At 61.1% G+C, this 55,317-nt stretch carries 58 protein-coding genes (2 of these 58 cut by a window edge); 36 read left to right on the plus strand and 22 right to left on the minus strand.

Features of this window, described 5'->3' with window-relative positions; genetic code table 11:
- From ACI3GR_RS14610 to ACI3GR_RS14640, 7 genes are all read left to right on the plus strand, one after another.
- Positions 1-425: the 3' portion of a DUF2948 family protein gene (locus ACI3GR_RS14610; RefSeq protein WP_407495468.1), read on the plus strand. Its footprint begins 43 nt before the window's first position; only the last 425 of its 468 coding nucleotides appear in the window; the start codon falls outside the window, past its left edge; the stop codon is at positions 423-425.
- A 428-nt stretch (positions 426-853) separates the two neighbouring features.
- Entirely contained in the window at positions 854-2,410 is a 1,557-nt protein-coding gene (locus tag ACI3GR_RS14615) for an ABC transporter substrate-binding protein (protein ID WP_407495470.1), read from the plus strand.
- Between the two features lie 88 nt (positions 2,411-2,498).
- Positions 2,499-3,452, plus strand: coding sequence for an ABC transporter permease (locus tag ACI3GR_RS14620; RefSeq protein ID WP_407495472.1), 954 nt, complete (start codon positions 2,499-2,501; stop codon positions 3,450-3,452).
- Entirely contained in the window at positions 3,445-4,356 is a 912-nt protein-coding gene (locus tag ACI3GR_RS14625) for an ABC transporter permease (protein ID WP_407495474.1), read from the plus strand. Before ACI3GR_RS14620 ends, ACI3GR_RS14625 begins: the two co-directional genes overlap by 8 nt.
- A gap of 10 nt (positions 4,357-4,366) precedes the next feature.
- The gene (locus ACI3GR_RS14630; RefSeq protein WP_407495476.1) at positions 4,367-5,353 is read left to right on the plus strand and encodes an ABC transporter ATP-binding protein; all 987 of its coding nucleotides are present in this window, start codon (positions 4,367-4,369) and stop codon (positions 5,351-5,353) included.
- Positions 5,350-6,324 carry an ABC transporter ATP-binding protein gene (locus ACI3GR_RS14635; protein ID WP_407495478.1) on the plus strand — a complete coding sequence of 325 codons (975 nt, stop codon included), beginning with the start codon at positions 5,350-5,352 and terminating at the stop codon, positions 6,322-6,324. The genes ACI3GR_RS14630 and ACI3GR_RS14635 overlap by 4 nt, the downstream gene beginning before the upstream one ends.
- Positions 6,325-6,459: 135 nt before the next feature.
- A complete protein-coding gene (locus ACI3GR_RS14640; protein ID WP_407495480.1) occupies positions 6,460-7,329 on the plus strand; it encodes an acyl-CoA thioesterase in 870 nt (289 codons plus the stop codon).
- Positions 7,330-7,473: 144 nt separating this feature from the next.
- On the opposite strand, the gene ACI3GR_RS14645 is transcribed toward ACI3GR_RS14640, so the two are convergent.
- Positions 7,474-8,364 (minus strand): alpha/beta fold hydrolase, encoded by an 891-nt coding sequence (locus ACI3GR_RS14645; protein ID WP_407495482.1) that lies wholly within the window; start codon positions 8,362-8,364, stop codon positions 7,474-7,476.
- Between the two features lie 166 nt (positions 8,365-8,530).
- Here ACI3GR_RS14645 and ACI3GR_RS14650 point away from each other — a divergent pair, with 166 nt between their 5' ends.
- Positions 8,531-10,048 carry a flavin-containing monooxygenase gene (locus ACI3GR_RS14650; protein ID WP_407495484.1) on the plus strand — a complete coding sequence of 506 codons (1,518 nt, stop codon included), beginning with the start codon at positions 8,531-8,533 and terminating at the stop codon, positions 10,046-10,048.
- Between the two features lies 1 nt (position 10,049).
- On the opposite strand, the gene ACI3GR_RS14655 is transcribed toward ACI3GR_RS14650, so the two are convergent.
- Positions 10,050-11,339: a TetR/AcrR family transcriptional regulator gene (locus tag ACI3GR_RS14655; protein WP_407495485.1), complete on the minus strand. Its 1,290-nt coding sequence runs from the start codon at positions 11,337-11,339 to the stop codon at positions 10,050-10,052.
- 85 nt (positions 11,340-11,424) lie between these two features.
- Here ACI3GR_RS14655 and ACI3GR_RS14660 point away from each other — a divergent pair, with 85 nt between their 5' ends.
- Positions 11,425-12,279 carry an SDR family NAD(P)-dependent oxidoreductase gene (locus ACI3GR_RS14660; protein ID WP_407495488.1) on the plus strand — a complete coding sequence of 285 codons (855 nt, stop codon included), beginning with the start codon at positions 11,425-11,427 and terminating at the stop codon, positions 12,277-12,279.
- A gap of 84 nt (positions 12,280-12,363) precedes the next feature.
- Here the strand turns inward: ACI3GR_RS14660 and ACI3GR_RS14665 are convergent, their stop codons facing one another.
- From ACI3GR_RS14665 to ACI3GR_RS14680, 4 genes are all read right to left on the minus strand, one after another.
- On the minus strand, positions 12,364-13,041 hold the full coding sequence (locus ACI3GR_RS14665) for a DUF1045 domain-containing protein (RefSeq protein ID WP_407495490.1): 678 nt from the start codon (positions 13,039-13,041) through the stop codon (positions 12,364-12,366).
- A 53-nt stretch (positions 13,042-13,094) separates the two neighbouring features.
- Entirely contained in the window at positions 13,095-14,156 is a 1,062-nt protein-coding gene (locus ACI3GR_RS14670; RefSeq protein WP_407495491.1) for a YeeE/YedE family protein, read from the minus strand.
- 38 nt (positions 14,157-14,194) lie between these two features.
- Positions 14,195-14,491 (minus strand): ArsR/SmtB family transcription factor, encoded by a 297-nt coding sequence (locus ACI3GR_RS14675; RefSeq protein WP_407495592.1) that lies wholly within the window; start codon positions 14,489-14,491, stop codon positions 14,195-14,197.
- Between the two features lie 112 nt (positions 14,492-14,603).
- Positions 14,604-15,002: a thioredoxin fold domain-containing protein gene (locus ACI3GR_RS14680; protein WP_407495493.1), complete on the minus strand. Its 399-nt coding sequence runs from the start codon at positions 15,000-15,002 to the stop codon at positions 14,604-14,606.
- 75 nt (positions 15,003-15,077) lie between these two features.
- Between ACI3GR_RS14680 and ACI3GR_RS14685 the strand changes: the two genes are divergently transcribed.
- The 18 genes from ACI3GR_RS14685 to ACI3GR_RS14770 all read left to right on the plus strand — a co-directional run bounded on the left by ACI3GR_RS14685 (position 15,078) and on the right by ACI3GR_RS14770 (position 30,843).
- Positions 15,078-15,815, plus strand: a complete 738-nt coding sequence (locus ACI3GR_RS14685) for a cytochrome c biogenesis CcdA family protein (protein ID WP_407495495.1) — start codon at positions 15,078-15,080, stop codon at positions 15,813-15,815.
- Positions 15,816-15,825: 10 nt separating this feature from the next.
- Positions 15,826-16,395 (plus strand): thioredoxin family protein, encoded by a 570-nt coding sequence (locus ACI3GR_RS14690; protein ID WP_407495497.1) that lies wholly within the window; start codon positions 15,826-15,828, stop codon positions 16,393-16,395.
- 140 nt (positions 16,396-16,535) lie between these two features.
- The gene (soxX, locus tag ACI3GR_RS14695; RefSeq protein WP_407495500.1) at positions 16,536-17,015 is read left to right on the plus strand and encodes a sulfur oxidation c-type cytochrome SoxX; all 480 of its coding nucleotides are present in this window, start codon (positions 16,536-16,538) and stop codon (positions 17,013-17,015) included.
- A 24-nt stretch (positions 17,016-17,039) separates the two neighbouring features.
- Positions 17,040-17,456 (plus strand): thiosulfate oxidation carrier protein SoxY, encoded by a 417-nt coding sequence (gene soxY, locus ACI3GR_RS14700; protein ID WP_407495501.1) that lies wholly within the window; start codon positions 17,040-17,042, stop codon positions 17,454-17,456.
- A gap of 23 nt (positions 17,457-17,479) precedes the next feature.
- Positions 17,480-17,809, plus strand: a complete 330-nt coding sequence (gene soxZ, locus ACI3GR_RS14705; RefSeq protein ID WP_407495503.1) for a thiosulfate oxidation carrier complex protein SoxZ — start codon at positions 17,480-17,482, stop codon at positions 17,807-17,809.
- A gap of 58 nt (positions 17,810-17,867) precedes the next feature.
- Positions 17,868-18,728 (plus strand): sulfur oxidation c-type cytochrome SoxA, encoded by an 861-nt coding sequence (soxA, locus tag ACI3GR_RS14710; RefSeq protein ID WP_407495505.1) that lies wholly within the window; start codon positions 17,868-17,870, stop codon positions 18,726-18,728.
- A gap of 95 nt (positions 18,729-18,823) precedes the next feature.
- Positions 18,824-20,521 (plus strand): thiosulfohydrolase SoxB, encoded by a 1,698-nt coding sequence (gene soxB, locus ACI3GR_RS14715; protein WP_407495506.1) that lies wholly within the window; start codon positions 18,824-18,826, stop codon positions 20,519-20,521.
- Positions 20,522-20,567: 46 nt separating this feature from the next.
- Positions 20,568-21,860 (plus strand): sulfite dehydrogenase, encoded by a 1,293-nt coding sequence (gene soxC / locus ACI3GR_RS14720; protein WP_407495508.1) that lies wholly within the window; start codon positions 20,568-20,570, stop codon positions 21,858-21,860.
- Positions 21,861-22,206: 346 nt separating this feature from the next.
- Positions 22,207-23,232, plus strand: a complete 1,026-nt coding sequence (locus ACI3GR_RS14725) for a c-type cytochrome (protein WP_407495594.1) — start codon at positions 22,207-22,209, stop codon at positions 23,230-23,232.
- 381 nt (positions 23,233-23,613) lie between these two features.
- Positions 23,614-24,273 carry a c-type cytochrome gene (locus ACI3GR_RS14730; RefSeq protein WP_407495596.1) on the plus strand — a complete coding sequence of 220 codons (660 nt, stop codon included), beginning with the start codon at positions 23,614-23,616 and terminating at the stop codon, positions 24,271-24,273.
- Between the two features lie 192 nt (positions 24,274-24,465).
- Positions 24,466-25,212 carry a c-type cytochrome gene (locus ACI3GR_RS14735; RefSeq protein WP_407495510.1) on the plus strand — a complete coding sequence of 249 codons (747 nt, stop codon included), beginning with the start codon at positions 24,466-24,468 and terminating at the stop codon, positions 25,210-25,212.
- A 26-nt stretch (positions 25,213-25,238) separates the two neighbouring features.
- The gene (locus ACI3GR_RS14740) at positions 25,239-26,507 is read left to right on the plus strand and encodes an FCSD flavin-binding domain-containing protein (RefSeq protein WP_407495513.1); all 1,269 of its coding nucleotides are present in this window, start codon (positions 25,239-25,241) and stop codon (positions 26,505-26,507) included.
- A 410-nt stretch (positions 26,508-26,917) separates the two neighbouring features.
- Complete coding sequence (locus ACI3GR_RS14745) at positions 26,918-27,550, plus strand: ATP-dependent Clp protease proteolytic subunit (protein WP_407495515.1); 633 nt, start codon at positions 26,918-26,920, stop codon at positions 27,548-27,550.
- Between the two features lie 145 nt (positions 27,551-27,695).
- Positions 27,696-28,961 (plus strand): ATP-dependent Clp protease ATP-binding subunit ClpX, encoded by a 1,266-nt coding sequence (gene clpX / locus ACI3GR_RS14750; protein WP_407495517.1) that lies wholly within the window; start codon positions 27,696-27,698, stop codon positions 28,959-28,961.
- Between the two features lie 69 nt (positions 28,962-29,030).
- Positions 29,031-29,387, plus strand: coding sequence for a RidA family protein (locus ACI3GR_RS14755; RefSeq protein ID WP_407495518.1), 357 nt, complete (start codon positions 29,031-29,033; stop codon positions 29,385-29,387).
- A gap of 247 nt (positions 29,388-29,634) precedes the next feature.
- Positions 29,635-30,018 (plus strand): NADH:ubiquinone oxidoreductase subunit NDUFA12, encoded by a 384-nt coding sequence (locus tag ACI3GR_RS14760; protein WP_407495520.1) that lies wholly within the window; start codon positions 29,635-29,637, stop codon positions 30,016-30,018.
- 19 nt (positions 30,019-30,037) lie between these two features.
- Complete coding sequence (mlaD, locus tag ACI3GR_RS14765; RefSeq protein ID WP_407495522.1) at positions 30,038-30,484, plus strand: outer membrane lipid asymmetry maintenance protein MlaD; 447 nt, start codon at positions 30,038-30,040, stop codon at positions 30,482-30,484.
- Positions 30,484-30,843 carry a DUF2155 domain-containing protein gene (locus tag ACI3GR_RS14770; protein WP_407495524.1) on the plus strand — a complete coding sequence of 120 codons (360 nt, stop codon included), beginning with the start codon at positions 30,484-30,486 and terminating at the stop codon, positions 30,841-30,843. Before mlaD ends, ACI3GR_RS14770 begins: the two co-directional genes overlap by 1 nt.
- Here the strand turns inward: ACI3GR_RS14770 and aat are convergent.
- The 10 genes from aat to ACI3GR_RS14820 all read right to left on the minus strand — a co-directional run bounded on the left by aat (position 30,798) and on the right by ACI3GR_RS14820 (position 41,912).
- The gene (gene aat, locus ACI3GR_RS14775; protein ID WP_407495525.1) at positions 30,798-31,475 is read right to left on the minus strand and encodes a leucyl/phenylalanyl-tRNA--protein transferase; all 678 of its coding nucleotides are present in this window, start codon (positions 31,473-31,475) and stop codon (positions 30,798-30,800) included. The genes ACI3GR_RS14770 and aat overlap by 46 nt on opposite strands.
- Positions 31,476-31,677: 202 nt before the next feature.
- A complete protein-coding gene (accC, locus tag ACI3GR_RS14780; RefSeq protein WP_407495527.1) occupies positions 31,678-33,027 on the minus strand; it encodes an acetyl-CoA carboxylase biotin carboxylase subunit in 1,350 nt (449 codons plus the stop codon).
- Positions 33,028-33,037: 10 nt separating this feature from the next.
- Positions 33,038-33,535: an acetyl-CoA carboxylase biotin carboxyl carrier protein gene (accB, locus tag ACI3GR_RS14785; RefSeq protein WP_407495528.1), complete on the minus strand. Its 498-nt coding sequence runs from the start codon at positions 33,533-33,535 to the stop codon at positions 33,038-33,040.
- A gap of 216 nt (positions 33,536-33,751) precedes the next feature.
- Positions 33,752-34,384, minus strand: coding sequence for a PRC-barrel domain-containing protein (locus ACI3GR_RS14790; protein WP_407495529.1), 633 nt, complete (start codon positions 34,382-34,384; stop codon positions 33,752-33,754).
- Between the two features lie 233 nt (positions 34,385-34,617).
- Entirely contained in the window at positions 34,618-36,567 is a 1,950-nt protein-coding gene (gene acs / locus ACI3GR_RS14795; protein WP_407495531.1) for an acetate--CoA ligase, read from the minus strand.
- A gap of 92 nt (positions 36,568-36,659) precedes the next feature.
- The gene (locus ACI3GR_RS14800) at positions 36,660-37,415 is read right to left on the minus strand and encodes an ABC transporter ATP-binding protein (RefSeq protein ID WP_407495534.1); all 756 of its coding nucleotides are present in this window, start codon (positions 37,413-37,415) and stop codon (positions 36,660-36,662) included.
- Positions 37,416-37,427: 12 nt separating this feature from the next.
- On the minus strand, positions 37,428-38,192 hold the full coding sequence (locus ACI3GR_RS14805) for an ABC transporter ATP-binding protein (protein WP_407495535.1): 765 nt from the start codon (positions 38,190-38,192) through the stop codon (positions 37,428-37,430).
- 11 nt (positions 38,193-38,203) lie between these two features.
- The gene (locus ACI3GR_RS14810; protein ID WP_407495536.1) at positions 38,204-39,403 is read right to left on the minus strand and encodes a branched-chain amino acid ABC transporter permease; all 1,200 of its coding nucleotides are present in this window, start codon (positions 39,401-39,403) and stop codon (positions 38,204-38,206) included.
- 4 nt (positions 39,404-39,407) lie between these two features.
- Positions 39,408-40,430: a branched-chain amino acid ABC transporter permease gene (locus ACI3GR_RS14815; RefSeq protein ID WP_407495538.1), complete on the minus strand. Its 1,023-nt coding sequence runs from the start codon at positions 40,428-40,430 to the stop codon at positions 39,408-39,410.
- A gap of 135 nt (positions 40,431-40,565) precedes the next feature.
- On the minus strand, positions 40,566-41,912 hold the full coding sequence (locus ACI3GR_RS14820) for a substrate-binding protein (protein ID WP_407495540.1): 1,347 nt from the start codon (positions 41,910-41,912) through the stop codon (positions 40,566-40,568).
- 216 nt (positions 41,913-42,128) lie between these two features.
- On the opposite strand from ACI3GR_RS14820, the gene ACI3GR_RS14825 reads away from it, so the two are divergent.
- The 5 genes from ACI3GR_RS14825 (at position 42,129) to ACI3GR_RS14845 (ending at position 48,271) form a co-directional block, all read left to right on the plus strand.
- Positions 42,129-43,475 carry a short-chain fatty acyl-CoA regulator family protein gene (locus ACI3GR_RS14825; RefSeq protein ID WP_407495542.1) on the plus strand — a complete coding sequence of 449 codons (1,347 nt, stop codon included), beginning with the start codon at positions 42,129-42,131 and terminating at the stop codon, positions 43,473-43,475.
- 121 nt (positions 43,476-43,596) lie between these two features.
- On the plus strand, positions 43,597-43,965 hold the full coding sequence (locus ACI3GR_RS14830; RefSeq protein ID WP_407495543.1) for a response regulator transcription factor: 369 nt from the start codon (positions 43,597-43,599) through the stop codon (positions 43,963-43,965).
- A gap of 10 nt (positions 43,966-43,975) precedes the next feature.
- Positions 43,976-44,290, plus strand: a complete 315-nt coding sequence (locus ACI3GR_RS14835) for a hypothetical protein (protein ID WP_407495544.1) — start codon at positions 43,976-43,978, stop codon at positions 44,288-44,290.
- A gap of 2 nt (positions 44,291-44,292) precedes the next feature.
- Positions 44,293-46,974 (plus strand): ATP-binding protein, encoded by a 2,682-nt coding sequence (locus tag ACI3GR_RS14840; protein ID WP_407495546.1) that lies wholly within the window; start codon positions 44,293-44,295, stop codon positions 46,972-46,974.
- Positions 46,975-47,080: 106 nt separating this feature from the next.
- Entirely contained in the window at positions 47,081-48,271 is a 1,191-nt protein-coding gene (locus ACI3GR_RS14845; RefSeq protein ID WP_407495547.1) for a FliM/FliN family flagellar motor switch protein, read from the plus strand.
- Between the two features lie 89 nt (positions 48,272-48,360).
- Here ACI3GR_RS14845 and ACI3GR_RS14850 read toward each other — a convergent pair whose 3' ends face one another.
- The 4 genes from ACI3GR_RS14850 to ACI3GR_RS14865 all read right to left on the minus strand — a co-directional run bounded on the left by ACI3GR_RS14850 (position 48,361) and on the right by ACI3GR_RS14865 (position 50,610).
- Positions 48,361-48,777: a protein tyrosine phosphatase family protein gene (locus ACI3GR_RS14850; RefSeq protein ID WP_407495549.1), complete on the minus strand. Its 417-nt coding sequence runs from the start codon at positions 48,775-48,777 to the stop codon at positions 48,361-48,363.
- A 10-nt stretch (positions 48,778-48,787) separates the two neighbouring features.
- Positions 48,788-49,222, minus strand: a complete 435-nt coding sequence (locus ACI3GR_RS14855; RefSeq protein WP_407495550.1) for a DUF6691 family protein — start codon at positions 49,220-49,222, stop codon at positions 48,788-48,790.
- Positions 49,222-49,647, minus strand: a complete 426-nt coding sequence (locus ACI3GR_RS14860) for a YeeE/YedE family protein (RefSeq protein ID WP_407495552.1) — start codon at positions 49,645-49,647, stop codon at positions 49,222-49,224. Before ACI3GR_RS14860 ends, ACI3GR_RS14855 begins: the two co-directional genes overlap by 1 nt.
- 99 nt (positions 49,648-49,746) lie before the next feature.
- On the minus strand, positions 49,747-50,610 hold the full coding sequence (locus tag ACI3GR_RS14865; protein WP_407495554.1) for an MBL fold metallo-hydrolase: 864 nt from the start codon (positions 50,608-50,610) through the stop codon (positions 49,747-49,749).
- Positions 50,611-50,908: 298 nt separating this feature from the next.
- Here ACI3GR_RS14865 and ACI3GR_RS14870 point away from each other — a divergent pair, with 298 nt between their 5' ends.
- Positions 50,909-51,124: a hypothetical protein gene (locus ACI3GR_RS14870; RefSeq protein ID WP_407495556.1), complete on the plus strand. Its 216-nt coding sequence runs from the start codon at positions 50,909-50,911 to the stop codon at positions 51,122-51,124.
- Between the two features lie 218 nt (positions 51,125-51,342).
- The gene (locus tag ACI3GR_RS14875) at positions 51,343-53,409 is read left to right on the plus strand and encodes an enoyl-CoA hydratase/isomerase family protein (protein ID WP_407495557.1); all 2,067 of its coding nucleotides are present in this window, start codon (positions 51,343-51,345) and stop codon (positions 53,407-53,409) included.
- A 3-nt stretch (positions 53,410-53,412) separates the two neighbouring features.
- Here ACI3GR_RS14875 and ACI3GR_RS14880 read toward each other — a convergent pair whose 3' ends face one another.
- On the minus strand, positions 53,413-53,628 hold the full coding sequence (locus ACI3GR_RS14880) for a hypothetical protein (protein WP_407495559.1): 216 nt from the start codon (positions 53,626-53,628) through the stop codon (positions 53,413-53,415).
- 129 nt (positions 53,629-53,757) lie between these two features.
- Here ACI3GR_RS14880 and ACI3GR_RS14885 point away from each other — a divergent pair, with 129 nt between their 5' ends.
- Positions 53,758-54,036 (plus strand): DUF2312 domain-containing protein, encoded by a 279-nt coding sequence (locus ACI3GR_RS14885; RefSeq protein ID WP_407495561.1) that lies wholly within the window; start codon positions 53,758-53,760, stop codon positions 54,034-54,036.
- Positions 54,037-54,202: 166 nt separating this feature from the next.
- Here the strand turns inward: ACI3GR_RS14885 and ACI3GR_RS14890 are convergent, their stop codons facing one another.
- Entirely contained in the window at positions 54,203-55,078 is an 876-nt protein-coding gene (locus ACI3GR_RS14890; RefSeq protein ID WP_407495563.1) for a hypothetical protein, read from the minus strand.
- A gap of 99 nt (positions 55,079-55,177) precedes the next feature.
- Here ACI3GR_RS14890 and ACI3GR_RS14895 point away from each other — a divergent pair, with 99 nt between their 5' ends.
- A protein-coding gene (locus tag ACI3GR_RS14895) for an ABC transporter permease (RefSeq protein WP_407495565.1) crosses the window boundary here: on the plus strand, positions 55,178-55,317 show its beginning. It continues 1,543 nt past the right edge of the window; only the first 140 of its 1,683 coding nucleotides appear in the window; the start codon lies at positions 55,178-55,180; its stop codon lies off the right edge, out of view.

Consider the following 55,317-nt stretch of genomic DNA (forward strand, 5'->3'; position numbering starts at 1 on the left):
ACCTTGGTGCTCAGGATGCCGAAGATATCGGTGTCCTCTCGGCCTTGGTGCAGGATTCGGTTCTGACGGCGGCGGATATGCAATGGGAACCGGCGCGGCGTCGGTTTTCGCTGCTGCTGAACCGGTTCCGGTGGGAAGACGGCGGGGCAGATCGTCATGCGCCGGAACGGGTGCGGTCGGTTCTGGTGATCGACAATGTGATGGGGCTGGCGTCGCAGGGGATCGATCGTGGGGACAAGGACCTGATCCTGTCGCTGCTGTCCGTCGGGTTCGAACAGGACGGCGAGGGCCCGGAAGGTCATATTCTTCTGACGCTGGCGGGCGATGGCGCGATCCGCGCGCGGGTCGAAGCGCCAGAGCTGCGTCTGAAGGACGTGACAAAGCCATATCGCGCGCCGTCGGGCAAGCGACCGGATCACGGCTGATCCACAGCTAAAATAGTTTGTCTGATCGGGCGCCCTTTGGGGCGCCTTTTACGTTTCGCGGTGATTCATTTTGTGATTCCAATATTGGGTATGGTGGCGCGCTTATGCATGCGCAGCGTGAATTTGCTGCATTGCGGCAGGCGCGAGCGTCGTTCCGGTATGCGGAAATGCGCGGCGTGGGACTTTTGAGATAATACCACTAGTTTAAGATAAATAACTGAAATATATACTATAATTACCTTCTCTTCGATTGTCCGCATTGCGCAATACTGTTCCGCATGGTTTTTCGCGGTTGGATGCGTTCAGCATGTAAATGTCCGCTAAAATTACAGAATTTGAAGAATGGGTATTCACAGGGGGCGGAATCCCTCGCAGTATTCCCTTAGCCGCCTGGAGAGCGGTCAGAGGATATTCTGGGAGGATTAACCATGCGGACCATTCGTCTGCCATTTACACTTGCCGCCTCAACGGCGCTGGCGCTTGTTGCGGGAACCGCGGCTTTTGCTGAATCTCACTCCATGGCCAAGAAGGGCGGCGAATTGACCGTCGCGATCGAAACCGATGTGCGTGGCTTCGACACCGTCGAAGGTGGTGTGCTGGGTCAGACGGGCGAAATCGTCATGCGGACGATTCAGGAACCACTCTTGGATTTCGACCCCGCCACCAACGAGGCCAAGCCGCTGCTGGCCACCGAATGGTCTGTAAGCGACGATCAGAAGGTCTGGACCTTTAAACTGCGTGATGGCGTGAAGTTCCACGATGGCAGCGATTTCGACGCTGAAGACGTGGCCGCGCATTACAACCGTATTCTGGACCCGGCGAACAAATCCCGGTCGCGCACCTTTATCGCGTCGATCGAAAAGGTGGTCGCGGTCGATCCGCTGACGGTGGAATTCCATCTGGCGCACCCGTGGCAGGCGCTGCTGCCCTATCTGGCGACGACCTCGATGTCCGGCCCGATCCCGGCCAAGGAATCGGTCGAGGCAGGCACGCAGAACCGTAATCCCGTCGGCACCGGGCCGTTCAAATTCGTCGAATGGTCTTCGGGCGACCGGATCATCGTGGAAAAGAACCCCGACTACTGGAACGCGGATGAAATCAACCTTGATAAGGTGACCTTCCGCATTCTGCCCGACACGCAGACGCGTTTTGCATCGCTCCGCTCGGGTGAGGTGGACGTGATGTGGACCGACCGTGGCCCGTCGATCAACGAGGCCAAGGAAGACAAGAACCTTGTCACGCTGGTGTCCGAAGGGGCAGGGGCGGCCGTCAACCTGTTGAACGGTAAGAAAGAACCGCTGTCGAACGACAATCTGCGCAAAGCTTTGGCCCATGCCTGGAACCAAGATGCGCTGACCAAGATTTCGTGGCAGAACACGCGTCCTTCGGTCAAACACCCGCTTGGGCCGGCAAAGGACTGTGGCGACGCGAACTATCGCGACTTTGATATCGCCAAGGCCAAGGAATACGTTCAGGCCTATCTGGATGAGACCGGCAAGACCGAAGTGCCGACCATCGTGATGATCCACACCACCACGCCGCGTGGTCGTGAATTGGGCGAGATCTATCAGCAGACGGCCAAGGCCGCGGGCATCAATCTGGAACTGCAGCCCGTCGACCAGTCGACGCTGGTGAAGCGCGTCTTTACCAACGACTTCGACATCTCGGGCTGGCGGATTGCGGATGGCGCCGACATGGGGCCGCAGCTGTTCGCTTATGCGATGCCCGGGTCGTCCTACAACCTGACCGGCTTTGATGATCCGAAACTGTCCGAGGTCGCGCAGCAGATGCGTGTTGCCCCAACGATGGAAGAGCGTCTGGAGCTTCAGTGCCAGATGGTCGAGATCATGAACGATGACGGTGGCATCCTCTATCGCGGGGGCGGTCGTTACCACGCCTTCACGACGCCGCGCGTCAAAGGTGTTCCGGCCCCTTATCGCGGTGTGGTCGATGTGACCCGCGCGTGGATCGACGAACAATCCTGATCTGAAATGGGCCTCGGCACGGGTGGTGCCTGTGCCGGGGCCCTGAACCTTGTCCGGTCAACGCATACCGGAGCGAGGCGGAGGGCACATGCGCTATTTACTTTACAGGCTTCGACGTCTGGGCATCGTTCTGCTGGCCGTTACGTTTCTTACCTTTCTGCTGGTGAACGTCCTTCCGGGGGACGTGGCCTATGAAATGGCTGGGATGGATTCCTCGGAAGAGGAAGTTCAGGAAATCCGCGAAGAACTGGGGCTGAACCGGCCGGTCGTCGTGCGCTATTTCGAATGGGTCGGTGGCGTCTTTACTGGCGACTGGGGCACATCCTACATCAACAGCGAAGACGTGTGGGACGCCGTGACAGACCGTTTCCCTGTGTCGTTCGAATTGATGATCCTCGCCCAGATGATCGCGCTGGCGATGGCTATTCCTGCTGGCATGGCATCGGCCTTCCGACCGAACGGGCGGGCTGACCGGGTGATCGGGGCGTTGGCCTTTGCGTCGGTGTCGATGCCGTCGTTCATGACCGCGATCCTGTTGATTTTCATCTTTGCGCTTGGCCTCGGCTGGTTGCCCGCTACGGGTTATGAGCCGTTGTCGGCTGGCCTTTGGGCGAACCTCAAACCGATGATCCTGCCCGCGCTGTCGCTGGCGCTGGTCGAATGGACCATCCTGATGCGCACCCTACGGGCGGAAATGATTTCGGTCCTGCAGGAAAACTACATCGCGCTGGCTCGCGCCAAGGGGATGAGCAACCTGCGCATCCTTTGGGTTCATGCGCTGCGCCCGTCGTCCTTTTCGATGATTACCCTGCTGGGTCTACAGGTTGCGCGTCTTCTGGGCGGCACGATCATTATCGAGCAGATCTTCGGCATCCCCGGGGTGGGGCGGCTGTTGATCCATGCGGTCTACACCCGCGATTTCATTGTTATTCAGGGCTGTGTGACCTTCTTCGCGCTGGCCTTCGTAACCGCGAACTTCTTGGTCGACATCGCCTATGCCTATCTTGACCCGCGTGTCAGAACGGAAGGATCCCATGGCTGATCTGACGTCTTCCGGCCAGCAACAGGCCGAACCGAAAAAGCCCGAGATCGACATGAATGCGCTGGCGATTGCGATGCACAAACGCTCGCGTCGGTTTGGGCTGTATTTCTGGATCCCGATGGTCTGGCTGATCATTGTCGCCATCGCCTGTATCTTTGCGCCCTTCTGGGGGCTGCCGCCGGCGGACGAAATCGATTGGGCCTATATCCAGTCGCCGCCCGTCGAAGGGCACCCCTTGGGTACCGACAACCTTGGCCGCGATTTGCTGTCCCGCATCATCTGGGGCGGGCGTGTATCGCTGACCGTTGGCTTTGCCGCGCCATTCATCGGCGTCGGTCTAGGGATGATCCTTGGCATGATCGCGGGCTATTACCGCGGCTGGGCGGACGAGGTCATCGGCATCGCCATCGACGCTTGGCTGGCCATTCCGGGGCTTGTGGTTCTGCTGCTCTTCTCGGTCGTGTTCGGCGGGTCGCTTTTCATGGTGTGTCTGTCGCTGGGGCTGTTGTTCATCCCCACAGCTGCGCGGATCACGCGGGCGGCGACGCTGAACTATGCAGGCCGGGAATTCGTGCTGGCGGCCAAGGCCATGGGCGCGTCCGATTTCCGCATCCTGCGCAAAGAGGTCTTTCCCAACATAATCTGGCCGCTGATCGCCTTTATCCTGATCGACATCCCGATCGCCATCGTGATCGAAGGTGCGCTGTCCTTCCTTGGGTTGTCAGTCAAGGCACCGACCCCCAGCTGGGGCGGCATCATCGCCGAAGGACGCGAAGTGCTGTCCACGATGCCGCATATCGCGATGTATCCGACGCTGGTGATGTTCGTGACGGTTCTCAGCTTCAACCTTGTGGGCGATGCCATCCGGCGGCGTCTGGCAGACGTGCGCGAAGGCGCGATTTAAGGGGGCGATGATGGGCGAGATTATTCTGGACGTACGCGATCAGCGGACCTCTTTCGCGACGGGGCGGGGCATGCTGGCGGCCGTGGATGGCGTGAACTTTACGCTGGAACGGGGCAAAACCTTGGGCGTCGTCGGCGAGTCCGGGTCGGGCAAATCGGTGTTGTCCCGGTCGATCATGCGGCTGTTGCCCGGCAACGCCGTGGTACCGGGCACGAGCAAGGTCATCCTGAACGGACGCGACCTGACAAAACTCAGCGAAGGAGAGCTGCGTCGTCTGCGTGGCCCGGAAATGGCGATCGTGTTTCAGGATCCCATGACGTCGCTGAACCCGGTGCTGACCATCGGTAAGCAGATCATGGAAGTGCTGATGTTCCACATGGGCATGAAGAAGGCCCCGGCCAAGGCCAAGGCGATCGAGCTGCTGCGCGCGGTCGGCCTGCCACAGCCGGATGTGCGGGTGGATCAATACCCGCATCAGCTGTCGGGCGGCATGCGCCAGCGTGTGGCCATCGCCATCGCCATCGCCTGTGAGCCTGACCTGCTGATCGCAGACGAACCCACCACCGCGCTGGACGTCACCGTTCAGGCGGAAATCCTAGACCTGCTGCAGCGTATGGTGCGCGAACGGAACATGGCGATGATCCTGATCACCCACGACATGGGTGTGGTCGCGGGTCGATGTGACGACGTGGCTGTGATGTATGCCGGACGGATCGTCGAACAGGCCCCGGTGCGGGATCTGTTTCACAACACCCGTATGCCCTATACGGCGGCGCTGCTGTCATCGATCCCAAAGGTCACCGACCCGCCGCATCGTAAGCTGGACGCCATTGATGGCCGTCCGCCCGATCTGATCAACCCGCCGCCCGGCTGCCCCTTTGCGCCGCGCTGCAAATTTGCCGACGCGGCCTGTGATCAGGGCAAGCCGTCGCTGGATGGGGCGGGGCGGCATCTATACGCCTGCGTCCACCCCTTGGGTAAGGAGGTCGCCGCATGAACGCGCCACAGTCTGAGACGGCCTTTCTGGATATCGATGGTCTAAGCGTCGAATACCCGCTGCAGGGCGGGCGCAAGGTCTATGCGGTCACCGATTTCACGGCCCATGTAAAAAAGGGCGAAACCCTTGGTCTGGTCGGGGAATCCGGTTGCGGCAAATCTTCGGCCGCGCGGGCGGTGATGCAATTGCCGCGACCCACACGGGGTGCCGTTCGGCTGGACGGGCAAGAGTTGACGGGGCTGAAGGGCCGCGCGCTGCAACAGGCGCGGCGGCGGTTCCAGATGATCTTTCAGGATCCGATCGCATCGCTGAACCCGCGCATGACCATCCGCGATATCGTCGCCGCACCTTTGGAAATCGCAGGCATCGGCACCCCGGCGGATCGTACCAAACGCGTCGCCGAGATGCTGGAAAAGGTCGGGCTGAACGCCGAACAGGCGATGGAACGTCGCCCGCATGAATTCTCGGGCGGGCAGTGTCAGCGGATTTCGATCGCCCGCGCGTTGATCCTAGAGCCTGACCTGCTGGTCTGTGACGAAGCGGTCTCGGCCCTCGATGTGTCGGTTCAGGCGCAGGTGCTGAACCTTCTGGAAGAGCTGAAGAAAGAGCTGGGGCTGACCATGCTTTTCATCAGCCACGATCTGGCGGTGGTGAAACACGTCAGCGACCGGGTCGCCGTGATGTATCTGGGGCGCCTGTGCGAACTGGCCGACGCGGAAACGATCTATCGGAACCCGGTGCACCCCTATACCCGCACGCTTTTGTCGGCGGTGCCAGAGCCTGATCCAGACGCGCCGCCGCACCAGATGAACCTTGTTTCGGGCGAATTGCCGTCGCCGGTGAACCCGCCGTCGGGCTGTCCGTTCCGCACTCGCTGTCCCCGTGCCAGCGACCAATGCGCCGCGGAAATGCCCGCACTGGCGGAACGCGCGCCGGGCCATTTCGCGGCCTGCCATCACCCACACGACTAGGCGCCTGCAATCCTGTTGCCTAAAATATCCCCGCCTGAGGCATTCCCGGCCCTGCAACTTGCGGGCCCCGTGACCCCTTGCATTCATTTGCAAAAGGCCCGAACCAAGGGGGGACGAACAAGGACTGCCCTGCATATGACCGATATACCCAAGACTGACCTGTCTAAGCTGCTGGATGTTGAGCAGATCGAAGACAACTTTTTCCGCGGCTGCGAAACCCCCGGTGGGAAGGGCAGGATGTTCGGCGGGCAGGTGTTGGGTCAGGCGCTGGTGGCGGCCACCCGCACGGTCGAAGGCAAGGTAAACCATTCTCTGCACGGCTATTTCATGCGGCCTGGGGATGCGACGAAACCGGTGCTGTACCGTGTAGAACGAGACATGGACGGCAATTCCTTTGCGACCCGTCGCGTGATCGCGATCCAGTCGGGCCAGCCGATCCTGAACCTTGCAGCATCATTCCAAGTGCAGGAAGAGGGCTTTCACCATACGCAGCAGATGCCCGACGATATTCCTGGGCCAGAAGACTTGGCCAATGAAACGGAATTGGCCGAGCAATACGCCGACAAACTGCCCGAACAATACCTCCAGTTTGCGCGGTGGGACCGGCCGATCGAAATCCGCCCCTGCAGCTTGATGTCGCCCTTCGATACCTCGCCCAAGACGGGGCCCAGCTATCGCTGGATCAAGGTCAAGACACCGATGTCGGACGATCTGGGGCTGCATCGTGCAGCACTTGTCTATGCCTCTGACATGGGGCTGATCGGCGCCGCTCTTGCGGTGCATGGGGTCGGCTTTTTCACCGAAGGCATGCGCGTCGCATCGCTGGACCATTCGATGTGGATCCATGAAGGTCTGCGAGTGGATGAATGGTTGCTGTTCGAAATGGAAAGCTCGTGGACCGGAGGAGGTCGTGGCCTGACGCGCGGACGCTTTTACACCCGCGATGGCAAGATGGTCGCCTCTTGCGCGCAGGAAGGCATGACCCGGCGGAAGATCAGTAAGTAAGGCCTAAGGCCCTATGTCCGCTCCGCTAGCGGCGGCCACAAGATCGTAAAAAACGCCCGGCCGGCAGGTCGGGCGTTTTGTCGTTCTGTGTTCACTTGCTTGGGGGCCGGAGAGTGTGAGAGGGGCTACCCTACCGCCCAGCCCTCAGGCCCGGTTTGCCGCCGCGTCGATGCCGTCCAGCACCTGTTCATAGACCTCGCGCGGGAAGTTGTGGCCCATGCCTTCGATTTCGAACAGCTCTGCCGTGGGGCAATTTTCGGCCGTGTCGCGACCGCCTTCGACGCGGACCAGCGGATCGTCGACGCCGTGGATGACCGACACGGGCATTTTCAGCTGCTGAAGCTCTGCCCGGCGGTCACGCGTGGCAAGGATCGCGGCGTATTGGCGGGCGAATCCGGTGGGGTGGATCGACCGATCCAGATCAGCTTCGGCCGACGCACGCAGCTCTTCCTCGGGGATCGGGTAGGCAGGCGATCCGATGACCTTGTCCGTTTCGATCCGCGACTGGATTGCGCCTTCGCGGTCGACCGTCGCATCGGGGCGCGGGCGGGTCAGCGCGGCCGAGGCTTCGTCCGTTGCCTTGGGCAGGTCCGGGTTGCCGGTGTTGGACATGACAGAAGTCATCGACAGCACCTTATGCGGGTGTTCGATGGCCATCAGTTGCACGATCATGCCCCCCATTGAGAACCCGCAGATATGCGCTGCGTCGATGCCAAGATGATCCAGCAGGGCGGCGCTGTCCGCGGCCATGTCAGACAGGGTAAAGGGCACGTCCGGCGTCTGACCTGCGGCCTTCTGCATCAAGATCGCCTTGAAATCGGGGATGCCGTGTTCGGTGAACTTCTGGCTTAGGCCGATATCGCGGTTGTCCATCTTGATCACGCGGTATCCGCGGTCCACCAACATGGCGACGAAATCGTCCTTCCAGCGGGTGCTTTGCGTGCCGACGCCCGAAATCAGAAGAATCGGTTTGCCGTCGTCGGGTCCGATCACGTCGTACCAGATGTCGATTCCGTTTACCTTGGCGATGGTCATGTCTTGGTCTCCTCCCTCGGCGGCAAATCAGGCCGCGCCGCGCAGCGTAGAGCCTTCGTGCGGGGGGCAAAAGAGCGAAAAAGACGTTTGCGAAATAATATTTCGCATTGGCTTTGCTGTGTGTGCCTGTTTATAAATTCCAAGAATTTGAAAGGTGGGTATGGAAATGGCGCAATCAGATCTGGACGTGATCATCATCGGGGCAGGGCTGTCTGGGATCGGCGTGGCGCGCTATCTCAAGGTGGATTGCCCCGACAAAAGCTTTGCCATTCTGGAAACGAAACCGCGCATGGGCGGGACGTGGGACCTGTTTCGATACCCCGGTATCCGGTCCGACAGCGACATGCACACCATGGGATATGCGTTCAAGCCGTGGAAAGACGCCAAGGCCATCGCCGATGGGCCGTCAATCTTGTCGTATGTGAAGGAAACGGCGCAGGACTACGGGATCGACGATCACATCCGGTACGAACACAAAGTTCTGCGGGCCGATTATTCGACCGCGGATCAGATGTGGGCCCTGACCATCGACCATCAGGGCCAGGAAAAGACGATGACCGCGCGCTTTGTGCTGTCGTGCTCGGGCTATTACAAACACACCGAAGGATATCTTCCCGAGTTTCCGGGGTATGATGATTACAAGGGCACTTTGGTGCACCCTCAGTTCTGGCCCGAAGATCTTGATTATACGGGCAAGAAGATCGTCATCATCGGCTCTGGCGCGACAGCGGTGACCCTGACGCCCACCTTGGCGGAAAAGGCAGAACATGTCTGGCAGGTGCAGCGCACGCCGACCTATGTGCTGAACCGTCCGGCTAAGGATCGCATCGGCAATGTGCTGAAGACGATCTTTCCCGGTCGCTTAGGATATTGGCTGACCCGGTGGAAGGTGATCTGGGCCGGTCGTCTGCGCCGCAAGAAATTCATGAATGACATCAAGGGCGTCAAGCGCTGGCTGATCGGTCAAGTCGGCAAAGAGCTGCGCGATGATGTGCCTGACTGGCAGGACCATTTCACGCCGCCCTATTGGCCGGGGCAGCAGCGGATCTGCGTGGTGCCGGATGGCGATATGTTCGACGCGCTGCGGCAGAAAAAGGCCACTATGGTCACCGGAGAGATCGAGACATTCACCACGACTGGCCTGCGCATGACTGACGGGACAGAGCTTGAGGCCGACATCATCATCACCGCCACGGGGCTTGTGCTGGAAACGCTTGGCGGCGCGCGATTTGCCGTCGACGGGCAAGAGGTCGAGCCGGGTAAGCTGTTGGTCTACAAGGGGTTCATGTATTCGAACGTCCCGAACCTAATCTATGTGACGGGCTACACGAACGCGTCTTGGACGCTGAAGGTCGATCTGGTGGCGGAATATGCCATGCGATTGCTGAAACACATGGATGCGACTGGTGCGACGCAGGTCGTGCCGCGTGCTGGATCGGAGGACTTCGCGACGATTTCGACGGCGATCAAATTCACCAGCGGGTATTTCCTGCGGGTCAAAGACCGTCTGCCCAAGCATGGCACGGCCTTTCCATGGGTGCACGAGCAGGAATACTTTTGGGATCGTAAGACGTTGAAACGCGGCGCGGTGGACGACGGATCGCTGGAATTTTCCAAGGGCGCAGCGGTTGAATTTCCGCCGGAACAGCGCGCATCGGATCAGGTCGACATCGCGGCCGAATAGGTCAGTCGATCATCCCATGCGCCAGAACGTCGGAATACAGACGCACCGCAGTGTCGCGGTCGGGCCGGTGCTCGGCCCAGACCCGGAAGTCGTAGGCCGAGTTCAGCGAGGCGAACAGGCAATGCGCCGCGATGGTCGGATCAATCGGGCGGATCGACCCTTCTGTGATGCCATCGGTCAGCATCCCCGCGAACCGCTGCGTGATCCGGTCAGACCGCGTCAGGATCGGGGTCCGCAACTCTGTCGGCAGGGCCATCAGGGCGGTGACGCGCAGCAGGGGAAAGACCGCTTCGAACTGCACGTTGGTCAGCGCGTGGGTGGCCGCGGTGATGCGGTCCAGCCATGTGCCGTCCAACGCCATGGCGGCGCGTTGGGTCAGGCTGATGCGCGTGTAGGATCGGTCAAAGCAATCGGTGACCAGATCGTCCTTGCCGTCCAGATGGTGGTAGAACGACCCCTTGGACAGGTTCAGATGCGCCGCGATCCGTTCCACCGACGCGCCGCGATACCCGCGCTCGTTCAGCGTGATCGTGGCCGCGCGCAGGTAAGTGTCGTGATTGATTTCGTCCGTGTCGGTGGTGCTGCTGGGCACCTGCAGCGGCTGCGAATGGCCCGTCACGCCGTCCGGGGCATAGCCGTTGCGAAACAGCTCCATCATGCGGGCGTGGACGCGCGGGTAATCGGCGACGGAGTACTTGGCGATCCAGACCCGGCACCAGTGCAGCGTATCCAGCAGGATGTGGGTGCGGACCCAATTGCGTGCGCGGCCCTGTGCGGTGTCATTCCCGGAATAAAACCCGACAATCTGTCGGAACATGGCAAGGTAGCTGTCGTAGAGCGTTTGGTTCAAAGGTTCGGCCAGCGACCGCATATCCGACAGGCGGGCAAGGGGGCTGGCGGTGCCGTCGACCTCGGCCCGGTACTGCGCCAAGACTTGCGCCAGCATCTTGTCGATGCGCGCCTCGACCGTTGGTTCCTCTGCGGCCGTCTGGGCCATGGTGCTGATCTGCTCGATCGTGCGTTCCAGCGCGGCCGCGGCGAGGATTTCCTTGCGGCGGAAGTAATAGGTGATCGAGGTGGTGTTCATCCCCACACGGTCCGCCACGCTCACGAAGGTCAGACCACGCAGTCCCCGTTCGTTAATGATCTCGGAGGCAGCGTCCAGAATACGATCCCGTTTGGCGCGAAACCGTTCCGACGTATCGGGCGCGGGGGCGCCCAAGTCCGGCTTGGCCTGCGTGTCGGCGGGGGCGGGCGCGATGGCCGGGGATGGGGCGGTCGGTTGATCCATTCCAATGGGATAGCAAGCAGGGACAGCCCTGTCACGCAATCGAAACGCCGCGTTGCGGCGCAGCTTAACTTGAGGAGGAGTGAGTATGGCTGAGGTGAACACGAGAGGCGCGTCGATCGACATGTCGGGCAAGGTGGCGTTGGTCACCGGTGCGGCGTCCGGAATCGGCAAGGCATCCGCGCTGATGTTTGCGCAGGCGGGCGCGCAGGTCTTGGCCTGTGACCGGAACCCAGAGGTCTCGGCGCTGGCGCAGGAGGGCCGGATCGAGGCGTTCCAGATGGATGCCGGGGCCGAAGCGGACGTTATCGCCGCGCTGGACCGGGCCGAAGAGGTCTTTGGCGGCATCGACGTGATCTTTGCCAACGCGGGCATCACGGGCGGTGTGCGTGACGCATCGGACCACACGCCCGAGATCTGGGCCGAGGTGCTGCGCGTCAACCTGATTGGTCCCGCGCTTTTGATCCAGCATGGCGGGCCGCGCATCGCGGCGCGCGGCGGCGGCGCGATCATCGCCACGGCGTCTGTCGCGGGGATGCGGGCGAACGCGGGGCCGGTGGCCTATAGCGCGTCCAAGGCTGGGGTGATCAACCTTGTGCAGAACGCGGCCTACGCCATGGCAGGCACGGGGGTGCGCGTCAACGCGATCTGCCCGGGATTGGTGGAAACAGAGATGACGCGCCCGATCTACGATTATGCCCGCGCGACAGGGGCCGAAGGAATGCTGGGCGCACGGACCCCCATCCAGCGCGGTGCTGATCCGTCCGAGATTGCGAGCGTTGCGCTGTTCCTTGCGTCGCCCATGGCGTCCTTTGTCACGGGGCAGGCGGTCCCGGCCTGCGGCGGGTTAAGCGCGTCGCATCCGTTCGGCCCGCGCCCCGATCCGGCCGAGGCGGCGAAGGTGATTGCAGAGTATCGGGCGAAGGTCGGGTCCGGGGGGTGATTCTACTGTGCTTCCGTAGATCAATGGGTCTGCCCGACGGTTACGTCGGGCCAAGCTCAGCAGCGCTGAGTTGGTGCAACGACCTCAGCCGCCTAAAGGCAGGTAATCAATCAACTCGAAATGCTTGTCCGTCCGCTCACCGACCAGTGCCAGTGCATCGATGCGGTACGGTTTCCCCAGCCACGGCGAAAGCTCCGGGCGCAGCACCTCGATGACCTCGCCTACCTTTTCGCTGTTCAACCGTCCCGACAAGGTCATGTGGAACCGGAATTCCTCCATCACGTAGGGATAGCCCCAGGCATCCAACAGGGTTTCTTGGCGGGGGCTAAGATTCGCCTGACGTCTGCGCGCCAGCTCTGCCTCGCTCGGCGGGGCGCGGAAGCGGTCCAGGTTCCGCACGCAGGTCGCGGCGAGGGTGGCGAGCGCGTCAGTGTCTCCGACCGGAGTAAGGGCGATGAAGCGGCCGATGCGCGAAAGCTCCAACCCCTCTAACGTTACCGGGGGCAGGGTGGCGCAAAGCAAGCGTGCGGCGTCCAGCAGTGCCCCGGCTTCAGACCCCTCGGCCAGATGGAACGGCGGTTTGATCGTGCCGTGAAACCCGTATTTGCGGGGTGTCGCGGTAATCGCAGCGACATCGACGGGCAGGTCAGGATGTGCAGCAGGAGAGCCTGTCAGCACGTCCCAGCCCAGCCATCGGGCAGTAAAGCCCATCAAGGGCCCCGGCGCCGGGACGTAGTAGATCGCGTAGCGGGAGTAATTCATACGGCTTCTTGGCCCTTGCCGATGTCAGTTTGATGACAGTGTCTGTGCTGTGGTCACGCCAGCCGCCCGAAGCCTTCGATCAACTGTCGCAGCCCAAGGGCCGCGCCGGCAAAGATCGCGAGGAACGTCACCGGGGCCGAGATGGCCAGAACACTGAACGCGCTAAGCCCTTGGCCAACCGTGCAGCCCAAGGCCAGCACAGCGCCAACACCCATGATCGCCGCGCCGATGATCTGTCGGCGCAATTCGCGCGGGTCTTCGCAGGCTTCCCACCGGAAATGCCCCTTCATCAGTGACCCGGCAAAGGCACCAAGGGCGACACCGGTGACAGAGCCGACGGCAAAGGACGGCGCGCGGGCCGAACCCATCATGACGTACAACAACGTTTCGCCCACCGGGGCCGAGAAGCTATGCGACACGGTTTGCAGGTTCTCGAACCCATTGGTCGAGATATAGTAGCTGCCAGCCCAGCCTGTCAGGATCGCCAGCGCCACAAGCGCCGACCAGAAGATCGCCTTGGCGTCTGTCAGGAAGCTGCGCGACGACAGCGCGCCCACCAAGATTAGCAGACCGATGGCCATTCCGATCGATGGCACGGACAGACCTGTCAGATCGCCCAGCCAATGCGCGATGCCGGGGGCCATGTCGCCTGCGGTGACGTCTTCTTGCAGAAAGGTGTTGTTGCGGATCCACGCCAACGGCCCCATCAGCGTGGCCCAAGCCGACACGCCCAGCACCAGCACGATGACAAAGGCGCGCATGTCGCCGCCGCCCAGCCGCGCGATGCAGCCGTAGCCGCAGTTGCCCGCCAGCGCCATGCCATAGCCGAACATCAGCCCACCCAGCACAGAGGCCACGGGCATCCAGCGGATCGACAGGTAATAGGTGGATTGCGCGTCGAACAGCCCGGCCTGCATCAGCCCGAACGCCCCCATGATGGACAGGCCGATGGCCAGTATCCACATGCGCATCCGGTCGGAAGAGCCGCCATAAAGAAGGTCTTCGATCGCGCCCAAGGTGCAAAATCGTCCCAACCGGGCTGCAAGGCCCAGCATCACACCACCAACAAGACCGACCAGGGCAATGGCCCAGTCGTCACCTAGAATGTCCAGCATATCCTCCTCCGGACCGCCCGGGGCCGGGCGTCAGCGCGTCAGTCTTCGGCGCCGCAGAACATCTCGTACACGAGTTCCAGAGTACGCCGTGGGCGGTCATCCGCAAGGCTGTAGTAAATCGCCTTGCCGTCCCGACGGGGCACCACAAGACCTTCTAGCCGCAGCCGCGACAGTTGTTGCGACACCGCCGCTTGACGGGCCGACAGCAATTCTTCCAGTTCCGTTACCGACTTTTCGCCCGTCACCAGATGGCACAGGATCATCATCCGGCCTTCGTGGCTGAGGGCTTTGAGGAAGTTCGCGGCTTCGGTCGCCTTGTCGGCGATGGCGTCCATTTCTGCATCCGTGATGTCGGCGCTAAGGCGCGGCAGCACAGAGGCGGCGTTCGGATCGGTCTGAAGAGCTTGTTCGGAGGTCATGATGAATATCTGCTGTTTTGCAATTTAGTTAATTCGTCGCGTCGTCTGGGGCAACCTGCGTGGATGCCGCAGGGTCAAATCCGGCGCGTTCCGTTGCCAATTTCTCGATCACTGCCCAGAAAAAGTCCTCTCCTGGGTAGCCTTCCAAACGACCGATTTCTTTGCCCTCGTCGTCGATCAGGATGAAGGTCGGGGTGAAACGGGCCGGGTAGGCATAGCTTACGCCTTCGGGCGCGCCATCGTGCAGATCGGCGCGGCGCAACGGGGCGAATTGGCCGATCGCACTTTTGGGATAGATCGGGGCAATCGTCTTGTCCCACGCGGCGCAATAGGCGCAGCCGGGCTGTTCCACCATCACCAACTCAACCGCCCAAGCGGGTAGGGCAGCGCAGGCTGCGACAGCTACAGCGGCAAGGTGTCGGCGCATGGCGGGTATCCGATTGACTGCAATGGTATACAATACTTAATATGAATGTGTGAATTTTTCAAGCGGGGGGAGTACATGCTTGAGACCACCTATGCGGGTGCGCTGCTGGCGGGGCTGCTAAGCTTTTTCACCCCATGCATCCTGCCGATGGTTCCATTCTACCTATGTTACATGGCCGGATTGTCCATGAACGAATTGCGCGGATCGGATGATATTCCGCCGGGTGCGCAAAAACGGCTGGTGCTGTCCGCAATTTTCTTCGCGCTTGGCGTGACCACGATCTTCGTGCTTCTGGGGCTGGGGGCGACCGCTTTGGGTCAGGCCTTCGCGCAGTGGAAAACGCCGCTGTCCTATGTCGCGGCGGCGGTTCTGTTTATCTTCGGCCTGCACTTCTTGGGCGTCGTGCGCATCCCGATCCTGTATCGCGAGGCGCGGATCGAATCGACGGCAGAGCCCACCACCGTGGTGGGCGCCTATGTCATGGGTCTGGCCTTCGGCTTTGGCTGGACGCCTTGCGTCGGCCCCGCCTTGGCGGCCATCCTGATGGTGGCCAGCGGCATGGGCGATCTTTGGCGGGGTGGCTTGCTGTTGCTGGTCTACGGCGTCGGCATGACCGCGCCTTTCATCGTGGCGGCGCTGTTCGCGAAACCGTTCCTGGGCTGGATGAGCCGGAACCGCAAATATCTGGGCTACGTCGAGAAGGTGATGGGCGTCATGCTGATCGTCTTTGCCATCCTGATCGCCACCAATTCCATCAACCGGATTGCGGACCTGATGATCCGCATGTTCCCCGGTTTCACCAATCTTGGGTAAGGAGTTTGCCATGAAACACCTGTTTGTTGCTGCGCTGATGGGGGCCCTGGCCGTGGCCCTGCCGTTGTCCGCAGCCGAGATGGGCGATGACGGTCTGCACAAGGCGGACTGGATGAAGGACACCTTCAAGGACCTGCGCGAAGACCTGGAAGAGGCCAGCGCCGAGGGCAAGCGCCTGATGGTCATCATCGAACAGCGCGGCTGCATCTACTGCAAAAAGATGCACGAAGAAGTCTTTCCGCAGCCCGAAGTGGCCTCGCTTCTGAACGACGATTATTTCGTGGTGCAGCTGAACATGTTTGGCGATGTGGAGATCACCGATTTCGACGGCGAATCCCTGACCGAGAAAGAGGCCATGGCCAAGTGGGGCGTGCTGTTCACGCCCACGATGATGTTCTTCCCCGAAGAGGTCGAAGAGGGCGTTCCCGCCAATCGTGCTGCGATTGCGACAATGCCCGGCGCCTTCGGCAAGTTCACGACCGTAAACCTGCTTCAATGGGTTTTAGACCATGGATATGAAGGGGATGAGCCGTTTCAGAAGTACCACGCGCGGATGCTGGAAACGCAGATGCAGCAGTGACGCAGCGCAGCAATTTTCGCGGCGGCGCAGCAAAGTTATTCATAAATGCACGATTGTGAATTTATGATTGCGTAAACACAAACGGTCTACTACGGTATTCAGGCCAATCGATGCCAAATCGACAAGCTAGGGGAGGAGACATGAGGCATTTCAAAAGCACTCTGGCGGTGCTGGTTCTTACAGCCAGTTCTGCCGCAGCGGAAGAGGTCGCACCTGCCGATGTCGTCTTTGACGAATACGGCGCGGTCGAAGCTTCGCTGACGGGCGTTCCGGGCAATCCGGAGGAGGGCGCCAACGTCGTGTCCAGCAAGAAGATCGGGAACTGCGTGGCCTGCCATGCAATCGCCCAGCTGGAAGATGTTCCGTTTCAGGGCGAAGTCGGCCCTGAGCTGACCTGGACGGGTGAATCCCGGACCGAGGCAGAATTGCGCGGAATCCTGACGAATTCGAAGATGACGTTCGAAGGCACGATCATGCCTGCGTACTACAAGACCACGGGCTTCATCCGCCCGGGCGAAGGCTTCACTAAGAAGCCTGCGCAAGAACCGCTGCCGCCGCTTCTGACGGCGCAGCAGATCGAAGACACCATCGCATTCCTGATGACGCTGAAAGATCAGTGATCAGGGTCTGTTGAGGAGAATGACATGAGCATTACACGACGCGACACTCTGGCCCTTGGCCTGGGCGCTGCGGCCCTGACGGTTCTGCCGTTCCGCGTGAACGCAGCCGCCGAAGACGCCATCGCAGCCTTTACCGGCGGCGCAGATGTGGCTGACAGCGGTGTTGACCTGACGGCTCCGGAAATCGCCGAAAACGGCAACACGGTTCCGATCTCGGTTTCGGCCGAGGGCGCATCCGCCATCATGGTTCTGGCGACCGGCAACCCGACCCCGGGTGTGGCCACGTTCAACTATGGCGAACTGGCAGGGTCCACTGCTGCATCCACCCGTATCCGTCTGGCCGGCACTCAGGACGTTGTCGCCATCGCAAAGATGGCCGACGGTTCGTTCGCCCGCGCATCCAAGACGGTCAAAGTCACCATCGGCGGCTGCGGCGGCTGATCCAGAGATAGAGGAGAGATACTATGGCTGAAGGTGTAAAACCGCGCGTCAAAGCGCCTAAATCCGCCTCTGCTGGTGAAGTTGTCACCATCAAGACGCTGATTTCCCACCCGATGGAATCTGGCCAGCGCAAAGACAGCGATGGCAACAAGATCCCGCGTTCGATCATCAACCGCTTCACGACGGAATTTAACGGCACCATGGTGCTGGACGTCACGCTGGAGCCTGCGATTTCGACCAACCCGTACTTTGAATTCGACGCCAAGGTTCCCGAAGCGGGCGACTTCAAGTTCACCTGGTACGACGATGACGGCGACGTCTACGAAGACACCAAATCGGTCGCAATGGCCTAAGGAAAACCGGTCGGGCCAATCATGGTTCGTCCGGGCACCAGCTAGGGGAGGAGATATAATGCGAGGTATCGCAACATCTTGGTCGGCACTGGCCATCGCTGGGGCGCTGGCCCTCGGGACTGGCGCAGCACTTGCTGACGAAGAGGCGGATCTGGTCATCAACGGGGAAACCGAAATGACTGTTCGCACGGACGCACCGGCGCATCTGGAAGGCGCGCTTGACACGATCTATTCGGGTTGGGTGTTCCGGAACGACGACACGCAGGCCATGCAGGCCGACGATTTCGACAATCCGGGCATGATCTTCGTGGATCAGGCCATGGACACATGGAACGCGGTCGACGGTTCTGAAGGCAAAAGCTGTGCATCGTGCCACGACGGCCCGGAAAGCATGGCGGGCGTGCGCGCATCCTATCCCAAGTGGAACGCGGATGCGGGCGAAGTGCGCACCGTTTGGCAGCAGGTGAACTCCTGCCGCGAAGAGCGGATGGGCGCAGAGCCGTGGAAAATCACCGGTGGTGACATGGCGGCCATGGAAGCGCTGATCGCGGTTCAATCGCGTGGCATGCCTGTGAACGTGGCCACCGATGGTCCGGGTGCAGAGACCTGGGAAAAGGGTAAAGAGATTTACTACACCCGCTATGGTCAATTGGAGCTGAGCTGCGCGAATTGCCACGAAGACAACTATGGCAACTACATCCGCGCAGACCACCTGAGCCAAGGCCAGATCAACGGCTTCCCGACCTACCGTCTGAAGAACGCCAAGCTGAACTCGGTTCAGGCGCGTTTCGAAGGCTGTATCCGGGACACCCGCGCAGAGCCTTTCAAACCCGGCAGCCCCGAGTTTGTAGCGCTTGAAATGTATGTCGCATCGCGCGGCAACGGTCTGTCGGTCGAAGGTCCGTCCGTCCGTAACTAATCGCTGAACCCCGCGTGGCATTTGCTCACGCGGGGTTTTCTTCTTCTAACCAATTCACACATGTGAATATGTAAGCTAATTGAGAGACTTGCCGAATGATCTCACGTCGCGATTTTCTTCAGGTGTCGATGGCCACGGCTGCGCTTTATGGCGCGTCGGGCTTTGGCAATTGGGCCCGTGTTGCTGCGCAGCAGGCGCTGACGCAGGACCAGCTTCTTGAGTTCGAGACGTTTGGAAATGTCTCGTTGATCCACGTCACCGATATCCACGCGCAGCTAAAGCCGATCTATTTCCGTGAACCGTCGATCAACCTTGGTGTCGGTGACAACAAGGGGGAAGTGCCGCACCTGACCGGCGCGGAATTCCGCCTGCGGTACGGCATCGCCGACGGCTCTCCTTCGCATTACGCGCTGTCGTCGGGCGATTTCGCATCGCTGGCCGCAGAATATGGCCGCGTCGGTGGTCTGGACCGTGTGGCGACCGTGATCAATTCGATCCGTGCGGATCGGCCTGATGCGCTGCTGCTGGACGGCGGCGACACGTGGCATGGGTCCTACACCTGCTATCACACCGAAGGTCAGGACATGGTCAACGTGATGAACGCGTTGAAGCCCGATGCCATGACCTTCCATTGGGAATTCACTCTCGGCTCCGGCCGGGTCGAGGAGCTGGTGAACGGCCTTCCCTTCGCTGCCCTCGGGCAGAATATCTTTGATGCCGAATGGGATGAGCCCGCGGAATTGTTCAAGCCTTATGAGTGGTTTGAGCGAGGCGGGGCCAAGATCGCCGTGATCGGTCAGGCCTTCCCCTACATGCCCATCGCCAACCCCGGCTGGATGTTCCCTGAATACAGCTTTGGTATCCGCGACGAAAACATGCAGGCCATGGTCGACGAGGTCCGCGCGCAGGGTGCTGATCTGGTTGTCTGCCTCAGCCACAACGGCTTTGACGTGGATAAATCCATGGCGGGCAAGGTCACCGGCATCGACGTGATCCTGTCGGGTCACACCCATGATGCGTTGCCCGAGCCTGTTCAGGTCGGCAACACGTTCATTATCGCCTCTGGTTCGAACGGTAAGTTTGTCTCCCGCGTCGATCTGGATGTGCGCGATGGCAAAATGATGGGCATCCGCCACAAGCTGATCCCGATCTTCTCGGATGTGATCACGCCGGATGCGGATGTGGCCCGTCTGATCGACGAACAGCGCGCGCCTTATGCCGATACGCTGGCGGATGTTCTGGGCCAGACGGACAGCACGCTCTATCGCCGCGGCAACTTTAACGGGTCGTGGGACGACCTGATCTGTGACGCGCTGCTGTCGGAGCGCGACGCGCAGATCGCGATGTCGCCGGGCGTGCGTTGGGGGCCGTCGCTGGTGCCGGGTGACGACATCACCCGCGAAGACCTGTGGAACGTGACGTCGATGTCCTATCCGAACGCCTATCGCACGGAAATGACTGGCGAATTCATCAAGGTGATCCTTGAGGACGTGGCCGACAACATCTTTAACCCCGACCCCTATTACCAGCAGGGCGGCGACATGGTCCGCATCGGTGGCATGGCCTACGCGATCGACATCTCTAAACCGCAGGGCAGCCGGATTTCCGACATGACCCTGATCGACAGCGGAGAGCTGATCGACCCGTCCAAGACCTACACGGTCGCAGGCTGGGCCAGCGTGAACGAGGGCACCGAAGGCCCGCCGATCTGGGACGTGGTCGAAGCGCATATCAAGAAAATGGGCACTGTGACGGTTGGCGAAAACAACAACGTCAAAGTGACCGGGATGTAAGGCTGCCTTGGGCGGCATCGAAACAAGAAACCAGGAGGACAGGCAGATGAGCCAAGACTTCGAAAACAAGGCGACGTCGCGTCGTGGGTTCCTGAAAGGGGCCGCGGGCGGGGCAGGGGCGGCTGTTCTGGGCGCTGGTGGCGCACAGGCGGCCAGCCATGGTCCCGACCCGCTGATCGTGAACAAACAGGAATGGGCCCAGGGGCTTGGCGACGGGGTGGACGAAACGCCCTATGGTCTGCCGATCAAGTACGAAGCAGACGTTATTCGCCGCAACGTGCCTTGGCTGACGGCTGATCCGATCTCCTCGATCAACTTTACGCCGATTCACGCGCTGGATGGCACGATCACCCCGCAGGGCTGCGCGTTTGAACGCCACCATTCGGGCGCGATCGAGCTGCGGAAAGAAGATTATCGCCTGATGATCAACGGCTTGGTCGATACGCCGCTGGTCTTCACCTATGCCGATCTGGAACGTTTCCCGCGCGAAAACCGCGTGTATTTCTGCGAATGCGCGGCAAATACTGGCATGGAATGGGCGGGCGCGCAGCTGAACGGTGCGCAGTTCACCCATGGCATGATCCACAACATGGAATATTCCGGCATCCCGCTGCGGACTCTGCTGGAAGAGGCCGGTCTGGATGCTGCGGGCGATCTGGCGGACAAATGGGTCTATGTCGAAGGCGCGGATGCATCGTCGAACGGGCGGTCGATCCCGATGGAAAAGGCGCTGGACGACGTTCTGGTGGCCTTCAAGGCCAACGGCGAAGCGCTGCGTATGGAACATGGCTATCCCGTGCGTCTGGTCGTTCCCGGTTGGGAAGGCAACATGTGGGTCAAATGGCTGCGCCGGATCGAGGTGACCGAAGGCCCGATCGAAAGCCGGGAAGAGACCTCCAAGTACACCGACACGTTGGAAGACGGCACGTCGCGCAAATGGACGTGGGTTATGGATGCGAAATCCGTCGTCACCTCGCCGAGCCCGCAATCGCCGATCACACACGGCAAAGGCCCGCTGGTCATCACCGGTCTGGCGTGGTCCGGTCGTGGTGCGATCACCCGTGTGGACGTGTCCAAGGATGGCGGCATGACCTGGGAAACCGCGCGTCTGGCCAAAGAGGGCGAGTCCAAGGCGCTGACCCGCTTCTATCTGGACACCACATGGGACGGCGAAGACATGCTGCTTCAATCCCGTGCGATGGATGAAACCGGATACGTCCAGCCGACCAAGGCGATGCTGCGCGAAACCCGCGGCGAAAACTCGGTCTACCACAACAACTGCATCCAGACCTGGCATGTGAAACCCAATGGGGAGGCCGAAAATGTCGAAGTCTCTTAATCTCTACATCGGCGCAGCAGCCGGGACCGCGATCGTTCTGGGTACGGCCTATTTTGGCGCGAACTCGGCAATCCAATATCCGGAAAGCACCATCGCTTATGTCAAGCCAGAGCCTGTCGCTCCGGCAGAAGACATGACCGCAGAAGCCCCCGCGGCGGAAGAGGTTGCGGCAGAACCGACGACCGTAGAAACCGCCGCTGAAGAGGCGCCCGAGACGCTGGAATCCGAGGCGAAAGCCGTGGCCGAAGCCGTCAGCGCACCTGCAGCCACCACCGAAGAGCCCGTCCGCATGGCAGAGGCGCATCAGGCCCAGACCACGGCCACCGATGCGGTCGCGGCTGACAACATGGGCGTTGGCAAGAACTTCGGTCTGGGCCGCGAAGCCCTGCCGGAAGAGATCACTGCATGGAACCTCGACATAATGCCCGACGGGTCGAACCTGCCGGTGGGGTCCGGCGATGTCTGGACCGGGGACGAGGTATTCGCCGAACATTGTGCCGTGTGTCACGGTGACTTTGCCGAAGGGCGCGACAACTGGCCCAAGCTGGCGGGTGGTCAGGGTACTTTGGCCGACAAGGATCCGCTGAAAACGGTTGGCTCTTACTGGCCCTACCTGTCGACGACTTTCGACTATATCCGCCGGTCGATGCCGTTCGGCAATGCACAGTCGCTGTCGGATGACGATGTCTATGCGATCACCGCGTACATCCTGTATTCCAACGACTTGGTCGACGATGATTTCGTTCTGTCGAACGAGACGTTCATGGATGTGGAAATGCCCAACGCCGACGGCTTCATCGTGGATGACCGCGACACGGCCGAGGCGCACTTCTGGACCGAACCCTGCATGGAAAACTGCAAAGACAGCGTCGAGATCACGATGAAGGCCACCGTGCTGGACGTGACGCCGGATGAGGAAGGCGACGAAAACGCCATCGTCGAAGCCAAGGCCGAAGCCACGATGGATTCAGGCAATACCGTTGCCACCGAAGAGCCTGCAGAAGAGGCAGAGCCCGCAGGTGAAGCGGCGGCTGATACTGGCGGCTCGATCGATATGGCGCTGGCGGCGGAAGGCGAGAATGTCTTCAAGAAGTGTAAAGCCTGCCATCAGGTCGGTGACGGCGCCAAGAACCGGACCGGACCTGTGCTGAACGGTGTGGTCGGTGCCCAGATCGCGCATGTCGGGGACTTCAAATACTCCAATGACATGGCAGCCCTTGGTGAAGAGGGTAAGGTCTGGACCGAAGAGGAGCTTTCGGCCTTCCTTGAAAAGCCCAAAGGGTATCTGGCCAAGACCAAGATGTCTTTTGCGGGTCTGAGGAAGGAAGAAGATCGCAAGGCAGTGATCGAGTACCTCAAGACCTTCAATTAAAACTTCAAAGGCGGTGGCTCTCGGGTCACCGCCTTTTTTGTATCTTATTTTCCTGTCCGCCTTCCCCACGGGCGCAACATTTCAAGAGGAACGATGGCAAAAGCTTCTGGTATCTTTCTTCCCGCACTTGGCGGCTCGGCCTTGGTTCTGGGGCTCGCCTACGGTGTCACGACCCGCGATTACCGCGATGATGAACTGACGGTCATGTCGGATCGCGTGTCCCAGATGGAAAGCAGCTTTGATGCGCTTAGCGACAAGGCCGCCGGTGCAGATGCCCTGCAAGCTCGCATTGCAGAGCTAGAAGCCCAGCTTGCCGCCGCGCAAGAGGCCGCCACCGCGCCAGCCGCGTCCGCAGATCAGCCCGTTGCCGAAGAAACGCCAGTGGTTCAGGCCGAAGCCGCCGGATTTGGCGATGCCGAAGCAGGCGCTTCGGTGTTCCGCAAATGCCAGTCCTGCCACTCGGTCGGGGCAGGGGCCGAGGACCGTGTTGGACCACACCTGAACGGCCTGTTCGGGCGTCGCGCCGGGGCGCATGACGGGTTCCGCTATTCCGAAGATATGGCCATGATGGGGGCTGATGGGCTGACCTGGACGCTTGATACGCTGAACGCCTATCTGGAAAACCCCAAGGCGCTGGTGTCGCGGACGCGGATGAATTTCGCGGGTCTGAAGGATGCCGAGGATCGCGCCGACGTGCTGGCGTTCCTGCGTCAGTATTCCGACAACCCCGCCAACATCCCCGAGGCCACGCCCACCGCGATGGCCCCCGAGGTAGAGCTGTCACCCGAGATCCTCGCCATAGTGGGGGACAGGGACTACGGCGAATACCTCGCCTCGGAATGTTCGACGTGCCACCAAAGCTCGGGCGCGGATGATGGTATCCCGTCGATCACTGGCTGGCCCGAAGACGACTTTGTGATCGCCATGCATGCCTACAAGGAAAAGATCAGGCCGCATCCGGTGATGCAGATGATGGCCGGGCGGCTGAGTGACGAAGAAATCGCAGCCCTTGCCGCGTATTTTGCTGAAATTGGGGGCTAACGGGTGGTGCGTCAGGGATCAGATCAAGCCATTGCTGCTGTTTCCCTGAATTGGGGGCTAGGTTTCACGGCCCCTTATTGTCTATGCATAAGATGCGCGGGCAAACCATATTTCCTATTGCTCGCCGGACCTGGTCCGGCCGCCGGATCGGGTGAATTTTCGACATCCGATTTGACGGAGTATTTGAGCACTATGTCCCTGTTCCCCCCAAGCACGCTGGGGTCCGCACTACTGTGTCTGGCCCTCGCGACAGGCGCTATCGCCCAAGATCACCTTGCCACCGACCCAGACGAAATTGCCGCCGAATGCGGTGGTGCCGCCGACGCCGGAGAGCCGATTTTTCAGGCCGAATGTTCCCAGTGTCACAGCCTGTCGGCCGACGCCGCACCGAAACGCGGCCCGCACCTTCAGGAAATCGCTGGCCGCGTGGTCGGCTCGGTCGAAGGATATGACTATTCCGCGGCCCTTCGTCTGCTGAAGGCCAGCGGTAAGATTTGGGAGCGTGAGGACCTGCACGCTTTCCTGACCAACCCGGCGCAGAACATCCCCGGCAACCGTATGGACCACGCCGGTATCACCGATGAACAGACCCGCCGCGATCTGATGACTTACATCCGCATTGCATCCCTTGCGCCGCCGCCCGAACCGGGCACGCTGGTGCTGTCGGACGAGGTTCTGGCGCTGGAAGGTGACCGGGACTACGGCGAATATCTGGGCGGGGAATGTGTCACCTGCCATCAGGAAGACAAGGCAGGGCAGGGCGTCCCGATGATCCACAACATGGATCGCGGGGCGTTTATTTATGCCATGCACGAATATCGTCTGCGCGCGCGGTCCAACGCGGCGATGCAGATGGTTGCGGGCGCGCTTGGTGATGAGGAGATCGCATCGCTTGCCGCTTATTTCACGGCCGAAGGGCCGACTTCAGATGGGAATTAACCCATCGCACACAGGGAGGACATCTAATGTCTGTTAACAGAAGAACTTTCATCGGGACCGGTGCCCTGGCTGCGGCTGCGCTTTCGGCCCCTAAAGTATTTGGTGCAAGCCATGGCAAGCCCAAGGTTGTCGTCATTGGCGGCGGTGCAGGCGGGGCCACGGCTGCGCGGTACATCGCCAAAGATAGCGATGGTCAGATCGACGTCACGCTGATCGAACCGACCCGCAAGTATTACACCTGCTTCTTCTCGAACCTCTATCTGGGCGGCTTCCGCGATATTTCGTCGATCGGGCACACCTATGGCACGCTGGCCAGCGAATACGGCATCAACGTCGTGCACGACTGGGCGGTTGGCGTGGATCGTGACGCGAAAACGGTGGCACTGGCCGGTGGTGGCTCGGTGCCTTATGACCGTCTGATCATCTCTCCCGGTATCGATTTCGTCGAAGGCGCGGTGCCCGGCTGGGACCTGTCGGCCCAGACCAAGATGCCGCACGCCTACAAGGCTGGCACGCAGTCTGAATTGCTCAAGGCGCAGATGGCGGCGATGCCCGAAGGCGGCACCTTCGCCATGATCGCCCCGCCGAACCCCTATCGCTGCCCGCCCGGACCGTACGAGCGTGTGTCGATGGTCGCCCACTATTTGAAAGAAAACAATCCGACGGCCAAGATTCTGGTCGTCGATCCCAAGGCCAAGTTTTCCAAGCAGGGGCTGTTCGAAGAGGGCTGGAACAAGCACTACAGCGGCATGATCGAACGCATCGGTCCGGACTTTGGTGGCGACAAAGTGTCGGTCGATCCCGATGCGATGACCGTTACCATCGACGGCGCGGTCGAAAACGTTGATGTCTGTAACGTGATCCCGGCGATGAAAGCGGGCCACATCTGCGAGGCCGCAGGCCTGACCGATGGCAACTGGGCGCCTGTCGTTCCCGCGACGATGCAATCGCGCATGGATGAAAACATCCACATCCTTGGCGACGCATCCGCGCAGGGCGATATGCCGAAATCCGGCTTCTCGGCCAACTCTCAGGCCAAGGTCGCGGCGATGGCCGTACGTGGCGCGCTGACCGGGTCCAAGGTCTTCCCGGCCAAGTTCTCCAATACCTGCTGGTCGCTGATCGAAACGGACGACGGCGTCAAAGTCGGCGCATCTTACGAGGCGACCGAAGAAAAGATCGCCAAGACGGATGGCTTCATCTCTCAGACCGGCGAAGATGCCGCGCTGCGCAAGGCGACGTATGAGGAGTCGGTCGGCTGGTACGAAGGTATCACGGCGGACATGTTCGGCTGATCGATTGCTGAGCTTTGAAACACAGGCCCCCGCGGGACACCGCGGGGGTCTTTCGTTGTAGCGGCCAGTGGCGCGTCGTCGGGCCACGGGGCGGCGATGCCAATCTTTTGAACAATGCGATTTATGGCTGCCGTGGCCGCCCGGTCGCTGCCCCTCTCGCCAGTGTCATCAAATCGCCGGGCCAGGGGGCGGCCCGGCGATGCGCGGCGGCCTCTGGCCTTGATTCCGCGCATGCAATTGGCGGCGAAGCCGTGCTGCTGAAACAATCTGCTGTGCACATGCATCACACCCCCGGTTTACCGTAAGGTTACAAGATATTCCCCCAGCCCTTGCAGCCCTGCGTTCGCATAACTAAGACTCTGTTAGATCCTGATCGCTAAAGATCAGAAGGGTAGCAGGAGGCGGTCCGGATGAGCGACGTTTACGACAATTACATGAACACCTTGGTGCCGATGGTGGTCGAACAGACCAGCCGCGGTGAACGGGCCTATGACATCTTTTCTCGCCTGCTGAAGGAGCGGATCATTTTCGTCTCCGGTCCGGTGCATGATGGCATGTCCAGCCTGATCGTGGCGCAGTTGCTGCACCTTGAGGCGGAAAACCCGTCTAAAGATATCTCGATGTATATCAACAGCCCCGGCGGTGTCGTCACCTCTGGCCTGTCGATCTACGACACGATGCAATACATCAAACCCAAGGTCGGCACGCTGGTGATCGGCCAGGCGGCGTCGATGGGCTCGCTCCTGCTGGCGGGTGGTGAGGCTGGCATGCGCTACGCCCTGCCCAATGCCGAAGTGATGGTGCACCAGCCTTCTGGTGGCTACCGCGGTCAGGCGACGGACATCATGATTCACGCCCGTCATACCGAGCGTTTGAAAGAGCGTCTGAATAACATCTACGTCAAGCACACCGGTCAGGACTTTGAAACCGTGGTCGATGCGTTGGAACGCGATAACTTCATGACAGCTCAGGAAGCCAAGGACTGGGGCCTGATCGACGAGATCTTTGAAAACCGGCCCAAGGGCGAAGAAGAAGACAAGTAAGTCTCAGATCGGTGACGATCTGTTTATGACTGATTTTTGACATTGTGGATGGTCTGGGGGTGACTTAGGCTATCCACCAAAGCTTTTTCCGGCCCGCGGCCGGATAAATCGACGCAAGCCCCACCCACGGGGCAAGAGGTGTACTATGGCGAACAATTCCAGCGGCGACAGCAAGAACACGCTCTACTGCAGCTTCTGCGGCAAGAGCCAGCACGAGGTCCGCAAACTGATCGCCGGTCCCACGGTGTTCATCTGCGACGAATGTGTTGAGCTGTGTATGGACATCATCCGCGAGGAAACGAAATCCTCCGGTCTGAAATCTTCCGAAGGCGTGCCCACCCCGCAGGAAATCTGCGACGTGCTGGACGATTACGTCATCGGTCAGAAGATCGCGAAACGCGTCCTCTCGGTCGCTGTGCACAACCACTACAAGCGTCTGAACCACGCGGGTAAGTCGGGCGATATCGAACTGGCGAAATCCAACATCCTGCTGATCGGCCCGACGGGTTGCGGCAAGACGCTGCTGGCCCAGACGCTGGCGCGCATTCTGGATGTGCCCTTCACCATGGCCGACGCCACCACCCTGACCGAAGCCGGTTACGTCGGCGAAGACGTGGAAAACATCATTCTCAAGCTGCTTCAGGCGTCCGAATACAACGTCGAAAAGGCACAGCGCGGCATCGTCTACATCGACGAAGTCGATAAGATTACCCGCAAGTCGGAAAACCCGTCGATCACCCGTGACGTTTCGGGTGAAGGCGTTCAGCAGGCTCTGCTGAAGCTGATGGAAGGCACGGTCGCCTCGGTTCCGCCGCAGGGCGGGCGCAAGCATCCGCAGCAGGAATTCCTGCAGGTTGACACGACGAACATCCTGTTCATCTGTGGCGGTGCCTTCGCAGGTCTCGACCGGATCATCGCGCAGCGTGGCAAAGGCTCTGCCATGGGCTTCGGCGCCGAAGTGCGCGACAACGACAACCGTGGCGTGGGCGAGATTTTCCAGGACCTCGAACCCGAGGATCTGCTGAAATTCGGCCTGATTCCTGAATTTGTCGGTCGTCTGCCGGTTCTGGCAACACTGGAAGATCTGGACGAAGACGCGCTGGTCACCATCCTGACCGAACCCAAGAACGCACTGGTCAAACAGTACCAGCGCCTGTTCGAGTTGGAAGACAGCAAGCTGACCTTTACCGAAGACGCGCTGTCGGCGATTGCCAAGCGTGCGATCGAACGCAAGACCGGTGCACGTGGTCTGCGCTCGATCCTCGAAGACATCCTGCTGGACACGATGTTCGAACTGCCGGGCATGGAAAACGTCGAAGAGGTCGTGGTGAACGAAGAGGCTGTGACCTCGGACGCGAACCCGCTGATGATCTACGCCGACGCCAAGAAAGAAGGCGCAACGGCAGGCTAAGGCCAAAGCATATCAACCAAGGTAGGGCGGGGTTTTACCCCGCCTTTTCTGTGCAAAGGGATGAAACGCATGGATATCAAACGCATCCACTCGGGCGGAGAGTTCGAAGGCAAGATCGGCTATTGCCGCGCGGTCGTGGCGGGTGGCTTTGTCCACGTCGCGGGCACCGTCGGGCAGGGTGATGACGTGGTTTCTCAGTGCCGGTCGGCGCTAGAGGTGATTGGTGCGGCGCTGGACAAGGCCGGGTCGTCCATGGCCAAGGTGGTGCGGGTGAACTATTACCTGCCGGACCGCGCCGAATTTGAACCCTGCTGGCCCGTGTTGGCCGAGGCCTTCGGCGACAACCCGCCCGCCGCGACGATGGTGGAATGCGGGTTAATCGACGACAAGTACCGGATCGAGATCGAGGTGACCGCGCTGGCGTAAAGCTGCGCTGTTAGTCTTGTAGCAATAATGGAAATGTAGGCTCGCAGCTCTAGGCTGTCGAAGCCACATTCGTCACAGGGCCCGCCCGACGGATACGTCGGGCTGCGCCGACCCGCCCCCATGGGACGGCGCAATCGCGCCACCCCTCGGGTCGGCGCTGCCCTCATCAAGTCATATACCCTTTGTCCTACTGGACCTCTGCCGCGGAATGCGCCATATCAGGGACAAGACCAACCGGAGGTTTTCCATGGGCATTCTCAACTCCTTCCTTAGCGCAGTCACCTGGTGGAACGGCGCGACGCTGAACACCCGGCTTTATACCCGGCGCAAGGGCACCAAGGTGGGTGAGGATGAGAACGGCAACGTCTTCTACACCGCCAACGACGGCAAAAAGCGTTGGGTCATCTACAATGGTGAGGTCGAGGCAAGCCGCATCGGTGCCGACTGGCACGGCTGGCTGCACCACACCTATGACGAGACGCCCAAGGAACGCCCGATGGCGCATAAGCCGTGGGAAAAAGAACACCTGCCCAACATGACCGGCACGCCCGAGGCCTATGCGCCCGCAGGGTCGCTGCGTCGGCCCGAGCCGGTAACCCGCAAGGATTACGAGGCCTGGACCCCCGAATAAGGCCTCAGGAGGCCGTCTGATGTCTCAGAACCGAACCGAGGTGATCGTCGGCGGTGCCGTAGTCGCGCTGGCCATCGGCTTTGCCGTTTATGCGGGGCAGATTGCGGGCGTCGGGTCTGGCGGCGCTGGCTATCCGCTGAAAGCGTCGTTCCGGTCGGTGGATGGTGTGTCGCTGGGAACGGACGTGCGCATGGCCGGGGTCAAGGTCGGCACGGTCACCGGCATTGATCTGGACCCGCAGACCTTTCGCGCCGTCACGACCTTTACCGTGACCGAGGGGATCGAGGTCCCGGATGACAGTTCGGTCGTGATCTCGTCCGAAGGGCTGCTGGGTGGCAATTACGTCGAGGTGCTGCCGGGTGGATCGCCCTTTGCCTATGCGGCCGGGGACGAGGTCTTGGACACGCAGGGCGCCGTTAGCCTTGTGTCGCTGCTGATGAAATTCGTCGCCGGAGGGGACAATTGATGCGCTGGATGGCTTTAGCCCTTTCGCTGCTTGCCGCGCCGGTTCTGGCGCAGGAAGACGTGCAGGTTGGCACTGGTGCTGTTCTGCGCGGGCTGGACAAGATCAACGGGGATACGCTGGACGTGACCGTGCCCATGGGCCAGGCCGCCATGGTGGGCAAGCTGTCGATCACGATGTGGGAATGCCGCTATCCCGATGGTAACCCGGCGGGCGACGCCTATGCCTTCATGACCATCACAGAGCCGCAGAAATCCGACGATCCCATCTTTTCGGGCTGGATGGTCGCCTCATCCCCGGCGCTGAATCCGCTGGATCACTTTCGGTACGATATCTGGGTGTTGAACTGCACGACCTCTTGACCCGATGAGGGCAGGGCGGGCGTGGTGAAGTTGGCCGGGTAGGCCAGCGCATCGGCCAGTCGAGACCGGTATTCCGCGCGGCTGATTTCTTCCCCTCCAAGAGAGGCGAGGTGAGAGGTCAGGAACTGCGTGTCGAACAGTTTGAACCCGCCGTTGTTCAAATGCGCCACGAGCCATGCCAGCGCGATTTTCGACGCGTTGGTGCGGCGGGAAAACATGCTTTCCCCGAAATAGGCCCCGCCAAGCGCCACGCCGTAGACCCCGCCGATCAACTGGCGGGTCTTACGGTCGGGCTGGTCCCAGACCTCGATCGAATGGGCGAATCCGCTATCGTGGAGTTGCTGGTAAAGATCCGCGATCCGGGCGGAAATCCATGTGTCCGCCCGATCCGCGCAGCCTTCGACCACGCCAGCGAAATCATCGTTGATGGTGACGTGGTAATCATCGCGCCTGAGCGTGCGGGACAGGGACCGCGAGATGCGGAACCCATCCAGAGGAATCACACCACGCCGCCGGGGTTCGACCCAGAAGATTTCCGGGTCGTCACGGTGTTCGGACATCGGAAAGATGCCCGAGGTATAGGCGTGCAACAGCAAGTCCGGCGTCAATTCGCCGTGGTCGGTGTCTTTCATCAGATCGCCTGTGCGGGCTTGGCGGGTGTCAGTTCAGTGTGCCACGGGCTAGTGTGCCATGGGGCCGCGCCTTTGGCGAGGGTGAAGGGGCGCTGCCCCTTCTTGGCCTGCGGCCAATTCATCCCCGAGGGTATTTATTGACCAGAAGAACGGGGGGCAGGGTCAAAAGAAACCGCCCCGGGCTGGGCCGGGGCGTGGTCGTTTATTTCAGTTTGCCCTGTTCCAGCCAGTGTTCCAGCCAGTGGATGTTGTAATTGCCCGAGTGGATGTCAGGTTCGGCCAGCAGCGCGGCGAAAAGCGGTACGGTGTTTTCCACGCCGTCGATGATCAATTCGCCAAGCGCACGGTTCAGACGGGCCAGCGCCTCGTCCCGGTCGCGGCCATGCACGATCAGCTTGCCGATCAGGCTGTCATAGTAGGGCGGGATCGTATAGCCGTCGTAAAGCGCGCTATCCATACGCACGCCAAGGCCGCCGGGCGCGTGGAACGCGGTGATCTTGCCGGGACGCGGCGCGAACTCGGGCAGTTTTTCGGCGTTAAGGCGCACTTCGATGGCGTGACCGTTGATCGTCAGGTCATCCTGTTCGAAAGACATGGGCAGACCAGCCGCGACGCGGATTTGTTCGCGGACCAAGTCCACGCCAAAGATCGCTTCGGTCACCGGGTGTTCGACCTGAAGGCGGGTGTTCATCTCGATGAAGTAGAATTCGCCCTTTTCATAGAGGAATTCGATCGTGCCAGCTCCCGCATAGTTGATCTTGGCCACGGCGTCGGCGCAGATCTTGCCGATCTCAGCGCGTTCTTCGGGGGTGATGCAGGGGCCGGGGGCCTCTTCGAACACTTTCTGGTGGCGGCGCTGCAGGGAGCAGTCGCGTTCGCCCAGATGGACCGCACGGCCCTTGCCGTCGCCAAAGACTTGGATTTCGATATGGCGGGGCGTGGTCAGGTATTTCTCGATATAGACTTCGTCGTTGCCAAAGGCGGCCTTGGCCTCACTCCGGGCGGTCGAGAAGGCGTTTTCCATGTCTTTTTCGGACTTGGCGACCTTCATACCGCGCCCGCCGCCGCCAGCTGTGGCCTTGACGATGACGGGGTAGCCAAACTCGGCGCCGATGGCCTTGGCGGTGGCCAGATCGGGCACACCACCGTCAGAGCCGGGCACGCAGGGCACGCCAAGCGCTTTCATCGTGTCCTTGGCGGTGATCTTGTCGCCCATGACACGGATGTGTTCGGCGGTGGGGCCGATGAAGGACAACCCGTGATCTTCGACGATCTGCACGAAGGCCGCGTTTTCCGACAAAAAGCCATAGCCCGGGTGGATTGCCTGTGCGCCTGTGACTTCGGCGGCAGCAATGATCGACGGGATGTGCAGGTAGCTGTCAGAGCCCGGAGGCGGGCCGATACAGACGGATTCGTCGGCCATACGCACATGCATCGCGTCGGCGTCGGCAGTGGAATGCACGGCGACGGATTGCACGCCCATTTCGCGGGCGGCGCGGATGACGCGCAGGGCGATCTCGCCCCGGTTGGCAATCAGGATCTTGTCGAACATCGGGGGACCCTTATTCGATGATCATCAGCGGCGCGCCATATTCGACGGCGGCCTTGTCTTCGACCAGAATGCGTTTGACCGTGCCGGATTTGGGCGCGGGGATCTGGTTCATGGTTTTCATCGCCTCGACGATCAGCAGCGTCTGCCCTTCGGAGACCTGATCGCCCACTTTGACAAACGCCGGGGCGGTCGGTTCAGGCTGCAGGTAGATCGTGCCCACCATGGGCGAGGTCACGGCGCCGGGGTGATCGGCGGGGTCAGCCGGTGCTTCGGTCGGCGCAGCAGCGGCGGGTGCTGCCGCGGGCGCGGCTGCGGGTGCTGGCGCGGGGGCCGCATAGCTGACAGCCGGGGCCGCGGCGACTTCGACCTTTTTCGACACGCGCACGTTCAGGCTGTCGTCTTCGCCGTAGTCACGTTTGACCTCGATCTCGGTCAGTTCGTTTTCTTGCAGCAGTTCGGCCAGCGCCTTGATGAAGGCTACGTCGGCTTCGGTCGTTTTATTGGTCATTCAGGTACTCGCCCGATATTTTCGCAAAGAGGTGTCAGGATCGCGGTGCGACACATTCACCTAAACTGGTGCGCTTATAAGGGAAGTGTGCGTGGGTGAAAAGCATTGACCGCGTTGCGCCGTGTGGCAGGCGGTGAGGCGGATTTGCGCCTTGTGGGCAAGAGAAAGGGCCGCCCGTCGGAGCGGCCCTTCGATCTGGTCAGATCTGGCGGGGGGTTACGAATTGCCCAGTTCGACCGTCTGGGTCGACTCGAGCGAGGTCGCCATTTCTGCGTTGAACTCTGCCATGGATTTCAGCTGTTCGCGGGTATAGCCCATGGCGAGGATCGTATTGCCTTCGTACATCAGTTCGGTGACGGGCAGGGCGACGTCATGTTCGCCAAGACCAAGGAAGCCACCGACGCCGACGACGGCCATGGTTTCACCATTCATGTCGACGACATCGTCAATCTCACCGATGCTTTCGCCGGCGGCGCTGGCCACGTCAGCGCCGATCAGCGACCCGACGGTCATGGAGGTCTGGCTGTCAAAGGCGTCGACATTGCCTGCGACATTGACCGTGGTATCGGTGGGCGTCGTCACGGCGTCATCCTGCGCCAGATCGGTGGTCAGGTCGGCGTCGGTGCCGATCTCTGCCTGGGAATCGGCTGCCATATTGGCACCGCCGCCATTCAGGGTCGTGCCGGTCGCAGCAGATGCGTCTGCGCTCGCGCTCGTACCAGAATCACCGGCAGAGGCGTCAGCTCCGATCGACACACCGGCGTCAGAGCCGATGGATTGCGCCGTCACGGGCGCAGCAAGGCTAAGAACGGCGACACCAGTCATAAGAAGTGTTTTTACGTTGGACATGGGAGGTCTCCTTTCGTGGTTCGAGAGGACAACGGGTCGGGCTTGGGATCGTTCCCCATGTCTTGCGGGTTAGCGGCGGATTGTTGCTGTTAAACGTCAGTGGTGCGGTAAAGTGCTTTATTTTATAGGTTCCTCCGCTGATCGCACATTTTCGCGATCCCGGCATTGCAAAAAAGGCGCACCCTGCGGCGCGCCTTTAAAAACCTATACGTTTGAGACCGTTTGGCCGCTGATCAGCGGTTCATCCGGTTTTCGATCAGGTCATCGACCACCGACGGATCGGCAAGGGTCGAGGTGTCGCCAAGTGCGCCGTAATCGTTTTCGGCGATCTTGCGCAGGATACGGCGCATGATCTTGCCCGACCGGGTTTTCGGCAGGCCGGGGGCCCACTGGATCAGGTCGGGGCTGGCGATGGGGCCGATTTCGGTGCGGACCCAAGTGCGCAGTTCCTTCTTCAGATCATCAGACGGTTCTTCGCCGTTCATCAGGGTCACGTAGCAATAGATGCCCTGACCTTTGACGTCGTGCGGATAGCCAACCACGGCGGCCTCGGCCACTTTGGAGTGGGCGACGAGGGCCGACTCGACCTCGGCCGTGCCCATACGGTGACCGGATACGTTGATGACGTCGTCCACGCGGCCGGTAATCCAGTAGTAACCGTCTTCGTCGCGACGGCAGCCGTCACCGGCGAAGTAATAGCCTTTGTAGTCGCTGAAGTAGGTCTTCTCGAACCGTTCATGATCGCCCCAGACGGTGCGCATCTGGCCGGGCCAGCTGTCCTTGATGGCCAGAACGCCTTCGGTCTTGGTCTCGGCAATCTCTTCACCAGACGTCGGCTCCAGCACCACAGGCTGTACGCCGAAGAAGGGCGTCGTGGCCGAACCGGGTTTCGTCGGTGTCGCGCCGGGCAGCGGGGTGATCATGTGACCACCGGTTTCCGTCTGCCACCACGTGTCGACGATGGGCAGTTTGCCCTTGCCGATCTTGTCGTTGTACCAGTTCCACGCCTCGGGGTTGATCGGTTCGCCGACGGTGCCCAGCACCTTGAGGTCGCTCAGATCGACGCCTTCGACAAAGCTGTCGCCCTGACCCATCAGCGCGCGGATGGCGGTGGGGGCGGTGTAGAACTGGTTGACCTTGTGCTTTTCGCAGACCTTCCAGAAGCGCGAGGCATCGGGGTAGGTCGGCACGCCTTCGAACATCAGGGTTGTCGCGCCGTTCGCGAGCGGACCGTAGATGATGTAGGTGTGGCCCGTGACCCAGCCCACGTCCGCCGAACACCAGAAGACATCGCCGTCGTGATAGTCGAAGGTCAACTCTTGCGTCATCGAGGCATAAAGCAGGTAGCCGCCGGTCGAATGCACAACGCCCTTGGGTTTGCCGGTGGAGCCCGAGGTGTAGAGGATGAACAGCGGGTCTTCGGCGTTCATCGGTTCAGCCGGACAATCGGCAGAGGCGGCGGCCATTTCGGCGGTCACATCCACGTCACGGCCTTCGGTCCAGGTGGTCTGATCGCCGGTGTGCTTGACGACAAGACACTTCACGCTGTCCTTGCAGTGCAGCAGCGCCGCGTCCGCGTTGGATTTCAGCGCGGTTCGGCGGCCACCACGGGGGGCGGTGTCGGCGGTGATGACCAGCTTGGCTTCGCAATCGTTGATGCGGTTGGCCAGCGCGTCGGGGCTGAAGCCCGCGAAGACGACCGAATGGATCGCGCCGATGCGGGCACAGGCCAGCATGGCATAGGCCGCTTCGGGGATCATCGGCAGGTAGATGATGACCCGGTCGCCTTTGCCGACGCCCTGCGCCTTGAAGACGTTGGCCATGCGGCAGACGTTGTCGTGCAGTTGCTTGTAGGTGATGTGCTGGGCGTCATCGCCCGGCTCGTCCGGTTCAAAGATGATCGCGGTCTGATCGCCACGGCTGTCCAGATGGCGGTCGATGCAGTTCGCGGCGACGTTCAATTCGCCATCTTCGAACCACTTGATGCTGACCTGACCCAGCGTGAAATCGGTGTTCTTCACCTTGCTAAATGGCGTGATCCAGTCGAGCCGCTTTTTCGCCTCGTCCCCCCAGAAGGTGTCGGGATCGGTGACAGAGGCTTGGTACATCTCTTTGTACTTGGCGGCATCGATATGCGCGTTTGCGGCCATTTCGGAAGAGGGCGGATAGGTCTGGTCGGTCATGACGTTCCCTTTGGTCTTTGTGTACTGCATGGGCCCCGGATCGAGGCGGAACGTATGCCCCCGCGCCTGTAAGGGGCGCGGGGGCAAGGGCCTTAGATGGCCAGGTATTCAGCGCGAAGTTCAGCGTTGGACAGAACTTCTTCGGCGGAACCGTCGAAGACAACCGACCCGGTGTCAAGGATCACGGCGCGATCCGCCAGTTCCAAGGCCCGCACGGCGTTCTGTTCGACGAGGATCGTGGTGATCCCCTGTTCCTTGATGATGCGGAGCGTTTTTTCAATCTCGTCCACGATCACCGGGGCCAGACCTTCGTAGGGTTCGTCCAGCAGCAACACCTTGATGTCACGCGCCAAGGCCCGTGCGATGGCAAGCATCTGCTGTTCGCCGCCCGACAGCGTCACGCCTTCCTGCATCCGGCGTTCACCGAGACGGGGGAAAAGTTCGTAAAGACGCGGGATCGACCAACCGATGGGCGGGGCGATCTGGGCCAGCTTGATGTTTTCCTCGACCGTCAGGCCGGGGATGATCGAACGGTCCTCGGGGACCAGACCGATGCCTGCTTGGGACGCCTGATGCGAGGACATGTTGTGCAGCGGCTGGTGGTCCAGCCAGATCTCACCATGCGTGACCTGTGGATTGTCCATCCGTGCGATCGAGCGCAGGGTCGAGGTCTTGCCAGCACCGTTCCGGCCCAGCAGGGCGAGGATTTCGCCTTCGTGGACGTTAAAGCTGATATTCTGGACGATGTAGCTTTCGCCGTAGTAGGCCTCCATGTTCCAGACGGACAGGTAGGCGGGGGCGGTTTCGGCGTAGTTCTTGCCCTTGGAGAAGTCGGGTTTGACGTTCATGATCGTTGCTCCTTACGCCGCAACCTGGGTTTCACCCAGATAGGCTTCACGCACCTTCGGATGGCCCTTGATGTTCTCGGGCGTGTCCTCGACCAGAGGGGTGCCCTGTGCCAGCACGGTGATCCGTTCCGCCAGAGAGAAGACGACGTGCATGTCGTGTTCGATGATGGCGATGGTGATGTCACGCTCTTCCTTGATCTTCTTCAGAAGGTCGATCGTGTTGTTGGTGTCCGCACGGGCCATACCCGCGGTCGGTTCGTCCAACAGCAGCAGACGCGGTTCCTGTGCCAGACACATGGCGATTTCCATGCGGCGTTTGTCGCCGCGCGACATGGACGCGGTGTGCATCTCGCGCTTGTCGGCCAGGTTCATGCTTTCCAGCATGTGCTCGGCCTTTTCGACCACATCCTTTTCGGACCACATCGACCCGATGGCCTTCATTTTGAACGCGCCGTCGCGTTGGGCGAAACAGGCGATCATCATGTTTTCCATCACCGTCAGATCGCTGAAGATCTCGGGCGTCTGGAACACGCGGGAAATACCCATCTGGTTGATTTCGAACGGCTTGCGGCCCAGAACCGATTGCCCGTCGAACATGACCGAGCCCGTGTCGGGGATCAGCTTGCCGATCAGGCAGTTCAGCAGGGTGGATTTGCCCGCGCCGTTCGGCCCGATGATGGCGTGCACGGTGTTTTCCGCGACGCTCAGGTTCACGTCACCGAGGGCCTGCAGACCGCCGAAACGCTTGTTGACGTTTTTGACTTCGAGAATACCCATCAAAGCTCTCCTTATTCTGCAGGTTCAGTGGTGGCGGATTTGGCGTCCGTGGCTTTCTTGCCGCGCACCAGTCGACCGATGCGCTGACCACCTTCGACAAGGCCGCCGGGCAGGAAGATAACCACCAGCATGAAGATCACGCCAAGGGTCAGGTGCCAGCCTTTGCCCACGAAGGGGTAGACGATGGTGATCACCAAATCTTCCAGACCGTCGGGCAGGAAGCCGAACCAGGTGTGCAGGACGCTTTCGTTGATCTTCGAGAAGATGTTCTCGAAGTACTTGATCAGACCTGCGCCCAGAACCGGGCCGATCAGGGTGCCGGCACCGCCGAGGATGGTCATCAGGACGACTTCGCCCGATGCGGTCCACTGCATCCGTTCTGCACCAGCCAGCGGGTCAACCGCGGACAGAAGGCCACCCGCCAGACCGGCATACATGCCAGAGATCACGAAGGCCGCCAGAGTGTAGGGACGCGAGTTCAGGCCGGTGTAGTTCATCCGCTGCTGGTTCGATTTCACCGCGCGCAGCATCAGGCCAAAGGGCGACCGGAAGATGCGGATGGCAAGGTAGAAGCACAGCAGCATGATGATGGCACAGAGATAGTAGCCCACGTTGAACTGAAATTCCCATGCGCCCAGCTGAAGACGTTCGGTCGCCCGCATGGACAGGCCGAAGATGTGCGGCAGGTTGGGCAGTGCGTCGGAGTGGAAGATCTGCGGGTCGTCTGCATAGACCTGCAGGCCGGTTTCACCATTGGTCAGGTTGAACTTGGGGTTCGACAGGACCGAGTAGGCCAGCGCAAAGGACATCTGTGCAAAGGCCAGCGTCAGGATCGAGAAGTAGATGCCCGAGCGGCGCAGGGTAATCACCCCGATCAGCAGCGCGAACAGACCCGATACGACGATCGACAGCAGGATGCCGGGGACCACGTTGTAGCCCAGCAGTTTGAACATCCACACGCAGGAGTAGGACCCCACACCGAGGAAAGCGGCGTGACCGAAGGACAGATACCCGGTCAGGCCAAACAGGATGTTGAAGCCGATGGCGAAGATGCCGAAGATCACGAACTTCTGCATCAGGTCGGGATAGCCTGCATTGAACTGGGCCAGACCGCTTTCGGTCGGGAAGGGGTTCAGCAGGAAGGGGGCCGCCATCGTCAGAACAAAGACGATCAGAAGAAGGCGGAGGTCATTATTTTTCAGGCCAAGCATTGGATTAGTCCTCCATCACGCCTTTTTTGCCCATCAGACCGCGCGGACGGGTCAGAAGGACGATGATTGCGACAAGGTAGATGATGATCTGGTTGATACCGGGGATCGTGGTGGTCGCCCAGGTGGTCGAGGCGAAGGCCTCGAGAATGCCCAGCAGGAAACCTGCCAGAACAGCACCGGGAAGCGATCCCATACCACCGACAACCACAACCACGAACGACAGGACAAGGAAGTCCATGCCCATGTGATAGTTGGGCGCGTTGATCGGGCCGTACATCACGCCTGCCAGACCGGCGATGGCCGCGGCCAGACCGAACATGATGGTAAAGCGGCGGTCGATGTCGATGCCCAGCAACTGAACCGTTTCACGATCCGCCATACCGGCGCGGACGACCATCCCGAAGGTGGTGAACTGCAGGAAGGCGAAGGCGCCAAAGATCAGCAGGGCCGAGAAGCCGATATAGACCAGACGCCAGACCGGGTAGGACAGTTGCAGACCGATCGCGCCGCCCAGGTTCGCAACGCCCGACAGCGCGTCGGGGGCGGGGGTCTGGATCGGGTTGGCGCCGAAGTAGAATTTCACGATTTCCTGCAAAACGATCGCCAGGCCGAAGGTCACAAGGATCTGGTCGGCATGGGGGCGTTTGTAGAAATGTTTGATCAGGCCGCGTTCCATCACATAGCCGATCGCGATCATGATCGGGATGGCGAACAGGATGGCCAATGGCACAGACCAGTCGATGATGGCTGCGCCGAACTCGGGGCCGAACCAGCTTTCGACATAAGGAGTTTTGACCTTCAGCGGATTGCCGAGAAAGTCGGTGCGGGTGGGATCCACCGTTTCAAAGCTGAGGTTCAGCAGTTTCGACAGCGTGACCGAGCAGAACGCCCCGATCATGAAAAGCGCCCCGTGGGCAAAGTTCACCACGCCAAGCGTGCCGAAGATCAGCGTCAGACCAAGGGCGATCAGCGCGTAAGCTGAGCCTTTGTCCAAGCCGTTCAGAATTTGAAGGATGATTGCGTCCATAGGTCCCACCATCAAGTGTTTTTGGATGCACGTCCCCTGAGCCCCGGCGCGGGGACAGAGTCGGTTTAGCGCCCCTAAGGGCCATCTAAGGGAAAAAGGTGTGGGGCGGGTCCAAGACCCACCCCACGGTTTGGCTTATGCGCCCGGGTTACACTGGCCGAGGTCGCCACCGGCGAACATCGGGTGATCCGGTGCGTATTCGACCTGCGCGCGGGGCGTGACTTCGACAACTTCGAGAAGGTCGAATTCAGAGGTCGGGTTTTCCTTACCGCGCACAACCAGAACGTCTTTGAAGCACTGGTGGTCTTCTGCACGGTACAGCGTCGGGCCGTTGCCCAGACCGTCGAATTCGAAGCCTTCCAGCGCTTCGACAACGGCACAGGGGTTGAACGAACCTGCGCGGGCCACGGCATCTGCATACAGCAGGGTCTGCACGTAGCAGGTGTGCGCAGCCTGGGACGGCGGGAAGCCGTACTTGGTGCCGAAGGACTTAACAAAGGCTTGCGACCCTTCGTCCTGCAGCGACCAGTGCCAGTTCGTCGAACCAAGGATGCCCTTGATGTTTTCGCCTGCACCACGTGCCATCAGGCGCGAGAACAGCGGAACAACGATTTCGAACTGCTTGCCGTCGATGATCTTCTCACGCAGGCCGAACTGAACAGCGTTGGTCAGCGAGTTGACCATGTTTCCGCCGTAGTGGTTCAGAACCAGAACGTCGGCGCCGGAGTTCAGAACCGGTGCGATGTAGGACGAGAAGTCGGTCTGCGCCAGCGGCGTCAGAACGTTGTTCACCGTGGTCCAGCCCAGAGCTTCGGTCGCGGCTGCGATCGATTCCTGCTGCGTCCAGCCCCAGGTGTAGTCTGCGGTCAGGTGGTATGCCTTACGGTCGGAACCGTACTGCGCCTGAAGCACCGGTGCCAGTGCGGCGCCGGACATGTAACCGTTAAAGAAGTGACGGAAGCCGTTGGCTTTGCGGTCTTTACCGGTGGTGTCGTTGGAGTGGGTCAGACCGGCCATGAAGATCACGCCAGCTTCCTGACACAGACCCTGAACGGCAACTGCCACGCCCGAGGAAGACCCGCCCGTGATCATCACGGCGCCGTCTTTTTCGATCATGGATTTCGCGGATGCGCGGGCTGCGTCGGATTTCGTCTGGGTGTCGCCCGTGACGTATTCGACTTTCTTGCCCAGGATGCCGTTCCCTTCCAGCGCTTTGGAGCTGAAAGTGTTGAGCATGCCGCCGTCGCCTTCACCGTTCAGGTGCTCGACAGCCAGCTGGTAGGCGCGCAGTTCGTCGGCACCCTCATCTGCGTAAGGACCGGACTGGGGCACGTTGAAGCCCAGGGTCACGGTGTCGCCCTGGGGCGCGTTGGTGAAGCCAGCGTGGCTTGCTGCGGACAGATACGTCGGCAGAGCCAGGCCCACACCAGCCGCGGCACCGGATTTCAGTACGCCACGACGAGACAGAGTCGGTTTGGTCATTCGTTTCCTCCCGAATTATGGAACGCAGGTCTGCTCTCCTCAGCTGACCTGCAGGCACTCTTGTGCAAAGTCCTTATACGCCCCGACAGTAAAACCAATCAACAAGGTGCTTGAAACATTCGATTTTTTTGTAAATAAATGCACTACACGACGGTACACAATGTAAATAAATTATTTCGCACCGCAGAAAGTCGTTGAATCGGTTGAGGAATCACAATGGCGCGATCAGGTCTGACAGGCAGCCGGATACGGGATCGGCGGGTGATGATGGGGCTGCGTCAGGCCGATCTGGCAAAACAGGCGGGCATCTCGGCGTCGTATCTTAACCTGATCGAACACAACCGCCGTAGAATCGGCGGCAAGCTGCTTTTGGATATCGCTAGCGTTCTGGGGGTAGAGGCCGCGCACCTGTCCGAAGGGGCCGAAGCCGCGCTGGTCGCGACACTTCGCGATGCCGCCGCGGGGTTCCCCGGATCAGGCGCCGAAGCCTCGGCCGCGGATGAATTCGCGGGGCGCTTTCCCGGCTGGGCGCAGGTGGTGGCAGAGCAGAAGGCGCGGATCGGGCGGCTGGAACAGGCGGTCGAGGCGCTGACAGACCGTCTGGCGCATGATCCGTTGCTGGCCGCATCGCTGCACGAGGTTCTGTCGACCGTGACCGCGATTCATTCCTCGGCTTCCATTCTGGTCGAGACCAAGCAGATCGAACCGGAGTGGCGCGATCGCTTTCACCGCAATATCCACGAAGACAGCGCCCGACTGGCTGAAGGGGCGCAGCGGTTGGTGAACGAATTAGATGCCGGGCAGCGGAAAGAGGTGACGCTCAATTCACCGCAGGATGAATTGGACGCTTTTCTGGACCGCGCTGATCATACGTTTCCGGAATTGGATGAGGCGGTGACTGAAGACGCCTCGGGCAAGATCGACGCGCTGGTGACGTCTGAAGGCTTTGCCTCTACCGCCGCGCAGGCGTTGGCGCGGGATCGCCTGACACGGCTGGCGCAGGACGCCGAGGCGTTGCCCATGCCGCGGTTGATCGCCGCATTGTCTGACCTGCGGTCCCGCAAGACATCTGACGGCCCGCCAGACCCGACCGAACTGGCCGCGACGCTTGGCGTGGCACCTGCGCTGGTGATGCGTCGGTTGATTGCCGTGCCGCCGGAACAGCGCGACAGGGTGCTGCCATCCGTTCCGGGGCTGGTGATCGCCGATGCTTCTGGCACCTTGCTGTATCGTAAGGAGCCGGCGGGCTTTACCTTGCCGCGATACGGCGCGGCCTGTCCCCTGTGGCCCTTATTTTCCGCATTCAGCCAGCCGATGTTCCCGATCCGGCGGGCGATCCGTCTGGCAGGCCGGACCGAGGCGGCGTTCCTCACCTATGCCGTGGCCGAACCCGATCACGCCGTGCGTCCCGGAGAGGATCCGGGCCTGCGTGCGCATATGCTGATCTGGCCGCTGGACGGTGACGCGCCAGAGGCGGGGCGCGTGGGCATCACCTGCCGCATCTGTCCGCGCGAAAACTGCCAGTCGCGGCGCGAACCGTCCATTATGCTGCGCGAAGTCTAAGGGCCACCGCGCCCAAGTCTTTGACACCTTAGCCGTGATGGGGCAGGTTTGCATTCCGACCGGGGATGCTGGCACGTGGTCTGCGCCCGGTGGGTATCCGTTTCGTTTGGGGGGACGCGGGATGGACAGAACGGTGTTGGTCATCGAGGACGAGCCGAACATTATCGAGGCGATCAGTTTTATCCTGTCGCGGGATGGCTGGCGCGTGGTGACTCATTCCAATGGGGTTGATGCGGTTGAGGCGGTGGCCTCTCGTAAGCCTGATCTGGTCATTCTGGACGTGATGCTGCCCGGGCGGTCGGGCTTTGACATCCTGCGCGATCTGCGTGGGCAGGGCGACACGGCCCAACTACCTGTTCTGATGCTGACCGCCCGGGGGCAGACGCAGGATCGCGAACTGGCCGAATCTCTTGGGGCCAGCATGTTCATGGCCAAGCCATTTTCGAATTCCGAGGTGCTTGAGGCCGCCAACGCCCTCGTCGCGCCGTGAGGGCGGCGGGATGAGCGACCGGCGGATGCCTCTTTTCCTTGGACGTGTCAGTTATCGTCAGCGCCGATTGGCGGATGCGGCGCGGGTTTTGCCCGTGATCGGCGGCGCGTTGATGGCATTGCCTTTGCTCTGGCCGCGCGGCGGGGCAGAAGGCACGCCCGCGACCTCGACCGCGATGATCTATGTCTTTGGTGTCTGGGCCCTGCTGACGGCCCTTTCGGCCCTGTTGTCCGCCCTGTTGGATCCCAACGCCGCCGGAGAAGGGGAGTTGGGAGAATCGACCGGTGAGATAACAGAGTCGCCCGATATTCGGAGCGGCGGGTAACCATGGCGTCGCTGAACCTGCTGATCGGCGTCTGTCTGGCCTATGTGGCGACGCTGTTCCTTGTGGCTTTCGCGGCCGAACGTGCGGCGTTCCGAGGGCGGGCGACATGGCTGCGATCATCGCTGGTCTATACGCTGTCGCTGTCGATCTATTGTACCGCTTGGACGTTTTACGGCGCGGTTGGATATGCCGCGCGGTCGGGGATGGAGTATCTGACGATCTACATCGGTCCGACGCTGGTCATGGTCGGTTGGTTCTGGGCGGTGCGCAAACTGGTCCGCATCGGGCGGTCGCAGAACATCACGTCGATCGCGGACCTGATTTCGTCGCGATACGGTAAGTCGAACCTTTTGGCCGTGCTGGTAACTGTGTTCGCCGTGGTTGGCACCACACCTTACATCGCGCTGCAGCTTCAGTCCGTAACCCTTTCTGTGGCCTTGTTTTCTCAGGCTGACCTGACGGTGCGCCCGCTGGCCGATCAGAACTCTACCGCGTTCTGGGTGGCGGCGGGTCTGGCGTTTTTCACCGTGCTGTTCGGGACGCGAAATCTCGACGCGAACGAACGCCACCATGGTGTCGTCATGGCCATTGCGGTTGAAGCCGTGGTCAAGCTGGTGGCGTTGTTGGCTGTGGGCATCTTTGTCGTCTGGTCCATTGGCGGGGGTGTCGGCGCGACGCTGGATCGGATCGATGCGTCATCGCTGGGTGCTTGGCAGATCAAGCCGGACCGCTGGCTGGCCCTGACCGGCCTGTCGGCAGCGGCCTTCCTGTGTCTGCCCCGGATGTTCCAAGTGCTTGTGGTCGAGAATGAACAGGAGCGCCACCTGCGCACCGCGTCCTGGGCCTTTCCGCTTTACCTGCTGTTGATGAGCCTGTTTGTCGTGCCCATCGCGGTGGTCGGGTTGGACCTGCTGCCCGAAGGGTCGAACCCGGATCTGTTCGTTTTGTCCCTGCCTCTGGCCGAAGGGAAAAACGGTCTGGCGCTGTTGTCGTTCATTGGCGGCTTTTCCTCGGCGACGTCGATGGTGATCGTGGCCTCTATCGCGCTGTCGACTATGGTGTCGAACCACATCGTGATGCCGATCTGGCTGTCTCGGCAGGCGGGAGGCGCGATGGTGTCGGGCGACGTGCGATCCGTGGTCATGCTGTCGCGGCGGTTTTCGATCATCGGCGTGCTGGCCTTGGGGTTCCTGTATTACCGCGTGACGGGAGGTGGTGAGGCCTTGGCTGCCATCGGCCTGATTTCATTCTCTGGCGTGGCGCAGTTTCTGCCCGCGCTGCTGGGCGGGCTGTTTTGGCGTGGGGCCAACCGGTTGGGCGCGCTGGCGGGGCTGAGTGTTGGCGGCGGACTGTGGCTGTGGTGCCTTTTCCTGCCAAGCTTTGGGCCGGACGTTCTGTTATCGGCAGCGACCCTTGCGGAGGGGCCGGGCGGGATCAGTTGGCTGCGGCCCTATGCGATGTTCGGGTTTGTCGGGATGGACCCGCTGGTGCACGGCGTGTTTTGGTCGCTTTCGCTGAATGCGCTGGCATTTGTCGTGACCTGCGTGATGACCTTCCCAACTCCGTTGGAGCGGTTGCAAGGCGCGCAGTTCGTCAACGTGTTCGACCATTCGGCCAATTCGCGCGGATGGTCCGGGGCCATGGCGCAATCCGAAGACCTGATGATCATGGCGCAGCGAATCCTTGGATCGCGCGACGCGCAGGCCTTGTTCCGGGCGGCGGCACAGGATCAGGGGCTTCAGGGCTATCTGCCTGAACCGACACCAGATTTCCTGCGCCGGTTGGAACGGGAACTGGCCGGGTCCGTGGGGGCGGCGACGGCCCATGCGATGATCGGGCAGATGACCGGTGGGTCCAACGTCTCGGTCGAGGATCTGCTGGCCGTGGCGGATGAAACCGCGCAGATCATGGAGCAATCCAGCCAGCTTCAGGCCCAGTCGGCCGAGTTGGAGCGGACGGCCCGGCAGCTTCGGGCGGCGAATGACAAGCTGACGGCGCTGTCGGTGCAAAAGGACGCGTTTCTAAGTCAGATCAGCCATGAATTGCGCACGCCCATGACCTCGATCCGGGCGTTTTCCGAAATCATGCGTGATACCGAAGCGCTTGGGGCCGAGGACAAGGTGAAATACGCAGGTATCATCCACGGAGAGGCGGTGCGCCTGACCCGGTTGCTGGATGATCTGCTAGATCTGTCGGTGCTGGAAAATGGTCAGGTGCGGATGAACCTGTCGCGCGGGCCGTTGTCGGGGATTCTGGATCACGCGATTTCTGCGGCGGGGGCGGATCGGGGCGGTATGCGCATCCGCAAGGATGGTGCGTTGCAGGTACAGGTCACCACGGACCGGGATCGTCTGGCACAGGTGTTTATCAATCTGATCGCCAATGCGCAGAAATATTGCGACGCCAAGTCGCCCGAACTGCAGATCAGTGCCCGAGAGGTCGACGGCACCCTGATCGTCGATTTTATCGACAACGGGTCCGGCGTCGCGGGAGAAGAGCAGGATTTGATTTTCGAAAAATTCAGCCGTGTCGGGCATCAACAGGCAGGAGGGGCTGGTCTGGGGCTTGCGATCTGTCGGGAAATCATGGTCCGGCTGGGCGGTGGTATCACCTATCTGCCGGGACAGGGGGGCGCGGCCTTTCGGGTGACGATGCCATTGGGCGGCGGTCCCGCGATCACTTAGGCACATTTCCCGCGAAAGCTTGCGGAAATACCGGTTTGGTCAACGGCTTGGTAACCATCCTCTGGGTAGTGTGGGGTCTGAGTGCGGGTAAAGACTATCGAGGCCGATGGAGACCACCAATCTGAACGCAGTCCTGCGGCGCAAGGCAAGCGCGGCGAAAGAGGTTTGGCAGGCGCGCGCAATGTCGCCGGCCAAGGCTCTGCGCCTTTCGTTAGCCCGGTCGGCTGAAGACTTGTGGGATCTGGCCCTTGCAGCCAGCGGTATCTCTTTGTCCGAAGAACCGCTGGATGCGGTCATCGACGCGCTGCCCGATGACGGGCTGATCACCTTGCTGGACGGGCCCGAAGGCGCAATTGGCGCGGCGTTTTTCCAATTCCCCGTCGTGTCCGGGCTGGTCGAGGTGCAGACCATCGGCAAGGTCAGCAAGCTGGCACCAGACCCGCGCCGTGTTACCCGCACAGACGCCGCCATGGTCGCGCCGCTGATCGACGCGACGCTGGAACGGTTCGAGGCGCTGTTGGATGAAACGGGCGGTGCTGATTGGGCCAAGGGGTTTCGGTTCGGGTCGATGATGGATTCGGCACGCCTGTTGTCGCTGGCCCTGCGTGCGACGGATTTCCACGTGTTCCGCGTAACGCTCGACCTCGCGGCCGAGCGGGAGGGGGAGGCGATGCTGATCTTCCCCGTGATCGAGGCTGCGGTTCTGGACACCCCCGCGGGCAGCGCAGGCACCAGCGCCGCGCTAGAGGCGTCGGTGATGCAGGCCCCGGCAGAATTGCGCGCGGTTCTGCATCGGTTCAGCCTGCCGCTGTCGGCGATCAGCGCGCTAAAACCCGGCGACACGCTGCCCATCCCTGCCGAAGCCATCGGTCAGACCGAACTGGAGGTCGGTGCACAATCGGTGCTGATACAATCGCGTCTGGGACAGATGAACGGAATGCGAGCGGTGCGGCTGTCGATGGCGGGCGTCGGCAGCGCCGAGGTGGCGGAGCCTGTGGCGAAACCCGCCGCGGTGGCGAAACAGGCTGACCCCGAGCCCGACTTTCCCGGGATTTCGATGGCCCCTGCCTTTGACGTGCCAGAGCCTGCACCGATGATGGCCGAACTGCCGGACCTTCCCGATCTGCCTGACCTAGACGGCGGGCGTGAGAAACACGAAGATCTGCTGGGCGATCTGCCGGATATGGGCGATTTGCCGGGGCTTAGCGGCGATGATGGGGCCAGCGATGGCGATGATCTGCCGGACCTTGGCGATCTGGGGGCGATGCCCATGGGGGCCTTGCCTGTAATCGACTAGGGTGCGGTAGGTCGCGCCCTTGGGAGACACCAAAAAAGGCCGGCCCTGAATGTCTTCGGGGCCGGCCTTTTCGTTTTTGTCTCAGAGGATTAGCCCTGTTCCAGCCGAGGGCGCAGGCCCGACAGGTCGTAGCCTGCCTTGGTCGCGGTGGACAGGATATCGTCCGCGCTCATCCCTTCGGCCGCGCGGCCAAGGGACCAGATTACAGTGCTACGCGTGCCGGACGCGCAGTAGGCCAGAACCGGACCGTCCGCTTCCATCGCCGCGGTCTGCGCGTCGATGTTGTCGGGCGTCATGGTCTGGTGGGTCAGCGGGATGCTGACAAAATCCAGTCCATGCGCCTCTGCGGCGGCTTTGATCGCCTCGGCCTGAAGCTCTGGCGGGTTTTCGGCGTCGGGCCGGTTGCAGATCACCCGGGTAAAGCCTGCCTCTTTGATGGCGGGCATATCCTCGGGCGTGATCTGCGGCGTGACCGAATAGCGGGGGGTGACCTGTCGAATATCCATGAACAAGCCTTTATTCCGCAGGAACCATCGTGTCCAGACGTGCCTTGATTGGGGGCGCGGCCATCATGCCGGTTAGCATCGACACGATGAAGATCAGCCCGGGCACGCCACCATAAGACAGCGACGCCACCGACGGTCCGGGGCACAGGCCAGCCAGACCCCAGCCCATGCCGAACATGACCGAACCGATCACCAGACGGCGATCCAGTTCCGGCATCGGCGCGGGCGGGAAGGCTCCGCCTGATGCGGGCCGACGGGCGACGCGGGTCAGGCGCCATGCCACCATCATCGGGATGATCGCGCCCCCCATGACAAAGGCAAGGGTCGGGTCCCATGCGCCGAAGACATCCAGCCAGCCCTGCACCTTGGTGGTGTCAGTCATGCCAGAGATATAAAGGCCGCCGCCAAACAGGCTGCCGGACAGAAGTGCAATCAGATACCGCATCAGATCACCCCCATAAGATGGCGGAAGAAGACGATCGTCAGACCCCCCGCGAGAATGTAAAAGACGGTGGCGATAATGCCCCGGAACGAAAAGCGCGAGATGCCGCAGACACCGTGGCCCGAGGTGCATCCGTTCGCGATCCGCGTGCCCACGCCGACCAGAAGACCGGCCGCGATCAGCACGGCGACGTTGTTGGTGGCGTTGGTTTCCGGGGTGCCGACGAATTGCATCACTATGATCGGCGCGCCAAAGAGCCCGGCGAGAAAGACGATGCGGTCCCATTTGTCAGAACGGCCCGATCCATCGACCAATCCGCCGATGATGCCGCTGGCGCCCATGATTTTACCGTTGCCAAGCAGTAGAACGGCCCCGGCCAGTCCGATCAGCAAGCCGCCGATCAGGCCCATAATCCAGTCAGGTTGCATAATTGCGTTTCCTTAAGTCCTTGAAGGGTCACACCGCTGCCCGGTTCGCGACGGGCAGGGGTGTCAGATAGTGTGTGAAGTGTCCGGTAAAAGCCGTGATTACAGCTTGTTGACCGGAACTTTCAGGAAGACGTCGCCCTTTTCGTCGGGGGGCGGCATCTGACCTGCGCGCATGTTCACCTGCAGCGACGGGATGATCAGCTTGGGCATGGCCAGCGTCGCATCGCGTTCGTCGCGCATCTTGATGAAATCCGCCGCGTCCTTGCCAGCGCCGACGTGGATGTTTAGCGCCTTTTGTTCGCCGACGGTGGTTTCCCACGCATATTCGTCGCGGCCCGGAGCCTTGTAGTCGTGGCCCACGAAGATGCGGGTGTCGTCCGGCAGGGCGAGGATTTTCTGGATCGAGTTGTACAGCGTTTCCGACGACCCACCAGGGAAGTCGCAGCGCGCAGTGCCGAAATCGGGCATGAACAGCGTGTCGCCCACAAATGCGGCATCGCCGATCACGTAGGTCAGGCAGGCAGGCGTATGGCCCGGCGTGTGCAGCACGTCCGCGCGCAGCTGGCCGATATGGATGCTGTCGCCTTCGACGAAAAGCTGGTCGAACTGCGATCCGTCGCGCTGGAATTCGGTGCCTTCGTTAAAGACTTTGCCGAAGGTGTCCTGCACGATGCGAATGTTGTCGCCGATACCGATCTTGCCGCCCAGCTGTTCCTGGATATAGGGCGCGGCAGACAGGTGGTCTGCGTGCACGTGGCTTTCCAGAAGCCACTGAACCTCGTACCCTTTTTCCTTTACGAAGGCGATGATCGCATCCGCGGATCGCGTGTCCGTCCGGCCAGAGGAATAGTCAAAATCCAGCACGGAATCGACGACGGCGCAGGCGCTGCCCTGAGGGTCGCGCACGACGTAGGAAATGGTGTTCGTGGCTTCATCAAAGAAGGCGGTAACTTCAGGGGACATGGTCGAATCCTTTCTCGTTTCGAAAGAACATATAGCAATTGTCGAATATATTGCAAGGCCCCAGTTTTCCCTTGTGGATAAGTCTTTGGCGCAAGCGAAAATCCGGCAGGGGTGGAATCATGCGTTGGTTTTTGGCGGGTTTCGCCGTAGCATAGTCGGGCGCTGCTATCCCAAGGGAGGAACGGGGTAGGGCGATTTCCAGTATCGGGCCGACACCGCTTTGGGGAGCGGGGGTAGGTCTTTAGCGGGTCTTTCGGCCCGCGGGTCGCTGTTTTGGCCTTTTGAGGAGGTATTGCCTATGACTCGTAACGAGCTTGATCGCCAAGCCCACGACTTTATTGATGAAATCACCAACGTCGCGCCCGGCCGTCGGCATGTGCTTTTGCCCCGATTGCATGAGGTGATGGGCAGCTATTCCCGCGCTGGTTGTGCGGCCCCCGTCAGTCTTCGGCGCCTGTTGGATGAGATAACCGACGAAGCGGTGCAAGTTCGCTTTGAAAACCTTACTGCGTAGGGCTTTGAAGGCTCAAAATTTTTGACATTCAATGGGTTGCATGCCATTGCTGGCGACACGGACGTGAAGGAATATCGCGCCGTGTCAGTGTTTTGCTGATAAGTCTATTTTACGAGGTCAGGTGGCCTGCGATCCAATGTGATGCGGGCAATTTGTTTTGATAGTTGGTCTAAACCCGGCGCAAGATCGGGGTGAGGCGAGATCGGGGTAGCCAGTCCATGGCGATGAGGGTCGTTTCGACCGGGGTTTGCAGCGTTGCTGTGATCCCGTTATCGAACCCGCCGCTGAACGCGGTCGGGACCGGCTTGCGTCGTCGTCTGATGGCCGATCTGGACCAAATCGCCGATGATCCGAATGTCGATGCCGTGGCGCTGACCGGCTCTGCCGGGGTCTTTGCCACCACCCTCCCGATCCGAGAGCTGGACGATCCCCAATCCGCGCCCGATCTGGCCGCCGTGTGCCGCCGGATCGAGGATATGGACAAACCTGTCATCGCCTGTCTGGAAGGTCACGTTGCCGGGGCGGGGCTGGAACTGGCGCTGTCGGCTCATGTCCGCGTCGCAACGCCCAAGGCGCGGATCGGCTTTCCCGATTTAAACATTGGCCTTTGTACGGCTGGCGGATCGCTGGCCCGTCTGCCGCGTTTGATCGGAGCGGATCGGGCGTTGCGTTTCGTTCTGGGGGCGGTGCCGCATTCGGCGGATAGCCCGATGTGCCGGGGGGTGATCGATCGGATCGCCAAGGGTCAGGAGGTGCTGGACGCAGGTCTGGCTTACGCGGATGAGCTGGTTCAGAACGGTCTGTGGGCGCGCACACGTGATCGGGCCGACGGGTTCGCCGACCTGCATGGCTACGACGCGGCGGTCAAGCGCTGGCGCAAGGCGGCAGGCCCCAAGGGCCGGGCCGAGCGTGAGATCATCGACATGATCGCCGCCGCGCCGATGATGCCGTTTTCCGACCTGATCGCACAAGAACAGACCGTATTCGAGGCGCTGCGCCAGACGTCCCGGTCCAAGGGGCTGCGGCGCGCACGTTTCGCGGAACAGCGCAGCACCCGTCTAACCCCGCGCAATAGCGACGGGCCGGTCAGTTTTGCGTTCTACCCGGCCTCTCAGACCGGGACCCGCATTGCGGGGGCGGCGGCGCAGGCGGCGGTGAATTCGGTGCTGGTGGAATTGGACGACGTGCAGGGCGTTCAACTGCTGGGCGACGTGCGGTACCGCCTGATGCGTCAGGCTGACGTGCTGGGGCTAAAGCCCGACACGGCCCGTGGGATCGCGAGCCGGGTGAGCACGCGCGCCGATCTGTCCGCTCTAAGCGAGGCGTCGATCGTCTTTGTTTCGTCCGGTGACAACCCGGACGATCTGACCCTTCGGCTGGCCGAAATCGCACCCTTCCTGCGCGATACCGCCGTTGTCCTGTGTCTGAGCATGGAGATGGACTGCCAGCTTCTTGCGCCGGCGTCCTTGGCCGGGCGGGTCATGGGCGTCTACTTGTCCGACATGGAATTTCCCGCGCGTCTGGCCGAGGTGAAGATCAGCGACGGCACCAACGCGCCCGCGCTGGCCACGGCGCAGGCCGGGTTGCGCAAACTGGGCCGGGTCTTACTGCGCAGTCCGGCGGGGTTGCCCTCGGTCGCGCATGGGATGTTCGATGCGCTGCTGGCCAGTGCCGATCGTCTCGCCGAAGTGGGTGTCGCGCCTGAAATTATCGACCGCGCGTTGCGGGATCATGGCATGGCGCGCGGCGCGTATGAGTTGCTGGGGCGCGCGCCCACGGCGGATTACCTGCGCCGTGCCAAGGCCGCTGGTCGCGACAATCGTCTGTCGGCCCGTATCTTGCGCGACGGGGTGGCGCCGCCGCGGGGTGGCGTGTCGAATGTGTTGCTGGATGATTTGGCTGGGACGCTTAGACGCGATGCCCTGTGGACGCCACCCGCCGCGCTGATCCGGTCGGCCACGACGCTGGCGCTGGTGAACGCAGGCTGCGGGTTGATCGAACAGGGCGTCGTAGAGCGCCCGCTTCAGATCGACGTGGCGATGTTGCAGGGCTGGGGGTATCCGCGCACTACCGGCGGCCCGATGGCCGAGGCGGATTTAATGGGCCTGCCGTCATTGGTCGAGTTGGGGCGGCGTCTGACGGACCGTTTCGGCCCCGTGTGTGCCGACGTCTGGGCCCCGCATCCGATCCTGCAACGGCTTGCCCAAGATGGCGCTGCGTTCCGGGATCTGGATGTGGATGCCGTTGTGCGTAAGGCTCAGGCTCAGGCACAGGCCACGGCCTGACGGTCAGCCGAAGAAGATCCCCAAGATCACCAGCATCAGCCCGATCACGGACATGAACAGCGCGCCAAGGTTCAGGGGAACGACCTTGGCAACCTCGGCCCGCAGGGTTTCGTCGTCGTATCCGGCACGTTTGGCTTTGAGCACGCGCAGGATGCAATAGCCAAGGCCCAACAGCCCCAGAACCGAGATCGCCGCGCCTGTCCAGATCAGGATGTCCATATGTTTTTCCCTAAGTTCGGTGCTTTAGCCGCAGGCCCCGCTTAAGACACCGGGGCGCGCTTGCCAAGCCTAGGACGGGGCGCTAGTCAAAGCACTTCTAGGCAGACATCCCATGCAGGAGACGGGGCGATGGACGACAATGGCGACGTGATCGACAATGGTGGCGAAGCGAATTACCGCGTGGCAGCCGGGGAATTGCGCCAGTTTATCGAACGGATTGAACGGCTTGATGCCGAAAAGAAAGACCTTGCTGACCAGCAGAAAGAGGTGATGGCCGAAGCCAAGTCGCGCGGCTACGACACCAAGGTCATGCGCAAGGTCATCGCGCTGCGCAAGCGTGACAAGGACGACATCGCCGAAGAAGAGGCGGTGCTGGACATGTATAAAGAAGCGCTTGGCATGAGCTGAGGCACGAATTCTTCGTGGACTTTGTGGGCTGCGTTCCGAAAGGGGCGCGGCCTTTTTCGTAGACTGAGTGTCTTGCGGTTGGGGAGTGGGCGTCATCACCGAGGGCTGCGCCGGGCGGCACGGATGTCTTGCGTCACAGCGCAAGGACCCGAGGCAATGTAACGCTCTAAGGCCGCAGGACCCGCACGCCCTCCATCCCGTCGATCGAGTCGATGTCTTCCTCGTAGGCATCGGTCAGATATTCAAAGACCTCGTCCGGCCAGGGGGGCAGGGGGATGTCGTCCTCTAATGCGTCTTCGATGGCGTAGCGTTTCAGGAAGGCGATGATCGCCTTGCGTTTCTGCGCCTCTGTCATCGTGGGGTTGGCGGCGAAATATGCGCGGAAGCGTTGCATGCCTTCGCGGGTCATGATTTCCGTCAGCAATTCGAACGAACCGCGGATCTTGGTGCCCTCGGGCAGGCCAGCCATGGCGCGGATGATTTCGCCCCAGATCAGCGGGCTGTCTTCGTTGCACCACAGAGTGATCGGCATCTCGGGCGCGATGTCGCGCATCCGGCGGACCATATCGGACCAGCGCAGCTGCCCCGGGTCGGTGCCGTTGAGCACCTGATCCAAGGTCATCCCGGTCGAGGCCGCATGAACCGCAGGTATAAAGGTGCCGGGATCGCGCACGGCGAAATACAGCTCGAACTCCGCCCCCGGAAACAGCAGGCGGATATCGGCCAGTCGCTGTTCGGCCAGCGGGTAGAACTGCCCGTTCTCGATCGACATATGCGGCACGCCAAGGAAGTTGTCGTTCGACAGAATCATCGTTTCGGCGTGATCATCGCCAAGGATCGAGTCGATCAGGATGTCAGAGGCTTCTTCCGACGGCACACCCTTATCAAGCGCATGGATCGCTTCGCGCAGCAGGACGCGGTAGGTGCTGGGCGGCGGCACGGCCACGCCGCGCGCCAGAAAATCGCCGCGGTTGCGGGCCAGTGTATGCGCCAGCTTGCCTTCGTCGGTGCAATGCGCGCCCAGATGCAGCACGATCTTCATCTTTGGCCTTCCTTGGTCCCGCGTCTGTGATCGGGGGTAGCCCTTGGATTATATGGGTTCATCTGGACAGTAAAACATGTTTCGGGCACAGGAGGGACCATGACCTCTGACACTGCACCCCAGACTGGAACGCTGTCTGCACTGCGCCGCACCGGCCCCTCTTTGTGGTCGCTGGGGGCGTTGGTGATTGCCGTGATCGTTCTGGCGCCCATCGTTGCGGTGATCTGGATTGCTTTCGG

It is taken from the genome of Pseudooceanicola aestuariicola, from assembly GCF_045763785.1.
Classification (GTDB): domain Bacteria; phylum Pseudomonadota; class Alphaproteobacteria; order Rhodobacterales; family Rhodobacteraceae; genus Pseudooceanicola.

Excerpts from the sequence above, each read along its gene's own strand:
- ACI3GR_RS14655 (WP_407495485.1), bottom strand. The coding sequence starts at position 11,339 with ATGGATCAACCGACCGCCCCATCCCCGGCCATCGCGCCCGCCCCCGCC.
- ACI3GR_RS14725 (WP_407495594.1), top strand. The coding sequence starts at position 22,207 with ATGGGCGTTGGCAAGAACTTCGGTCTGGGCCGCGAAGCCCTGCCGGAA.
- ACI3GR_RS14800 (WP_407495534.1), bottom strand. The coding sequence starts at position 37,415 with ATGAACGTCAAACCCGACTTCTCCAAGGGCAAGAACTACGCCGAAACC.
- ACI3GR_RS14840 (WP_407495546.1), top strand. The coding sequence starts at position 44,293 with ATGGCGTCGCTGAACCTGCTGATCGGCGTCTGTCTGGCCTATGTGGCG.
- ACI3GR_RS14620 (WP_407495472.1), top strand. The coding sequence starts at position 2,499 with ATGCGCTATTTACTTTACAGGCTTCGACGTCTGGGCATCGTTCTGCTG.
- ACI3GR_RS14875 (WP_407495557.1), top strand. The coding sequence starts at position 51,343 with ATGGCGATGAGGGTCGTTTCGACCGGGGTTTGCAGCGTTGCTGTGATC.
- mlaD (WP_407495522.1), top strand. The coding sequence starts at position 30,038 with ATGTCTCAGAACCGAACCGAGGTGATCGTCGGCGGTGCCGTAGTCGCG.
- ACI3GR_RS14645 (WP_407495482.1), bottom strand. The coding sequence starts at position 8,364 with ATGACCATCGCCAAGGTAAACGGAATCGACATCTGGTACGACGTGATC.
- ACI3GR_RS14865 (WP_407495554.1), bottom strand. The coding sequence starts at position 50,610 with ATGTCCCCTGAAGTTACCGCCTTCTTTGATGAAGCCACGAACACCATT.
- ACI3GR_RS14745 (WP_407495515.1), top strand. The coding sequence starts at position 26,918 with ATGAGCGACGTTTACGACAATTACATGAACACCTTGGTGCCGATGGTG.
- ACI3GR_RS14615 (WP_407495470.1), top strand. The coding sequence starts at position 854 with ATGCGGACCATTCGTCTGCCATTTACACTTGCCGCCTCAACGGCGCTG.
- ACI3GR_RS14815 (WP_407495538.1), bottom strand. The coding sequence starts at position 40,430 with ATGGACGCAATCATCCTTCAAATTCTGAACGGCTTGGACAAAGGCTCA.
- ACI3GR_RS14630 (WP_407495476.1), top strand. The coding sequence starts at position 4,367 with ATGGGCGAGATTATTCTGGACGTACGCGATCAGCGGACCTCTTTCGCG.
- soxZ (WP_407495503.1), top strand. The coding sequence starts at position 17,480 with ATGGCTGAAGGTGTAAAACCGCGCGTCAAAGCGCCTAAATCCGCCTCT.
- acs (WP_407495531.1), bottom strand. The coding sequence starts at position 36,567 with ATGACCGACCAGACCTATCCGCCCTCTTCCGAAATGGCCGCAAACGCG.
- ACI3GR_RS14760 (WP_407495520.1), top strand. The coding sequence starts at position 29,635 with ATGGGCATTCTCAACTCCTTCCTTAGCGCAGTCACCTGGTGGAACGGC.
- ACI3GR_RS14640 (WP_407495480.1), top strand. The coding sequence starts at position 6,460 with ATGACCGATATACCCAAGACTGACCTGTCTAAGCTGCTGGATGTTGAG.
- ACI3GR_RS14635 (WP_407495478.1), top strand. The coding sequence starts at position 5,350 with ATGAACGCGCCACAGTCTGAGACGGCCTTTCTGGATATCGATGGTCTA.
- soxX (WP_407495500.1), top strand. The coding sequence starts at position 16,536 with ATGAGGCATTTCAAAAGCACTCTGGCGGTGCTGGTTCTTACAGCCAGT.
- soxY (WP_407495501.1), top strand. The coding sequence starts at position 17,040 with ATGAGCATTACACGACGCGACACTCTGGCCCTTGGCCTGGGCGCTGCG.
- aat (WP_407495525.1), bottom strand. The coding sequence starts at position 31,475 with ATGAAAGACACCGACCACGGCGAATTGACGCCGGACTTGCTGTTGCAC.
- ACI3GR_RS14680 (WP_407495493.1), bottom strand. The coding sequence starts at position 15,002 with ATGCGCCGACACCTTGCCGCTGTAGCTGTCGCAGCCTGCGCTGCCCTA.
- accC (WP_407495527.1), bottom strand. The coding sequence starts at position 33,027 with ATGTTCGACAAGATCCTGATTGCCAACCGGGGCGAGATCGCCCTGCGC.
- ACI3GR_RS14860 (WP_407495552.1), bottom strand. The coding sequence starts at position 49,647 with ATGCAACCTGACTGGATTATGGGCCTGATCGGCGGCTTGCTGATCGGA.
- ACI3GR_RS14850 (WP_407495549.1), bottom strand. The coding sequence starts at position 48,777 with ATGGATATTCGACAGGTCACCCCCCGCTATTCGGTCACGCCGCAGATC.
- ACI3GR_RS14855 (WP_407495550.1), bottom strand. The coding sequence starts at position 49,222 with ATGCGGTATCTGATTGCACTTCTGTCCGGCAGCCTGTTTGGCGGCGGC.
- ACI3GR_RS14880 (WP_407495559.1), bottom strand. The coding sequence starts at position 53,628 with ATGGACATCCTGATCTGGACAGGCGCGGCGATCTCGGTTCTGGGGCTG.
- accB (WP_407495528.1), bottom strand. The coding sequence starts at position 33,535 with ATGACCAATAAAACGACCGAAGCCGACGTAGCCTTCATCAAGGCGCTG.
- ACI3GR_RS14845 (WP_407495547.1), top strand. The coding sequence starts at position 47,081 with ATGGAGACCACCAATCTGAACGCAGTCCTGCGGCGCAAGGCAAGCGCG.
- ACI3GR_RS14665 (WP_407495490.1), bottom strand. The coding sequence starts at position 13,041 with ATGAATTACTCCCGCTACGCGATCTACTACGTCCCGGCGCCGGGGCCC.
- ACI3GR_RS14660 (WP_407495488.1), top strand. The coding sequence starts at position 11,425 with ATGGCTGAGGTGAACACGAGAGGCGCGTCGATCGACATGTCGGGCAAG.
- ACI3GR_RS14755 (WP_407495518.1), top strand. The coding sequence starts at position 29,031 with ATGGATATCAAACGCATCCACTCGGGCGGAGAGTTCGAAGGCAAGATC.
- ACI3GR_RS14805 (WP_407495535.1), bottom strand. The coding sequence starts at position 38,192 with ATGGGTATTCTCGAAGTCAAAAACGTCAACAAGCGTTTCGGCGGTCTG.
- clpX (WP_407495517.1), top strand. The coding sequence starts at position 27,696 with ATGGCGAACAATTCCAGCGGCGACAGCAAGAACACGCTCTACTGCAGC.
- ACI3GR_RS14625 (WP_407495474.1), top strand. The coding sequence starts at position 3,445 with ATGGCTGATCTGACGTCTTCCGGCCAGCAACAGGCCGAACCGAAAAAG.
- soxA (WP_407495505.1), top strand. The coding sequence starts at position 17,868 with ATGCGAGGTATCGCAACATCTTGGTCGGCACTGGCCATCGCTGGGGCG.
- ACI3GR_RS14650 (WP_407495484.1), top strand. The coding sequence starts at position 8,531 with ATGGCGCAATCAGATCTGGACGTGATCATCATCGGGGCAGGGCTGTCT.
- ACI3GR_RS14835 (WP_407495544.1), top strand. The coding sequence starts at position 43,976 with ATGAGCGACCGGCGGATGCCTCTTTTCCTTGGACGTGTCAGTTATCGT.
- ACI3GR_RS14870 (WP_407495556.1), top strand. The coding sequence starts at position 50,909 with ATGACTCGTAACGAGCTTGATCGCCAAGCCCACGACTTTATTGATGAA.
- ACI3GR_RS14890 (WP_407495563.1), bottom strand. The coding sequence starts at position 55,078 with ATGAAGATCGTGCTGCATCTGGGCGCGCATTGCACCGACGAAGGCAAG.
- ACI3GR_RS14825 (WP_407495542.1), top strand. The coding sequence starts at position 42,129 with ATGGCGCGATCAGGTCTGACAGGCAGCCGGATACGGGATCGGCGGGTG.
- ACI3GR_RS14830 (WP_407495543.1), top strand. The coding sequence starts at position 43,597 with ATGGACAGAACGGTGTTGGTCATCGAGGACGAGCCGAACATTATCGAG.
- ACI3GR_RS14810 (WP_407495536.1), bottom strand. The coding sequence starts at position 39,403 with ATGCTTGGCCTGAAAAATAATGACCTCCGCCTTCTTCTGATCGTCTTT.
- ACI3GR_RS14770 (WP_407495524.1), top strand. The coding sequence starts at position 30,484 with ATGCGCTGGATGGCTTTAGCCCTTTCGCTGCTTGCCGCGCCGGTTCTG.
- ACI3GR_RS14885 (WP_407495561.1), top strand. The coding sequence starts at position 53,758 with ATGGACGACAATGGCGACGTGATCGACAATGGTGGCGAAGCGAATTAC.
- ACI3GR_RS14790 (WP_407495529.1), bottom strand. The coding sequence starts at position 34,384 with ATGTCCAACGTAAAAACACTTCTTATGACTGGTGTCGCCGTTCTTAGC.
- ACI3GR_RS14690 (WP_407495497.1), top strand. The coding sequence starts at position 15,826 with ATGAAACACCTGTTTGTTGCTGCGCTGATGGGGGCCCTGGCCGTGGCC.
- ACI3GR_RS14670 (WP_407495491.1), bottom strand. The coding sequence starts at position 14,156 with ATGCTGGACATTCTAGGTGACGACTGGGCCATTGCCCTGGTCGGTCTT.
- ACI3GR_RS14685 (WP_407495495.1), top strand. The coding sequence starts at position 15,078 with ATGCTTGAGACCACCTATGCGGGTGCGCTGCTGGCGGGGCTGCTAAGC.
- soxB (WP_407495506.1), top strand. The coding sequence starts at position 18,824 with ATGATCTCACGTCGCGATTTTCTTCAGGTGTCGATGGCCACGGCTGCG.
- ACI3GR_RS14820 (WP_407495540.1), bottom strand. The coding sequence starts at position 41,912 with ATGACCAAACCGACTCTGTCTCGTCGTGGCGTACTGAAATCCGGTGCC.
- ACI3GR_RS14675 (WP_407495592.1), bottom strand. The coding sequence starts at position 14,491 with ATGGACGCCATCGCCGACAAGGCGACCGAAGCCGCGAACTTCCTCAAA.
- ACI3GR_RS14740 (WP_407495513.1), top strand. The coding sequence starts at position 25,239 with ATGTCTGTTAACAGAAGAACTTTCATCGGGACCGGTGCCCTGGCTGCG.
- soxC (WP_407495508.1), top strand. The coding sequence starts at position 20,568 with ATGAGCCAAGACTTCGAAAACAAGGCGACGTCGCGTCGTGGGTTCCTG.
- ACI3GR_RS14735 (WP_407495510.1), top strand. The coding sequence starts at position 24,466 with ATGTCCCTGTTCCCCCCAAGCACGCTGGGGTCCGCACTACTGTGTCTG.